The organism is Hymenobacter lutimineralis (assembly GCF_008271285.1).
Lineage (GTDB): Bacteria > Bacteroidota > Bacteroidia > Cytophagales > Hymenobacteraceae > Hymenobacter > Hymenobacter lutimineralis.
Genome location: NZ_VTHL01000001.1, coordinates 514,450 through 561,490 on the forward strand (window position 1 = coordinate 514,450; position 47,041 = coordinate 561,490).

Annotated in this window: 35 protein-coding genes and 1 pseudogene; 15 read left to right on the top strand and 21 right to left on the bottom strand. The window is 59.3% G+C overall.

The window, feature by feature from the left end; all coding sequences use genetic code 11:
- Positions 1-93: 93 nt before the first annotated feature.
- From FY528_RS02085 to FY528_RS02105, 5 genes are all read right to left on the bottom strand, one after another.
- A complete protein-coding gene (locus tag FY528_RS02085) occupies positions 94-423 on the bottom strand; it encodes a hypothetical protein (RefSeq protein WP_149069319.1) in 330 nt (109 codons plus the stop codon).
- Between the two features lie 44 nt (positions 424-467).
- Positions 468-773: a hypothetical protein gene (locus tag FY528_RS02090; RefSeq protein WP_149069320.1), complete on the bottom strand. Its 306-nt coding sequence runs from the start codon at positions 771-773 to the stop codon at positions 468-470.
- An 80-nt stretch (positions 774-853) separates the two neighbouring features.
- A complete protein-coding gene (locus FY528_RS02095) occupies positions 854-1,291 on the bottom strand; it encodes a nucleoside deaminase (RefSeq protein ID WP_149069321.1) in 438 nt (145 codons plus the stop codon).
- A gap of 20 nt (positions 1,292-1,311) precedes the next feature.
- Positions 1,312-1,620, bottom strand: coding sequence for a hypothetical protein (locus FY528_RS02100; RefSeq protein ID WP_149069322.1), 309 nt, complete (start codon positions 1,618-1,620; stop codon positions 1,312-1,314).
- A 9-nt stretch (positions 1,621-1,629) separates the two neighbouring features.
- Positions 1,630-4,686, bottom strand: coding sequence for a PD-(D/E)XK nuclease family protein (locus FY528_RS02105; protein ID WP_149069323.1), 3,057 nt, complete (start codon positions 4,684-4,686; stop codon positions 1,630-1,632).
- 78 nt (positions 4,687-4,764) lie between these two features.
- On the opposite strand from FY528_RS02105, the gene FY528_RS02110 reads away from it, so the two are divergent.
- The 3 genes from FY528_RS02110 to FY528_RS02120 all read left to right on the top strand — a co-directional run bounded on the left by FY528_RS02110 (position 4,765) and on the right by FY528_RS02120 (position 6,644).
- Positions 4,765-5,370, top strand: coding sequence for a hypothetical protein (locus FY528_RS02110; RefSeq protein WP_149069324.1), 606 nt, complete (start codon positions 4,765-4,767; stop codon positions 5,368-5,370).
- A 37-nt stretch (positions 5,371-5,407) separates the two neighbouring features.
- A complete protein-coding gene (locus FY528_RS02115) occupies positions 5,408-6,049 on the top strand; it encodes a hypothetical protein (RefSeq protein ID WP_149069325.1) in 642 nt (213 codons plus the stop codon).
- A gap of 73 nt (positions 6,050-6,122) precedes the next feature.
- Positions 6,123-6,644, top strand: coding sequence for a vitamin K epoxide reductase family protein (locus FY528_RS02120; RefSeq protein ID WP_149069326.1), 522 nt, complete (start codon positions 6,123-6,125; stop codon positions 6,642-6,644).
- 21 nt (positions 6,645-6,665) lie between these two features.
- Here the strand turns inward: FY528_RS02120 and FY528_RS02125 are convergent, their stop codons facing one another.
- Positions 6,666-10,100 carry a UvrD-helicase domain-containing protein gene (locus tag FY528_RS02125; RefSeq protein ID WP_149069327.1) on the bottom strand — a complete coding sequence of 1,145 codons (3,435 nt, stop codon included), beginning with the start codon at positions 10,098-10,100 and terminating at the stop codon, positions 6,666-6,668.
- Between the two features lie 70 nt (positions 10,101-10,170).
- On the opposite strand from FY528_RS02125, the gene FY528_RS02130 reads away from it, so the two are divergent.
- On the top strand, positions 10,171-10,716 hold the full coding sequence (locus tag FY528_RS02130) for a hypothetical protein (protein ID WP_149069328.1): 546 nt from the start codon (positions 10,171-10,173) through the stop codon (positions 10,714-10,716).
- A gap of 23 nt (positions 10,717-10,739) precedes the next feature.
- Here the strand turns inward: FY528_RS02130 and FY528_RS02135 are convergent, their stop codons facing one another.
- Positions 10,740-11,153, bottom strand: coding sequence for an acyl-CoA thioesterase (locus FY528_RS02135; RefSeq protein WP_149069329.1), 414 nt, complete (start codon positions 11,151-11,153; stop codon positions 10,740-10,742).
- Between the two features lie 342 nt (positions 11,154-11,495).
- On the opposite strand from FY528_RS02135, the gene FY528_RS02140 reads away from it, so the two are divergent.
- Positions 11,496-13,460, top strand: coding sequence for a DEAD/DEAH box helicase (locus tag FY528_RS02140; protein WP_149069330.1), 1,965 nt, complete (start codon positions 11,496-11,498; stop codon positions 13,458-13,460).
- A gap of 325 nt (positions 13,461-13,785) precedes the next feature.
- Here FY528_RS02140 and FY528_RS02145 read toward each other — a convergent pair whose 3' ends face one another.
- The 3 genes from FY528_RS02145 to FY528_RS02155 all read right to left on the bottom strand — a co-directional run bounded on the left by FY528_RS02145 (position 13,786) and on the right by FY528_RS02155 (position 16,725).
- Entirely contained in the window at positions 13,786-14,232 is a 447-nt protein-coding gene (locus tag FY528_RS02145) for a PA2169 family four-helix-bundle protein (RefSeq protein ID WP_149069331.1), read from the bottom strand.
- A 298-nt stretch (positions 14,233-14,530) separates the two neighbouring features.
- A complete protein-coding gene (locus FY528_RS02150) occupies positions 14,531-15,778 on the bottom strand; it encodes a BaiN/RdsA family NAD(P)/FAD-dependent oxidoreductase (RefSeq protein WP_373281599.1) in 1,248 nt (415 codons plus the stop codon).
- A 110-nt stretch (positions 15,779-15,888) separates the two neighbouring features.
- The gene (locus FY528_RS02155) at positions 15,889-16,725 is read right to left on the bottom strand and encodes an NAD(P)H-binding protein (RefSeq protein ID WP_149069332.1); all 837 of its coding nucleotides are present in this window, start codon (positions 16,723-16,725) and stop codon (positions 15,889-15,891) included.
- 111 nt (positions 16,726-16,836) lie between these two features.
- On the opposite strand from FY528_RS02155, the gene FY528_RS02160 reads away from it, so the two are divergent.
- Positions 16,837-17,718 carry an SDR family oxidoreductase gene (locus FY528_RS02160; protein ID WP_149069333.1) on the top strand — a complete coding sequence of 294 codons (882 nt, stop codon included), beginning with the start codon at positions 16,837-16,839 and terminating at the stop codon, positions 17,716-17,718.
- Positions 17,719-17,885: 167 nt separating this feature from the next.
- On the opposite strand, the gene FY528_RS02165 is transcribed toward FY528_RS02160, so the two are convergent.
- Both FY528_RS02165 and FY528_RS02170 read right to left on the bottom strand, forming a co-directional pair.
- Positions 17,886-18,746, bottom strand: a complete 861-nt coding sequence (locus tag FY528_RS02165; RefSeq protein ID WP_168680113.1) for a DUF1571 domain-containing protein — start codon at positions 18,744-18,746, stop codon at positions 17,886-17,888.
- Between the two features lie 67 nt (positions 18,747-18,813).
- Entirely contained in the window at positions 18,814-19,098 is a 285-nt protein-coding gene (locus FY528_RS02170; RefSeq protein ID WP_149069335.1) for a hypothetical protein, read from the bottom strand.
- A gap of 120 nt (positions 19,099-19,218) precedes the next feature.
- On the opposite strand from FY528_RS02170, the gene FY528_RS02175 reads away from it, so the two are divergent.
- Positions 19,219-19,965, top strand: a complete 747-nt coding sequence (locus tag FY528_RS02175) for a glycosyltransferase family 2 protein (RefSeq protein ID WP_168680112.1) — start codon at positions 19,219-19,221, stop codon at positions 19,963-19,965.
- Between the two features lie 194 nt (positions 19,966-20,159).
- On the opposite strand, the gene FY528_RS02180 is transcribed toward FY528_RS02175, so the two are convergent.
- Both FY528_RS02180 and FY528_RS02185 read right to left on the bottom strand, forming a co-directional pair.
- The gene (locus FY528_RS02180; protein WP_187631958.1) at positions 20,160-21,455 is read right to left on the bottom strand and encodes a metal-dependent hydrolase family protein; all 1,296 of its coding nucleotides are present in this window, start codon (positions 21,453-21,455) and stop codon (positions 20,160-20,162) included.
- 140 nt (positions 21,456-21,595) lie between these two features.
- The gene (locus FY528_RS02185) at positions 21,596-22,684 is read right to left on the bottom strand and encodes a substrate-binding domain-containing protein (RefSeq protein ID WP_149069337.1); all 1,089 of its coding nucleotides are present in this window, start codon (positions 22,682-22,684) and stop codon (positions 21,596-21,598) included.
- A gap of 601 nt (positions 22,685-23,285) precedes the next feature.
- Here FY528_RS02185 and nagB point away from each other — a divergent pair.
- From nagB to FY528_RS02215, 6 genes are all read left to right on the top strand, one after another.
- Positions 23,286-25,202 carry a glucosamine-6-phosphate deaminase gene (nagB, locus tag FY528_RS02190; protein WP_149069338.1) on the top strand — a complete coding sequence of 639 codons (1,917 nt, stop codon included), beginning with the start codon at positions 23,286-23,288 and terminating at the stop codon, positions 25,200-25,202.
- Between the two features lie 129 nt (positions 25,203-25,331).
- Positions 25,332-26,618 (top strand): sugar MFS transporter, encoded by a 1,287-nt coding sequence (locus FY528_RS02195; RefSeq protein WP_149069339.1) that lies wholly within the window; start codon positions 25,332-25,334, stop codon positions 26,616-26,618.
- A 735-nt stretch (positions 26,619-27,353) separates the two neighbouring features.
- Positions 27,354-30,395 carry a SusC/RagA family TonB-linked outer membrane protein gene (locus tag FY528_RS02200; RefSeq protein WP_149069340.1) on the top strand — a complete coding sequence of 1,014 codons (3,042 nt, stop codon included), beginning with the start codon at positions 27,354-27,356 and terminating at the stop codon, positions 30,393-30,395.
- Between the two features lie 34 nt (positions 30,396-30,429).
- On the top strand, positions 30,430-32,019 hold the full coding sequence (locus FY528_RS02205) for a SusD/RagB family nutrient-binding outer membrane lipoprotein (protein WP_149069341.1): 1,590 nt from the start codon (positions 30,430-30,432) through the stop codon (positions 32,017-32,019).
- A gap of 285 nt (positions 32,020-32,304) precedes the next feature.
- The gene (locus FY528_RS02210; protein WP_149069342.1) at positions 32,305-34,176 is read left to right on the top strand and encodes a beta-N-acetylhexosaminidase; all 1,872 of its coding nucleotides are present in this window, start codon (positions 32,305-32,307) and stop codon (positions 34,174-34,176) included.
- Positions 34,177-34,494: 318 nt separating this feature from the next.
- Positions 34,495-37,470, top strand: coding sequence for a glycosyl hydrolase family 18 protein (locus FY528_RS02215; RefSeq protein ID WP_149069343.1), 2,976 nt, complete (start codon positions 34,495-34,497; stop codon positions 37,468-37,470).
- A 120-nt stretch (positions 37,471-37,590) separates the two neighbouring features.
- Here the strand turns inward: FY528_RS02215 and FY528_RS02220 are convergent, their stop codons facing one another.
- Both FY528_RS02220 and FY528_RS21775 read right to left on the bottom strand, forming a co-directional pair.
- The gene (locus tag FY528_RS02220) at positions 37,591-39,861 is read right to left on the bottom strand and encodes a S46 family peptidase (RefSeq protein ID WP_149069344.1); all 2,271 of its coding nucleotides are present in this window, start codon (positions 39,859-39,861) and stop codon (positions 37,591-37,593) included.
- Positions 39,862-40,245: 384 nt separating this feature from the next.
- A pseudogene (locus FY528_RS21775) lies at positions 40,246-40,344 on the bottom strand (YkvA family protein); the annotation flags it as partial.
- Positions 40,345-40,914: 570 nt separating this feature from the next.
- Between FY528_RS21775 and FY528_RS02230 the strand changes: the two are divergent.
- Positions 40,915-41,442 carry a DinB family protein gene (locus FY528_RS02230; protein WP_149069346.1) on the top strand — a complete coding sequence of 176 codons (528 nt, stop codon included), beginning with the start codon at positions 40,915-40,917 and terminating at the stop codon, positions 41,440-41,442.
- Between the two features lie 446 nt (positions 41,443-41,888).
- Here the strand turns inward: FY528_RS02230 and FY528_RS02235 are convergent, their stop codons facing one another.
- The 3 genes from FY528_RS02235 to FY528_RS02245 all read right to left on the bottom strand — a co-directional run bounded on the left by FY528_RS02235 (position 41,889) and on the right by FY528_RS02245 (position 44,039).
- Positions 41,889-42,518: an RNA-binding domain-containing protein gene (locus FY528_RS02235; protein ID WP_149069347.1), complete on the bottom strand. Its 630-nt coding sequence runs from the start codon at positions 42,516-42,518 to the stop codon at positions 41,889-41,891.
- A 49-nt stretch (positions 42,519-42,567) separates the two neighbouring features.
- A complete protein-coding gene (locus FY528_RS02240) occupies positions 42,568-43,422 on the bottom strand; it encodes an SDR family oxidoreductase (protein WP_168680078.1) in 855 nt (284 codons plus the stop codon).
- 200 nt (positions 43,423-43,622) lie between these two features.
- A complete protein-coding gene (locus FY528_RS02245) occupies positions 43,623-44,039 on the bottom strand; it encodes a DUF3127 domain-containing protein (protein ID WP_149069349.1) in 417 nt (138 codons plus the stop codon).
- A gap of 149 nt (positions 44,040-44,188) precedes the next feature.
- Between FY528_RS02245 and FY528_RS02250 the strand changes: the two genes are divergently transcribed.
- Complete coding sequence (locus tag FY528_RS02250; protein WP_149069350.1) at positions 44,189-45,196, top strand: isoaspartyl peptidase/L-asparaginase family protein; 1,008 nt, start codon at positions 44,189-44,191, stop codon at positions 45,194-45,196.
- Between the two features lie 77 nt (positions 45,197-45,273).
- Here the strand turns inward: FY528_RS02250 and FY528_RS02255 are convergent, their stop codons facing one another.
- Both FY528_RS02255 and FY528_RS02260 read right to left on the bottom strand, forming a co-directional pair.
- Entirely contained in the window at positions 45,274-46,221 is a 948-nt protein-coding gene (locus FY528_RS02255; RefSeq protein WP_149069351.1) for a cyanophycinase, read from the bottom strand.
- 73 nt (positions 46,222-46,294) lie between these two features.
- On the bottom strand, positions 46,295-46,957 hold the full coding sequence (locus FY528_RS02260; RefSeq protein ID WP_262383882.1) for a leukotriene A4 hydrolase C-terminal domain-containing protein: 663 nt from the start codon (positions 46,955-46,957) through the stop codon (positions 46,295-46,297).
- Between the last annotated feature and the right edge of the window lie 84 nt (positions 46,958-47,041).

Below are 47,041 nucleotides of genomic sequence, written 5' to 3' on the forward strand. Positions count from 1 at the left end.
TAAAGCTTAGATGCCCCGGCCACCCATTGGCGCCGAGGCAGACGAGCCGTTGTACGGCAGGAGCTTTGTTCTAGGTTCAGCGAGGAGCCAGGCTCATTCCTGGGCGGATTGGTTCATCCAGCGCCAGAAAATAAGCCCCCCCACGGTGTAGGCGACTACGTCGAGGGGGTCGGCAATAACCTTGGGATTGAAATGGGGCAGCAGCAGTTCAAACCAAACGGCAATGACTACCCAAGTGCTGATAATCCAGGCTCCGGGCAGCACGAAGCTTGGGCAGCGAAAGTAGTAGCGCCGCATCACCCACAGCAGAAGGGTAAGCTCCAGGGGCAGCGTTAACAGGTCGCCCAGGTGGGAGTTGATAAAGGCGGGCAGCGGCGGCCACGGCGCCCAGTAGCGGTTGACGCTGGAAAAGAGGTAAAGCACGGCACCCACCAGAAACAGCGGGTGCCGTAGTTCCTGCGGAAGTCTTAACCAGCCAATGCCGTTACCACCCATATTATGAAAGCAAGCAGGCCGGCAAATGCTAGTTGGCCGCCCCGGATGATGTATTTAAAGAACCGAACGAAGGCGCTGTCTTCGGGCTTTATCTCAATGAGCATCACCGAGGACATTTTCGCATTAACCAGCTCTTCCCGCTGCTGCTCGTTGCGCCGCAGTTGCGGGTCCAGCAGCTGCCCGCACCGCTCACACCGGTCGTCGCTTTGCTGTTGCCAAGCCGACCAGTGACTACAGTGCGGGCATTTTTTGGAGGAAGAAAGCAAGGAGGTATCCATGACCCAAAAGTACGCCGCAGATGCCGGCCACTCGGCTAAATAGGCCTACATAATGATGTGAGCCGCCGCTGCCTAGGCAGTTATTCTTCCATGATGTCCTCGTTCCAGAGAGCGGGCTCGGCGGCAATAAATTCCTCCATCATCTGCACGCACTCGGGCAGGTCTAGGTCTACCACTTCCACCCCGTGGCTTTCCATGAACTCGCGGGCCCCGTCGAAGGTGCGCGACTCGCCCACCACTACTTTCGGGATTTTGAACTGCACGATGGTGCCGGCGCACATAAAGCAGGGCATCAGGGTGCTGTAGATGACGGTGTTGCGGTAGCCCTCGGCCTGGCGGCCGGCATTGTTGAGGCAGTCCATTTCGCCGTGCAGAATAGGGTTCAGCTCCTGTACGCGCTTGTTGTGGCCGCGGGCCACCAGCTTACCGTCGCGCACCAGCACCGAGCCAATGGGAATACCACCCTGAGACCGGCCCAGCCGGGCTTCGTCGATGGCAGCTTGCATGAATTCGTCCATGAGAAAAGGGAATTTGAAGGTTAGACAGAAGTTCGCCAATGATGACGAATAAAAAGGAAAAGCGGCACGGCAAAGGTGCTGGTGAAAGCAATACCCAATACAAAATCCTCCCAGCTTTTGCCGTGCGGGTTCAGGATGATTTCGAGGGCCAGTAGTAAAAGTAGCAGCCCCATCTGCACCCCGGCCGTTACAAGCAGCTGCTTCTTGAAGCCAAAAGGCTCGTGCCGCTGAGCAGAACGCGTGAGCAATAGGTAGATACCCTTAAACAACAGCAGAAAAATGCTGTCAAAAAATAGTACGGCTAAAGGGATGGTAATTCCGGCAAACATAGCAGCAGGTTACCGGGCGCAAATGCCCTTGTACGGGCACCACTGGCACACGTCCAGGTCGTCGGTTTTGCGGATAGGCTCCTGTGGGTCCAGCATGCGGCTCACGAGGCGGCGCAGGGCTTCGGCGCTGGCCTGCTCAAAAGACATGTCTTCGGCGGTGAGGAAGGACAAGTCGGCTTCCAGCGGGGCGGGGTCGGGGCTGCGCAGGGGCACAATGGCGGCTTCGGCGGCCGCGTAGCCGCGCTGGGCCAGCATGAGGCGGTAGAGCCAGAGCTGACGCACCTTTTCGGCCCCGCCGCCGGGCTCCGTCACCAAGCGTTCCAGGGCTTCGGCAGGCGTGTACTTTTTGCGGGCACTGCCCAGCAGGTTGAGGCCGCTGCCGTGCACTGCCCCGGTTTTGTAGTCAATGATGCGGCGGCGGCCGTCCGGTAGCTCATCCACGCGGTCAGCAAAGCCAATAAGGTGCACCGTTACCCGCTCCCCTTCCGGAGTTTCCACAGTTACGTCGCCGGTCAGGCCCTCTTCCAGCCCCACCACGCGCAAGGGACCATTCGTGGCAATCTGCTCGGACAGGGAATTCAGGTAGCGTTCCAGTAGATGCACACCCACGCCGCGCAACACGTGGTTGAGGCCTTCGTCGGGCAGTTGCTGGCGCGGGGTAGCGGTTTCCTCCCCATCCTCCAACGCCAGGCCGCGCTCCAGCAGCTCGGGCACCTGGGGCAGCCAACTCGTAATGTCCTCGGCGGTGATAGGCCGCTTTTCGCGCACAAAGGGCGTCATCAGCTGCTCCAGCACGTAGTGCACGGCCGTGCCAAACACATCGGCCCCCAGGTCTTCGGCCACGCCTTCCTGCTCCTGAAACCGGGCAATGCGCGAGAAGTAAAACCGCAGCGAGCAGGTTAGAAACTCATTGAGCGCCGAGGCCGACAAGCCCCGCTCCAGCAACCCCCGAATGGCCCCACGCATCTCGTAGTCCTTTTCTAGCACCAAGTCGCCCTCGTATTTCTGGTACCCCTCGGAGCCGCGCGCTATTTCGCCACTAACCTGCTGCCCGTTGGTTAGTACCGTGGCAGAAGCCGTCAGATCCAGCAGCTCCAAGCCTGGGTTCTGAGCAGCCAGATCGTGCTCAATCTGGAGCAGAAAGCGGCTTCGTTCCCCAGCCTGTACGCCCTCGGCACCGGGCAGAATGTATACTAGGTCTACCCGCTGGGCGCGCTGGAGCAGGCGCCAGAACTGGTGACTGGTGGCGGCCTCGTGCTCGGCGTAGGTGGGCATGCCGTACTTGGTGAGCACGTCGTACGGGAACAGGGAGGTGTTGCGCTTGGGCGCGGGCAGAATCTGCTCGTTGCAGCTCAGGATGATGATGTGGTCGAAGTCGAGGGCGCGGGTTTCGAGCAGTCCCATTACCTGCACCTGGGCAATAGGCTCGCCGGCAAAGGGCAGGCGGGTGCGCGTCATCTGCTCGTACAAGAACCGCCGGAAGGAGCGCACCGAAGGCCGCTGGGTGCGGCAGTCAAAGGCGGAATCGAGCTGGCGCACCAGGGTGTAGAACAGGTACAGGTACTCGGCTTCGATGGCCGTGTGCTCCTGCTGATACACGTCGCGCAGCAGCTCAATTACCTCGTAGCAGGCTTGCACCACGTCGTCGCAGTTGCGCCAGGGGCGGAACAGGGCTTCTACCAGCGGATGGTGGCGGCCTAGCTCGCGCAACTCGGCTTCGGTGAGCAGCACGGCGTTGCGCTTGACAATCTGCCGGCAGATATCATCGAGCACGCCGTGAAACGCGGCCTGCTCAGGCTGAGTGTCAAGCCAGTTTTCGTAGCGGCGCAGGAAGGGGTGGGCCAGCAGCTTCGTGACGGTGAGGTGGTGGTAGCGCCGGATGCCGTAGTCGGAGCTGGTTTCGCCCTCCCGAATGCCGGTCAGGTGCACCTCAAACAACAAATCAATCAGGTTGAACAAGGGTGTGCTGCGGAAGCTCAGGCCCATCGTCACGTTGAACTGGGGCACCTGCTCGGGCGGCAGGCCGTGCAGCACCGGCAATAGCAGGGTTTCGTCGGGCAGCACTACGGCCACCGAGGCCCGGGGGGCGGTGTGCAGGCCTTCCATCACCAGTTGCCCGGCCACTTTGCCCTGCATGGAGTTGTTGGCCACCCCAATAAACCGGACGCGGCGGGGTAGGGTGCGCAGCAGTTCCTCTGCGCCCATCTCCCCAAATCCAAACGCCGTGGGCGGTAAGTCGAGGGAGTCGGCCAGCTGGCGGAAGGGCTGCCCGGCGCGGTTGGGCGAGTCGCCATCGAGGTAAAACCGGTCGGTGTCGAAGCGCACTTCGGCCTTGCGCTCCTTCAGTAGCAGCTTGAGCAGCCGGCGCTCCGCCTTCGACAGCACGCCCAGGCCCAGGAAGACGTGCTGGGGCACCTGCTCGGGGGCGGCCTGCAGGCGCTTTTGCATGGCATCCACAGCCAGGCGGTAGGCCAAGCCCGGGTAGGCCAGGTGCTGCTCTTTCAGGCGGCGGCGCAGGCGGCGGTATACTTTTTCGAGGTCGTCCCAGAAGCGGAACCAGGCGGCCGTGGCCGAGGCCGGGGCCGGCGAGTCGCTAAGGTCCCAGCGTTCCAGGGCTTTGGCTTCGGACAGGTACTCGAAGAGGTTGCTGGCGTCGGCCAGGTTCTGGTCGAGGGCTGAGAAGTCGTCGAGGAGCAGCCGTGACCAGCCCGTGAACAAGTCAAAATCCAGCTTGGGGTCGATTTCCCGCAGGATGTCGAAGAGCAGCAGCTGCAGGGCAATGGGCTCTTCCACCTGCACGCCGGCCAGCTCCACCATGTAGTCTTCCATGGCCGCCACGCGGGGGCTCCACAGCGCCTCGCCCTTGGGCGCAGCCATGGCCAGCTCGTTTTTGAGGTAGACCACTGCCCGGCGCGTAGGCACCACCACCACCAGGTCCGACAGCTCCGCGCCCGAAAATCGGCTCAGCAGATCCTGGGCGGCCTGGCGCAGAAAGGGTTGCAGGGCAACGGTAGGGTCAGCGGGTTCGGCGAGGGGTAGGGCAGCGGGGGCGGGGCGGAGCGTCATACTGAGTAAAGATACGGCGGCCGTTACAGTGCCACCAGCAATTCACGGCTTTTAGCACGCGGCGTCTTACCTTTCGCTATGCATTCCTTCATCATTCCTTCGCTGGTGGCCATGTGTTTGCTTGCGGCGTGTTCGTCTTCACCGAATGAGCCAACCAGAGCCCTGAACCCGCCGCAGCCGTCGGCACCCACGGCGCTGACGGACACCACTCCCAAGACTGAATCGACGGAGCCGGAACCGACGACGGCAGCCGTCGAGGAAACAGCAGACGTGCCTGCATCGGACTCGGCAAGTGAATATGCTACCCGGTATGTGGTTGTGGCGGATACCAGCCTGCACTATTACCCGCTCCGGGCCCGCATGACTGCTATACAGAAGGCGACCCGCCTGCCCATTGATACGCTGGGAAGAGAATACGATGCCCGCAAGAACCTGATAAAGGTGCCGGAAAATGACGAAGATGAAATGTACGCGGGGGAATATTACCCACGCCGAGAACCTACAGCTAGCTTAAGCATCGAATACACCACGCTTTATCGGAGCGCAAGTGCAAAAAGCATGGCGCTGGTAACGGGCATCTACGAAGACCCCAGCCGGGCCGACAGCGCCCTGACTGCACTGCACAGCGTCGTGCCCAAGGCGTTTCTGATCAAAACCCGGCTGTATATAGGGTGTATGCATTAAACAGCGTGATTTATAGAGTTCTACTTATTAATTACTTATGCCTATTCGCGTCACACTCCAAGAGCAACTCGCCGAGCCGGAAAATCGGCTCAAGCAAGGCTTGTTGAAGGTAGCGGCATTGGTGCTGATACCCATCTGGCTGCCGTTAGCTCTGTTGGTGCTGCTGGGATTTGCATTGTTCTTTAGCTACGTACTACTGCAGGAAAAACTAAGCGGTGCTGAACCCACTCCAGCCCCATCCCCACCAAGCGAGCCAACGGTTGTCTGGCAGAATGAGCACCTAGCCGTTCTCATGCAGGATTATGACTATAAAGATGAGTTTTATCAACAGAACGAGGCATGGCTGGATGCTTGGTTGTATGAAGTTTCTTATGAAGAGGATTTAACTCGTCAACTCCTTATTGAGCCCCCTATTGCTAGTCTGCACCAAGTGCCGGTATCGGATTTCGTGCATCCCTGGGCCGACGGGGTGTTGCTCCAACTACTGGAAGCCGCGCCCGGCTCCGAAGCAGGCGTTACGTCCTGGCTGATCTACGTAGATGGCCGCACGCTTTCCTGGCACAAGCTGCGGGAAATAGGTTTGTACGCGCTACATGAGGCTAATCCGCCGCTGCCTGATTTGGTGAAAGGCTACCGTCTGAACGGCGACGAGCTGACGGTACAACTGACCGAGGCATAGCCGAATCCTGTACCTCCCTTTTTAGCCGGCAGACCGTACCGAAGAACTATCCTTCTTCATCCGAAACGCTGCCATGAACCCAACGCAACTCAGCCGCGAACTGCGCACTGCCCAAACCCCCGACCTCAAACGCCGCCGCTGGATTATTGGCCTCTCCCTCCTAGGGGCTGCTATGGGCCAGATCGTGACTTTGTACCAGACCGGCATTATCCGCCACCTGCCCGACCCACCTATTGGCCCCTTCGATTCCGACAAGGTAGACGCCTCCGACTACGGCTACAAGCGCCTCGACACGCCCGATGCGGCCGGCATGCTCATTACCTACGCCTTCACCACGGCTTTGGCCTCGGCCGGGGGCAAAGACCGCGCCCTTGTAAAGCCCTGGGTTCCCCTGCTCATGGGCGGCAAAGTCCTCAGTGACGTCCTAACGAACCTAACCCTTGCCCGCGAAGAGTGGCAGGAAAACAAAGCCTTATGTTTCTACTGCCAAACGGCCAACGTGCTGTCGGTAGACTCGCTGGCCCTGGCCGTGCCGGAAGTAGTGCGGGCCGCTAAACAGGCCTTTGGTAGCGGCTCAATTCAACATCAGGGCTAGAGAAAGCCTGCCAGCTTTTTCCTAACAGCTAAACTCCACCACTTCCTCTGTCTCGAAGTAGTACAGCAGCCCGCGTACGTCGGTAAAGCCCAGACGCTTAAATAGCTGCCCGTACTGGCGCACGAGCTGCTGGTGCCGGTCTTCGGGCGGTGGTACCCGGAAATCAAGAAGCGTGACGCGGCCCCGACCTTGGCCTAGCCCGGGTTCAAACACTACCCGGTCGGGCTTGTAATCTTCGCGGGGTGCACCGCCCACCAGAATTTCCCTCTCCGTTTCGGCAATGACGCCGGGGCGGAAGTAGGAAGCCAACTGCGGGTGCTGCACCACTTGGCGCAGGCGCTGGAGCAGCTCGGGTTGTTCGCGGCGGCTTACCAAGCCTTCAGCGGTGAGCTGCCCCGCTACACGGTCTACATCCGGGGCTATGATGACGCGGCGCAGGGCAAAGTGCAGCTTTCGGCTCCACTCGCGCTGCTGTTGCTGCTCCGAGAAGTCGAATACGGTGCTGGCGTGCCGCCGCAGCCGCAGGCGCTGCTCCCAGTCGGCGGTGCTCAGGTTAGTCAGGGCGAATTGGTTGTTCGTTGCTGGTTGTTGGTTGCTCGTTTGAGTAGGCGCCAGGCTGCCGTGGCTGAGCACGTAGGTGAGCTGCTCTTCGTTCCACTGGCCAAGGTTTAGGAGGTAGCGGTGCAGCAGCTGGGCGATATTGGTGGCCGGGGCAAATTCGTCCTTCGAAGACTTGCCGGCATCGGGGCGGCGGGTAATGATGTAGAGGCGGTGGCGGGGGCGAGTAAAGGCTACGTATAGCAGGTTCAGGGCCTCTACGAAGGTTTTTTCGCGCTCCTCGGCGTACTGCTCGGCCAGCACCGTTTGGGCCAGCTCCTTGCGCTGCTTGACCACGGCTACCGGCGGCATTTCGGCCACGGGCTTGTCATCAGCCTCCAACCGTCCCCAGAGGTAAGAGCCCCCGAAAGATGAACTGGGCTCCAGGCTCCAGTCGGCCCAGGGCACGATGACCACGCCGTAGGCCAAACCCTTGGCCTTGTGCACCGTGGTGATGGTGACGGCCCCGCTGCGTCCGGCCGGGGCGTTGATGCTCAGGTTGCTTTTGCGCTGGTCCCAGTAGGCCAGGAAGTTGCCCAGGTTGTTGCCGTAGCGTAGGGAATATTCCAGGGTCAGATCCAGAAAGCGGAACAGGTACTCGCTTTCCTCGCGGCGATGCAGCAGACCAAACAAGCCCATCAGCTTCTCACTGAGCTCATAGAGGTCCAGGTTACCGGTTTGTTTTTCCTGCACGTCGTAGCCCAGGCGGCGCAGCTCGTCGAAGAACGGCTTGCTGCGTTCCTCCTTGGCAATTTCGCCGATGCGCCGGGCTCGGGTAGGAGTGGGCGGCACCCCGCGCACCACTTTATCGACCAGCAGCAGGGCTTCCACCCGGGCCAGGGAGTTGGCGGGCTGGTGCAGCACCCGCAGAATAGCCACCAGCAAGTTCACCACCTCGGCAAACTCCAGGGAAAGCGAATCGGCCGAGATGATATCGTAGCCGCGCTCCTTCAGAAACTTGGCTACCCGCCGGCTTTGGTCGCGGCGGCGGCACAGCACGGCCATATCTTCCAGCCGAAAGCCATCGGCCAGGGCCTGCTCTACTAGGGCCAGGGTGAGGTAGAGCGTGCTTTCGTCGTAATCGAGGGATTCAGCGCCGGTATGGCCGGGCAGGGGCTCATCGGTGTAGCGGCCCTCGGCAGGGCGGTACAGACGGGCTGGGGCATCGGGCTGGATAAGCAGGATTTCGACGTGGGCCGGCGAGGTGGCGCTGGCCGATTCGGGCGCCTGCTGACCAAAATGCTCGTCGTAAATCTGCTGCACCAGCTCCAACTGAGGGTGGCTCTGCGAAACGTGCGCGAAAAAGTCGTTGTTGAACTGGATAATCTGCGGGCCCGAGCGGTAGTTGGTTTGCAGGGAGGCCGGCTCCAAGGCGCCTTCCAGCCCGATGTAGCGCGCTTCCAGAATGTCGCGGGTTTCCTCGTCCTGGGCGCGGTTGATGAGCGGCAGCGTGTGGCCCTGGTAAAGACGCAGAATCTGCTCCATCTCGCCCCCGCGCCAGCGGTAAATGGCCTGCTTGGCGTCGCCCACGGCCAGGGAAAGGTTGCCGTTAGCTACGGCGTTTTCCACCAGCGGCAGCAGGTTGTTCCACTGAAGCTCCGAGGTGTCCTGAAACTCGTCGATGAGCAGGTGCTGGTATTTCTCACCCAGCCGCTCGTAGAGAAACGGCACCGGCTCCCGCAGCACAATCTGCGCCAGCCGTCGGTTAAACTCCCCAATCAGCACCACGTTGCGGTCCTGGCTTACCTGCTGCACGGCCTTGCTCAACTCACTGAGCAGCGAAATATGAAACAGCTGCGGCAGCATGCCCTCAATCAGCAGGTACTGGCTCAGGTACTGGTCGCGGCGCTGCTCCAGCTCCTGAAATACCTCGGTCAGCTCCCCGGCTACGGCCTCCAGCGCGGGTTTCAGCAGGCCTTTCATGGCGTCGGCGCTGCCCCACTTGCCTGTCTCGGCCGCCTTGCGGGCCGTGCTGGTGGGCGTGCCCACGGGGTCTTCGAGCCAGCGCAGGGGCTTGGTGAAGTGGGAATGGATGCCCCGACTGCCGCCCGCCAGCTGGTCCGGCACCAGGCCGTGTTGGGCCAAGGCGGCCATGGCCCGGTCGCCGAGGGCCTGCATGTCGGCCTGAATTTGCTTCCGACGCTGCTTGAGCGTTTTGTGCAGGGTGCGGAATTCCTTCAGCTCCATCTGCTGCAGCTGGCCCACCGCTTCGTGCACCGATTCATTCAGCAGAAACTTGCCGAAGCGCATCATCTCGTCGGGGAGCTGGTTCCAGCTGCGGCCTTCCTCGGCCTTGCTCAGGGCATACTCCTGCAGGGTGCGCGTGAGCAGGGCGTGCTCGGCCCCCCGGTTTACTTTGTCCAGCAGCAAGGCCACCGCCGCGTGCAGCACCGATTCGTCATCCAGTTCTACCTCGAAAGCGGCCGGCAGTCCCAAATCCCGCGTGAAAGCCTGCACCACTCGCTGCACAAACGAGTCGATGGTGCTCACCCCGAAGTCGGCGTAGTGGTAGAGGACTAGGCGGAAGGTTTGCTGGGCCCGGCGGCGTAGCTGTTGCTGGCGCTGCTCGGGTGTGTCCAGTGTGCGGGGCAGCAGGCCTTCCGCGTACAGCTCCTCGGCCAGCTCAGCCAGCAACGCTTCGGCTTTGGCATCGGTGCCGGGGCGGGCAAAACCGCGCAGGGCACCGATGATGCGCTCCTTCATTTCGGCCGCGGCCGCGTTGGTGAAGGTAATGGCCAGAATGCTTTTGAAATAGCCCGCCTCATCGGCGCCCAAAGCCAGGCGCAGGTATTCTTTGGTAAGCTGGTAGGTTTTGCCGGAACCGGCAGAAGCGGAATAGATGCGGAAGGTAGCGGGCATCGAGTGGTGTAAAGGCGAATCAGTTTAAATTAAGCTCAAATTTACTCTCCTATTAATCTTGCAATGGTATATGAAAAGAGAGCTGCTGATTATAACAGGGTTAATATTGATCGTTACTGGCGGAGCGCTAGAATACCACCGGCGGCAGTTGCTGTGGGAGGAATTTGCAATAGCACACGACCGACTATTCATCGATAGAAAATATGCAGCCTTCACCTATGCCAATGGTATGGCTGTGGCTATGCAGGCACCCGGTACTGTCGAAGAGGACTATAATTTTGCTAACACCTTTGTTGTCGGCATCAATTACCAATGGAGCCGGCAACGCTATGAACGCCTGCTTAGGCTAGTTGGCCTTGACCCGCGACGTGAAGCTGTTTTTATTCGTGCTGCGTCTGATTACTATCAGTCCGACAGCACCTACTTGGATGGATTGTCACGCTCCGGCAAAACAACAGAAGCCTTGATTTACCGCAAGACGGATCCAGCCAAGGTAGCTGATATGCCCAAGCCAGAAGTGTTTAACTATATGGTGTGGCGTAGGGAGCGGGTGACGTTGCAAAACGGCAGGATTCAGGCAAGGTTGATTGAGGAGATGAATCAGGAGCATTTTTAAACTAATACAACTACAAGCTCCCACTACACCGCCTCCCACACCCGCGCAGCCACCTCCGGCGTGATGCGCATAGGCCGCATGGTCTTGGGGTCGAGCAGCACCCACTGGGTTTCGGCCTCGCAGAGCAGCTTGCCATCCGCAGTCCGCTCAATGCGCACGTGCCGCTGCGAGGTCACGCCTTCCATTTTCGCTACCCAGGTAGTGCAGCGCAGCTCGTCGCCGAGCAGGGCAGGAGCGAGGTAGCGGATATGATGTTCGCGCACTACCCACACGTAGTTCGGCTGCTCCTCGGCGGGCGTAGCTGCCAGCCAGTGCGCCCCGGCCGTGTCCTGCACCCACTGCACGTAGCGCACGTTGTTGGCGTGGTTTAGCGCGTCGATATCATCGGGCTGTACCGTGATAAAGTGCGTAAAGCGGAAAGGGGCGAGTGCATCCATAAAGTAGCCAGAATACCAGCCCAAAGCTAACAGGTTTCGCAGGGTAGCCGGACTATAGTCCGCAGCGCGGTTCGGATGCCTTCATCAACTACCAAAGCCTCAGTTATCTGCCAGATAATATAGACTGCCGATAGCCATTGCCATAAATTATCCGTACCTTTGCAGCCGCATTTGAGAACGGCCACGTTCTGCGCAGCTTGTGAGCTGCCTTTAAAAAAACCTGTTGGGCCGGCTTTGTCTTCCGTCCGTTGCTTCCGTCACTTGTCGTTGTGTAGAGTGGGAGAAGAGCGTCGCTGAATCCGCTGTTTTCAGAGCTATAGTCTCCACTCCATTATCACCGACATGGAACAAGAAAAGGTAAAAATGAAATTCAGCGAGCTGACCCTCTCTGAAGAAATGCAGCGCGCCATTGCTGAGGTTGGGTATGAAGAAGCTTCGCCCATTCAGGAAGCCGCTATTCCCGTGATGCTGCAAGGCCGCGACGTTATCGGCCAGGCCCAGACGGGCACCGGCAAAACCGCCGCCTTCTCCATCCCCGCCATCGAACTTATCGACACCGACTCCCGCGAGGTGCAGGCTATTGTGCTCTGCCCCACCCGCGAGCTAGCCGTGCAGGTTTCCGGCGAAATCCAGAAGCTAGGCAAATACAAACGTGGCCTGGCCGTAGTGCCGATTTACGGCGGTAGCTCCTACGACCGGCAGTTCCGCGCCTTGGAGCGCGGTGTGCAGATCGTGATTGGTACGCCCGGCCGCGTGATGGACCACATCGAGCGGGGTACCCTCAAGCTGGATGCCTGTAAGATGATCATCCTCGACGAAGCCGACGAAATGCTCGACATGGGCTTCCGCGACGACATCGAGACGGTGCTCAAGAAAATGCCCGAGCAGCGCCAGACGGTGTTCTTCTCGGCTACCATGAGCAAGCCGATCATGGAGATGACCAAGCGCTACCAGAAGGATCCGCAGATCGTGAAGGTCAACCATCAGGAAATGACGGTGACCAACATCGAGCAGAGCTACTTCGAGGTGCGCGGCCCCCAGAAGAAAGACGTGCTGACGCGCCTCATCGACATGTACAACATCAAGTCGGGCATCGTCTTCGCCAACACGAAGCGCATGGTGGATGAGATTGTGGGCGACCTGCAAGCCGAAGGCTACTTCGCCGAAGGTCTGCACGGCGACATGGGCCAGCAGCAGCGTCAAAACACCCTCGATAAATTCCGCAAAGGCACCCTGGAAATCCTCGTAGCCACCGACGTAGCCGCCCGCGGCATCGACGTGGAGAACGTGGAAGTAGTAGTAAACTACGACCTGCCCGCCGACGAGGAATACTACGTGCACCGCATCGGCCGCACAGGCCGCGCCGGCAAAACCGGCAAGGCCTTCACCTTCGTGAGCGGCCGCGACATCTACAAGCTGCGCGACATCATGCGCTTCACCAAGGCCACCATCAAGCAGGAGCGCGTGCCCAGCTTCGAAGATGTGTCGGAGGTGAAAACCACGCTGATGCTGAACTCCATCAAGGAGGTAATTGAGAAGGGCAACCTCGACAAATACATTGCCCGCGTGCAGCGCCTCATCGATCAGGACCAGGAAGATGGCGTTACGTCCCTCGACGTAGCGGCTGCCCTGCTGAAAATGACGATGAAGGAAGACAAGCGCGCCCAGGAAAGCCTCGACGCCAGCCGCACCCAAGGTGCTGCCCGCCCCGGCTTCACGCGCCTCTTCGTCACGATGGGTAAGAAAGACCGTCTGCACCCCCGCGACATCGTGGACCTGATTGCCGAAAACACCAGCCTCACGGCCGGTAAAGTCGGTGACATTGCCCTCTACGACAAGTTCAGCTTCGTGGAAGTGCCGAATGAGTTTGTAGAGGAAGTTATCAGCCAGCTAGGCCGTAGCACCATTCAGGGCCGGCCGGTAGCCTTCAACATTGCTACGCCCCGCCAGGAAGGTGATGCGCAGCAGGAAGGTGGCAACCGCGGCGGCTTCGGCGGCGGTGAGCGTCCTCGTCGGGGCCCGGGTGGGTTCGGCGGTGGCGAGCGTCGTGAAGGCGGCTTCGGTGGCAACCGCGGTGGCGGAAGCTACGGCGGCAACCGTGGCGGTGGCTCCTACGGTGACCGTCGCGAAGGCGGCAGCTCCTACGGCGGCAACCGCGGTGGTGGCTCTTACGGCGGCAACCGCGGTGGCGGCTCCTATGGCGGCGACCGTCGTGAAGGTGGTAGCTCCTACGGTGGCAACCGTGGTGGCGGCTCCTACGGTGGTGGCTACAAAGGCAAGCGCGAAGACAACAACTTCGACGAGTAGAACCACGGATTCGCGCGGATTTTTCGGATTGCCCGGATTTCGGGGACGATTCTACTGTTCAAGAAAAAGGCTTCGCATTGCGCGAAGCCTTTTTCTTGTTTCATGTGTCATCCTGAGCAGAGCGAAGGACCATAGCACGTTGCAACAACTCATTTGGGCGTGGCAAGGTCCTTCGCTCTGCTCAGGATGACACATGAAAGGAAACCAGCCAGCACCCGGAATTAGCAGAAACAGAAAAGCCTCCATTCATAGAGGCTTTTCTGTTACTTATCAAATCGTCCCCGAAATCCGGGCAATCCGAAAAATCCGCGCGAATCCGTGGTTCTTACTTAGCCGAGTCGCGCAGGGCACGAATGGTGTCGTGGGCTTCGCGGATGCCGCTGGCCTGCTTCTGGATAACCGATTTCAGGTCGGCGGGCAGGTCCTGGGCTTCGGCGGCTTTGTTGTAGGCGGCTTTGGCGTAGTCTTCGCCCCGCTCGCACTCGTTCAGAATGCTTTTGTTGTCCTTGCTGGTGAGGGCGCCTTTCAGGTTAATCCAGGCGCGGTGTACCGTTCCGGTTACCGAAGATTCTTCTTCGGGCTTCAGGTTCAGCTTGAACATCTGGTCTTCCAGCTCGGTAATGAACTCGGAGCGCTGAGCGGCGTACTTTTTGAAGGTTTCCTTCAACTGGGGGTCTTCTACGTCGGTCATTGCTTCGGCGTAGCCTTTTTGCCCATCTTTCAGGGTTTCAAGGAGTTCGTTTACGAGGGCTTGGGTGACTTTAGCTTCCATTATCTGAGAATAGTTTTGGGTGTGGGAAAGAGAAACTACAGGTTTCTTTACTCCCAAAACTTGCGCAGGGTTGCGAGCAATGAACGGGTAGAATTGGAAGCTGGTGCTTTTGCGAGGTGGGACAACGCAGTCAGGCCGAGCGAAGCGTAGCCATCTGTCCGGAGCAACATCAGCCCCGTTTTCTGCTTGCTACGCTTAATAGTAGCGCGCGAGTCACAGGTTTGTTACATGGCGGAGCTTTATGCATTGTTCGGGGACTTGTTGCGGTTCCGCCTCGCAATGCCAACGCAGCATCTCTCTATTTCACCAGCTCACCCATAGCCCGGCCAGCGAGGTAGCCGGTCGTCCAGGCTGCCTGGAAGTTGAAGCCCCCAGTGATGCCGTCGATGTCCAGGACCTCACCGGCGAAGTGCAGGCCTGGCACCACGCGGCTTTCCATGGTTTGCATGTTTACCTCGCCCAGCGTGATGCCCCCGCACGTCACAAACTCTTCCTTGTAAGTGGTTTTGCCGTGCATGGGTAGCGAGGTGCGCAGCAGGTTTTCAATCAGCCGGTTTTGCAGCTTGGCGGGTAGCTCGTTCCAACGGGTCTCGGTGCCTACGCCGGCCTGCTCCGCCAGCGTCCGCCACAGGCGTTGGGGCAGTCCGAACAGTGGGTTCGTGAGTACGGTCTTTTTGCCGTGCTGGGCCCGGTAGTCCTGCAGGTGCTGGCGCAGGGTGTCTTCCGTAAAATCCGGCAGCCAGCTGACGAGGGCCGTGCTTTGGTAATCGAGGTCGTGCAGTCGGCGGGCTCCCCAGGCCGAGAGCTTGAGTACGGCCGGGCCGCTCACACCCCAGTGCGTAACGAGCACTGGGCCCTCGTATTCCAGCTTTTCCCCCGCAATGCGCACCCGGGCGCGGGGCACGCTTACGCCTGGCAGCTCCTGCAGCGGCGAGTCGGGCACGTTGAAGGTGAACAGACTGGGCACGGGCTCCTGAATGGAGTGGCCCAGTTGCCGGAGCCAGTCGTACTGCGCGCTCTTGGGGGCGCCGCCGGTGGCAATGAGTAGCCGCGCTACGTTCAGCGTAGGCAGCTGCGGGTTGGAAAGCATAAGTTGGAAACCACCTTCGGGCAGCGGCGCAATTTGCTCGGCCGCCGTGTGCGTGAGAACCTGCACGCCGGCTTTGCGGGCGGCATCCAGCAAACATTGCGCAATAGTTTCCGACGAATCGGTGGTCGGGAACATGCGGCCGTCGGCTTCCGTCTTGAGGCGGACGCCCCGGCGCTCAAACCAGCGCACGGTGTCTACGGCTCCGAATTGCTTGAACGGCTCCTTCAGCTGCCGGGCGCCGCGCGGGTAGTGCTGCACGAGCTGGGCGGGGGTGTCGGCGGCGTGCGTCACGTTGCAGCGGCCCCCACCCGAAATGCGCACTTTGCTCAGCACTTTGCCGGTTTTCTCGAGCAGGTAAACAGTCAGGTGCGGATTGGCCTCGGCGCAGGCAATGGCCCCAAAAAAACCTGCCGCGCCCCCACCCAGCACCGCCACCGTCGAAGAAATATCATTCACAATGCAAAGATACGCCGTGCTTTCTGTTGCTGGTTGTTCGGTATTAGTTGTCGGTTATCAAGCTGATAAAGCAGCTCGCCCAGCAGCTGACACCGCTAGTAACAAGCAATTCAACAATACGCCAGGGCGGCCAGCAAGTCATCGTGCTGAAAGGAGTAGCCCGTGAGCTGCCGCAGTTGAGTGCTGTCGATGGTTTTGCCGCCTGCTTCTTCGGGCAGAAAAGTAGGGGGCTCTAAACCCAGGAAACGAGCCGCAACAGGGTAAAACTCGCGCCGCAACGGGTGCTGGGCGGCGCTGGCGTTCAGGGTAAATCCCCAAAGCTGCTGCTGCAGAATAGACAGCAAAGTGCCCACGCAGTCGGTGAGATGAATAAGGTTGACGGGCGCGCTGCCCTGAGCCACCGCCTGGCGGCCCGCCAGAAAGCGGCCGGGCGGGCGGCCCGGGCCAATGAGGCCGGCCATTCGGACTACCGTAGCGCGCACACCTGGCAACGTGGCAAATAGGTATTCTGCCTGCAGCAGGGGAGAAGTTGCCTCAGCGCTGGCCAGGGCATCGGCTTCCGTCAAGGGCTGGTTTACATCCGGATATACGCCGGTAGAACTCACAAACAGCACCTGGCGCACCCCGTGCCGCTGCACGGCGGCTGCTACGGGCCGCAACACGGCTAAGTAAGGTATACCGGAGCTGGCGCGCGGGGGTACGTTCAGCACCAGCGTTTCGGTGCCACTTAGCAATGCCGCCAGCGCTGGATCATCGTCGGACAGTTCTGGCGTGAGTTGCAGAAGCGTAGGCTGAATGCCAGCCGCTGCCAGCGTAGGAAGCTTATCGGGGGAAGTAGTTGAGCCACGCACTGCGTAGCCAGCGGCCACCAGGGCCTGCGCAAGGGGTAAGCCCAGCCAGCCGCAGCCCAGTACGGCAAGGGTAGGTGAGGAAGAGGATGACGTCATGATGGGGCGAAAGTCCGAAAAACTCAGATGGTATGTATGCCGACTAACTAGAAACAATTGCCGTTCTTGCGGCTACCCCATCCATTCTGTTCTTCTAAACCTGTTTTTCCGATGTCCTCTTCCCATCCCTACGCCCAGCCCATGCTCCGCGACAACGCCCTGCAGGGCAAAACCATTGTGGTAACCGGTGGCGGTACCGGCCTCGGCCGCGCCATGACTACCTACTTCCTGCAGCTTGGCGCCAACGTCACCATTAGCTCGCGCAAGCTGGACGTGCTGGAAAAAACGGCCGCCGAGCTTCGGGAGCTAACCGGCAACGCCAATGTGCTGGCCGTGCAGTGCGACGTGCGCAAGTACGACGAAGTGGAGGCCATGCTCCAGCGCACCATTGCGGAGTTTGGGGGCGTAGACGTGCTGCTCAACAACGCGGCCGGCAACTTCATCAGCCCCACGGAACGCCTCAGCCACAAAGCGTTTGACGTGATTGTGGACATCGTCCTGAAAGGCTCCTACAACTGCACCCTGGCCTTTGGCAAGCACTGGATTGCGGAGAAAAAGCCCGGCACCATTCTCAACATCGTTACTACGTACGCCTCCGTGGGCTCGGCTTTCGTGGTGCCCTCGGCGGCCGCCAAAGCCGGTGTGTTGGCCATGACGCGGTCCTTGGCCGTGGAGTGGGCCAAATACGGCATCCGCTCCAACGCCATTGCCCCCGGCCCGTTCCCGACGGAAGGCGCCTGGAGCCGCCTGTTCCCTGAGCCGCTGGCCTCCAAACTCGACCCCGCCGCCAACGTACCCCTCAAGCGCGTGGGCAACCACCAGGAGCTGGCCAACCTGGCCGCCTACATGGTGTCGGACTTCGCGGCCTACATGAACGGTGAAGTGGTAACCTTGGACGGGGGCGAGTGGCTGAACGGCGCCGGCGAGTTCAACAAGCTCGAACTCCTCACCTCCGACATGTGGGACCACATCGAAAAAACCATGCGCCGCTAACTACGAGTTCTGAACCACGGATTCGCGCGGATTTTTCGGATTTCGCGGATTTTGTAGTTGGCGCCAGTAATCTTGGCTTGCAAAACAAAAGGGCTTGCCTTTCGGCAAGCCCTTTTTAATCGGCCACAAAATCCGTGAAATCCGAAAAATCCGCCCGAATCCGTGGTTCAGATCTTGTACCCTTTGTAGCCTTTCTGGAACTCGGCGGGGGCAATGGGCTGATTGGGAACAACCTCCGAGAACTCGAACTTCTCAAACAACCCTTTGTCGTCGTGGACCTGTACCACCAGGGGCAAAAAAGTGGTCTGGTCCACACACACTATGGTGCGGCGGCCGTAGGCGTTGGGTACCTGCACGGCTTTGCCGGCCGGCACCGTGGCGCCGTAGGAGAGGTTGTTGCGCTCCAGAATGCGGTACTCGCCGCAGCCAAACTTATCAGCAATCTGGGCTATGGTTTCGGCCTTGGCGGGCTTGTAAGTGACGTAGCGGAACTGCGGGAAATCGGAGCGCAGAATGTAGCTGGGGCGGCCCGCTACCGTGGTGTCGCCGGCGTAGCGGAAGGAACGTTCGTAGCTGTGGTCGGTGCGCTGGGGGGAGCCGTGAAGCAAACCCGCAATAGTGCCGAAGCCCGCCTGAAAGATGCTGTGGTGCTGATTACGGCGCATCAGCGTGCCATTGGGGTCGAGGCTGACGGTGACGTAGGGGAAGCTGTTGGGGTAGACAAAAGCTTCGTTGTCGTTCTGGCCCGCCGTATAGAGTACCTCCACGCCCTTCTGGTTGCGTAAATACAGCCGCAGCGGGTTGTAGGCTATTTTCATCTGGGTGCGGGCCTGCTGGTAGCCGCCTTCCATACGCTCCTGCGCCCGCACGGTACAACGCAGCGTTTTGAGGTGGTCGATGGCGCTGCTGAGGCGCGAAACCAGTACGGCGGTGGTCATTTTCTCCGGCGGGGCGGCGCCCAACGCAATGCCCACGAAGGCGGCACCGGTAACAAAGCAAAGCAAGCGGTTCATCAGCGGAAGTAGCATAGAGCAATAGGTAGAGGCGCAGCCTGCATAAATCGGGCCGGATGCGGGTACCAAGTAGCGCGTAAAACTAATTGAGGCTGATGCGGGGAAACCGCGACGCTGTACTGTCAAACAAAAACAGCTCATCAATCTCAACCTGGCGGAAGTAGCGGTATAGCGGCAGCAGCTCTACCACGGCCCGCACTTCCTCGCTCGAGGCGCCATTCATGGTAATCCAGCCCCGGGAACGGTCGGCGCTGATGGCGTACACTTCCACCGCGCCTTCCTCCATAAGCTGGTTGACGAAGGTGCGGTGCGCGGGAATAAGCGCCATAAATCCTTCGTCGAAATACTCGGGAAGGCGTAAGGTCACGACAAATCTGGCCATAAAACAAGCGAACTGCCTGTGGCGGTAACGCCAGAAAAGGAGGGAATGTTTACGCGGGGACTGCACACCAAGCAACTTTTTTGCCCTTTTTGCGAAAGAGAGGCCATGCACTTTACCGTTATCACTCCCACGCACAACCGCGAGCAGTTCCTGCCGGAGGCCATTGCCAGCGTACAAGCCAGCGTTACAGCTCCGCTCGATATTACCTTCGACCACCTCATTTGCGAGAATGCCTGCACCGATGGCACCCCGGCCTGGCTGACGGCTCACCCCCAGGAGCGCCTCCGTTACGAAAGCAGCGCCACTAAGCTGCTACCGGGCCCGGCCCGCAACCTGCTGGTGCGCACTACCGCGCCCGACGCCTGGCTGGTGCCCCTCGACGATGACGACCTGCTGCTGCAACGCGCCATCTACCACTACGCGGCCCAAGTGCAAGCCAACCCCGGCCGCCCCTGGCTGGTAGCCGATTTCCTGCGTGTAGATGAGGAACGGCGCTACCTGCCCTCCGAAGATTACTATGCCTGGCAGTTTGAAACGCCCACGGATATGCTACGCGCTATTTTCCGGGCCGAGCACTTCATTCAGGGCAACGTGTGCTACTCACGCCAGCTGTTTGATGAGGTGGGCGGCTACGACGAGGAATTGCGCATGGCCGAGGACCTGGACTTGTACGTGCGCTTCCTGCTGGCTGGGCACCTGCCCGTCATTTGCCCCCACATCAGCCACCTGCACCGCTTTCACCGGGCCAACGTGAGCATTGGCGTGGATGCCGCCAAGCACGGCGCCGACTTGCAGGTGATTTACGATAAATATGCCGACCAGCTTCAAAAGCTGGGTATTGAGCGCCCGTAGAAACCACGGATTCGGGCGAATTTTCCGGATTCCACGGATTGTGGAGTCGACTGATCTACCAAAAAAAGAAGGCTTCGTACAGTGGGAAGCCTTCTTTTTTGTGGTCAGCCGGCGCTTGCGCCGGCTGATAAACTAGGTAAGGGTAACGTCCCCAAAATCCCGGTAATCCGCAAAATCCGCCCGAAATCGGTGGTTTACTCTTTCACTATTTTTCCGTCTTTCATCACCCACTGCACCCGGCGTAAGGCTGCAATGTCCTGGGTAGGGTCACCGGATACGGCAATGAGGTCGGCCAGCAGGCCGGGCTGGATGCGGCCCCGGTCGTTGAGCTGAAAGATGCGGGCGTTTTGACTGGTGAAGCCCCGCACGACAGCCAGGGGCGAGAGGCCGTATTCCTGCACCAGCAGCTCAGCCTCGCGCACGTTGTCGCCGTGCGCGAATACGCCCACGTCGCCGCCAAAAGCCAGCGGTACGCCGCTTTGCAGGGCCGCTTTCATACTCTGGCGCTTCTGCAGCAGGCGCTCCGGCTCGGGCTGCTGACCCTTTTGCCAGCCCCGGTACTGAGAAACGGCATCACCAGCGGCCACGGTCGGACAGAGGGCCACGCCACGCTGCTGCATCAGCTTAAAGATTTCTAGGGTGCCGCCGTCGCCGTGCTCAATGGTTTGTACCCCGGCCAGCGTGGCGCGGCGCATGCCTTCCGGCGTGCTGGCGTGGGCTACTACCGGCCGGCCGGCGGCCCGAGCTGTTTGCACGGCCAGGGTTAGCTCTTCCTGCGAGAAGGTGGGCCGCGCGGGCTCATCCGGGCCCCAGCGGTAGTCGGCGTACACCTTGATGATGTCGGCCCCTTTCCCGATCTGCTCACGGACGGCTCGCATCAGGCCCTCGGGCCCATCGGCCTCCTGGGCACCCTGGGGCAAATCGAGGTCGGAGTTGAGCTTGGGGCCGTAGGAGCCGCTGGCTACCAGCGCCCGAGTGGCAATGAGCAGGCGCGGGCCGGGGATGATGCCTTGGTCGATGGCCTGTTTAAGGCCTACATCGGCGTAGCCGGCCCCCTCCGAGCCTAGGTCGCGCACTGTGGTAAAACCAGCTTCCAGCGTGCGGCGCGCGTGGGTAGTAGCCCTGGCTACCCGCAATGCCACTGATTCCGTCAGCACCTGGTCGTTCCAGGTGGTTTCGTTGTAGGGGTGTAGCAGCAGGTGGGCGTGGCCCTCGATGAGGCCGGGCAGCAGCGTAAGCCCCGGTAGCTCCAGGGTGCGGGCTCCCGCCGGGGCCGGCAATTGGGCCGCTGGCCCCACAGCCTTGATGCGGTTCTGGTCTACCAGTACCACCCAGCCGGGGTGCAGGGTCTCGCCGTCGAACACGGCGGCCGGGCGAAGCAGTAGGAGAGAGGGCGGCGGTTGGGCCTGGGCGAAGCTGGTGCCCGTCAGCGCAGCCAGCACCAACAGTAGGATCCGCAGCCGGAGACGGTAAGAAAGCAGAAAAAGCATATAGCCACGAAGAAAACGAAAAGTGCCGCTTCCCACGCCGGGAAGCGGCACTTTTATCTTACAGAGCGTCTCGATCAGCACAAGCAGCTGGCGCTGAAGGGTCGAATTAGGGCGGTGGCTTTACTGGTACACGGGCAATCCTACAGATAGTACTGCAGGTTTTCCTTGGTGATAATATCGAGGGGCAGGTATTTCACTGGCTTCACGTCTTTCTTAAAGATGAGCAGGTCGGCCAGCGCGTACACGCCCCGGTAGCCTTGTTCCTTGGGGTTCTGGTTGATGAGAAAATCGATGATGCCCTCGTTCAGGAAGTGAATATTTCTTTCCAGCAGGTCGTAGCCAATCAGGCGCACATCTTCGCGCTGGTTGGCCTGCAGGTAGGGCGCAATTTCAAACGCTTTCGACGTACTCACGAAAATGCCTTTGAGCTGGCTTTGCTCCTCATCCAGCAAACGGTTCAGCTGCCGGGCAAACGACGGATCAGCCGGCTGAGGCAGGTCGACGCTAATAACCTTAAAGGTGTTTTTCGGCCGGTCCGGGCTGGCGCTGTCCGGCTCGGGGGCTAGCTGGGCGAAGTAGTCCCGAAATCCTCGCTCCTTTTGCGTGATGTGTACCGAGTTGGCTATGTCTTCGGCAATGTGCGCGATAAGAAACGTGCCCGGCTGGCTTTGGCCAAACTGGGCCAGCTTGCCGGCCAGGAAACCACTCTGGTAGGAATCCTGCCCAATGTAGCTCAGCGACTGCAGCTCGGCAATGTAGGTGTTGAACAGCACGTAGGGAATGCCCTGCTCGTGCCACTGGGCAAAAAAGGCCAGCGACTCGCGGTAAAACAGCGGGGCAATTAGGATACCGTCGGGCTTGGCTTGGGTGGCTGCCTCGGCCTGTTCGCGAAAGGAATCAACTTCGGTGAGGCTGTAGGAATACACGGTGATGTCCAAGCCATACTGCTTGAGTTCCTTACCGGCTTTGCGAATGCCATTCCAGGGCGCATCCCAGTAGGGGTCCAGGGTATGGTCGGGCTGCAGCACGGCTAGCTGATAGGTATTGTTGGAGCCGAGGGTACGCGCAATCATGTTGGGCTCATACTCCAGTTCCTGCATCATCTGCAGAACTTTCTGGCGCACCTCCTCCGCAACCCGCCCCCGATTGTGCAAGACCCGGTCCACCGTTCCCACCGAAACGTTGGCTTTGGCCGCTATGTCCTTGATGCGCACCGCATTTTTCTTCATAATCAGACGTTACTCTTTCTTAAACTTTTCAAAGATACCATGCCTGCCGCACCCGGTAGGCATGCGGGGAGGAATTGCAAATTGCCTGATGGCGCTTTTCGGCTTACTGGCTGCCGATAAAACCGGGGGAATGCAGCCTGATACGCAAAAAGCCGGCGGGCACCTAACTATTAAGCAATAAGGCCAGGGAAGCATTTGGGTGGGCTGCTAAATATAGATAAAAATACATATTATTTTCGTTATATAATAAGCGGTATTGTTGTCAGGTAGTAAAGCTAGCGTATTTCTAATGCGTGTGCGTGCACATTGCAAGAAAAAGTTTGCGTGTGCGCACACATTTTTTTTCGAAAACGTTTGCATTGGCGCTTCAACTTGTTTACGTTTGAACCATCCCAAGTAATTTATAGCGGATAAAATCATATTGACTTCACTTTGAGCCGGCTCCGCTGGCCCAAAGTGGATGGGGGAGCGTCGTGGCCATTAAATGGCACTTCTTATGGATTTAGTGCAAGTATATACTCGAAAGATTCTGCTCCCGATTACGTGTTTCTGCTCATTGCGTTCCTGAGGCCCATCAACCAACAACCTAGAAAAGCCAGCTATGGAAGTCCTGAATTACCCCGAAACCACCTTTGAAAAACTGCCCGTAACCATCTTCGAAGAAGCAGCGGAAGGAGCAGTGCGCGTAGCCCACGAAATTGCCGAGCTGATCCGCCGCAAGCAGCGACTGGGCGAGCAGGCTGTGCTTGGGCTGGCCACGGGCTCTTCGCCTATTGGCGTGTACCAGGAGCTAATCCGCCTGCACCGGCAGGAGAGCCTGAGCTTCCGCAACGTGGTTACGTTTAATCTGGACGAGTACTACCCGATGGAGCCCGACGAGCTCCAGAGCTACGTGTACTTCATGCACGAGCAACTCTTCAACCATATCGACATTCTGCCCGAAAACATCCACATTCCGGATGGCACATTGCCCATCGATAGAGTGAAGGAGTATTGCCAGCACTACGAAAAGCAGATTGACGAGTGCGGCGGGCTGGACATGCAGCTGCTGGGAATTGGCCGCACCGGGCACATTGGCTTTAATGAGCCCGGCTCGTCCATCAACTCCACTACCCGGCTGGTCAAGCTCGACCCCCTTACGATTACCGATGCGGCCAAGGACTTTATCAAGGAAGAGTTTGTGCCATTGCGGGCCCTGACCATGGGAGTAGGCACCATCATGAAAGCCCGCAAGATAATCTTGCTGGCCTGGGGCGAGGGCAAGGCTAAAATCCTGAAGGAGATGGTGGAAGGCCGGGTTTCGGACGAAGTGCCTGCTTCCTTCCTGCAACTGCACCCACAAGTAGCAGTGGTAGTAGACCGCTGGGCCGCTCTGGAGCTGACGCGCGTGAAAACGCCCTGGCTGGTGGGTATGTGCGCCTGGGACGACAGCCTGATTCGGCGGGCCGTTATCTGGTTGAGCCTGCGCACGCGCAAACCCATCCTGAAGCTGACCGACGAAGACTACAAAGACGGGAGCCTGAGCGACCTGCTGGTGGAAGCCGGCAGTGCTTACAACCTGAACCTGCGCGTGTTCAATACCATCCAGCGCACCATTACGGGTTGGCCGGGTGGTAAGCCCAATTCCAACGACGCCCAGCGGCCCGAGCGGGCCCTGCCCGCCATCAAACGCGCCCTGATTTTCAGCCCGCACCCCGACGACGACGTAATTTCCATGGGAGGGACCCTGCTGCGGCTGGTAGACCAGGGGCACGATGTGCACGTGGCCTACCAGACGTCGGGCAACATTGCCGTCTTCGACGACGATGCCCGCCGCTTTGCTGATTTCGCCCTGGACTTTGCCGAGAAAATGAACGTGGGCGTGGACGACACGCGGCAGAAGCACGCGGAGGTTGTGGAGTTTCTCAAACATAAAAAGCTGGGGGAGGAAGACAGTGCACTGGTGCAGGATATCAAAGCCCTGATCCGCAAAGGCGAAGCGGCCGCGGCCTGCCGGTTTTGCGGCGTGAAAGAGCCGAACGTGCACTTCATGAACATGCCCTTTTACGAAACCGGCCAGGTAAAGAAAAAGCCCTTGGGCGAGGCTGATATCCAGGCAGTCATAGCCATTCTGCAGGAAATTCAGCCCCACCAGATTTTTGCGGCCGGCGACCTGCGTGACCCGCACGGGACGCACCGCGTGTGCCTGGATGCCATTTTCGAAGCCCTGGCCCGCCTGAAAGGGCAGGAGGCCTGGGTAGCCGACTGCCACCTCTGGCTATACCGCGGTGCCTGGCAGGAGTGGGATGTTGAAGAAATCGAAATGGCGGTGCCCATCAGCCCGGAAGAGCTGATGCGCAAGCGCAAGGCCATCTTCAAGCACCAGTCGCAGAAAGATAGCGCCGTGTTCCCCGGCAACGACAAGCGCGAGTTCTGGCAGCGTTCCGAAGACCGCAACCATACCACCGCCCAACTCTACGATCAGCTAGGCCTGGCCGAGTACGAGGCCATGGAAGCCTTCGTGCGGTATCGATTCTAGATAATTATCCCGGCATGGCCGAGGGCTGAAAATCAGCCAACAACAGCGTTTGTAAGGAAGATAGGTCGCTGCACTGGGAGCGGCCGCTCACTTGTATTGCCCAGCCGCACCCTTCAGTTCCTGACTCCCATGCAACACCCCCAACGAAGCGTCGTGCCGCCACTGGCTATTATCGGGGCGCTGTTCTTTATTTTCGGTTTCATCACCTGGCTCAATGGCACGCTCATTCCGTTTCTGAAACTGGCCTGTGAGCTAACCTACGCACAGGCCCTGCTCGTAACGTTTGCCTTCTACATTGCCTACGTCTTTCTGGCTTTTCCCTCGGCGCTGATTCTGCAGAAAACCGGTTTGCGAAACGGAATGGCCCTTGGGTTGGTGGTCATGGCAGCCGGAGCACTGGTGTTTGTGCCAGCGGCCGGGGCGCGCTCATTCAGCCTTTTTCTGCTCGGGCTTTTCGTGCAGGGTGCCGGTTTGGCTCTGCTGCAAACCGCTTCCAACCCGTATGCCAGCATTCTGGGGCCGCTGGAAAGCGCGGCCCGGCGCATTAGCATTATGGGAATTTGCAGCAAGGTAGCCGGCGCCCTGAGCCCGGTGATTATTGGGGCCGTAGTGCTGAAAGGCGCTACGGCGCTGGAAAACCAGCTAGCGGCGACAACTTCGCCAGCAGCCAAAGCCGAACTGCTCCAGCAACTGGCTAGCCGCGTGGTGGGGCCCTACCTGATTATGGCGGCCGTGCTGGTGGTACTCGCCGGGCTAATTCGCCTTTCGCGCTTACCCGAAATCAATTTGCAACCGGAAGAAGCGTCGGCCGGCCCTGGGGAACCAGCGCAGCGCATCTGGCAGTTCCCGCATTTGCTGCTGGGCGTTTTAGCCATTTTCTGCTGCGTAGGGGTGGAAGTTATTGCCGGCGACACCATCACGCAGTATGGCCGGGCCCAGGGCATCAGCCTGGATGTAGCGCGCAACTTCACGTCTATGACGCTGATAGCCATGCTGGTAGGTTATTTCGTCGGCGTCTGGCTGATTCCCCGCCGGCTGAATCAGCAGACCGCGCTTAGCCTCTGCGCCCTGCTGGGGATGGTGTTCACGCTGGGCATCGTGTTTACTGCGGGCTATACGTCGGTGCTGCTGGTGGCGCTGCTGGGGTTGGCTAACTCGCTGATGTGGCCCGCAATTTTTCCGCTGGGTATTAAAGGGCTGGGGGCGCTAACTGAGCGAGGCTCGGCCCTGCTTATCATGGGCATTGGGGGCGGAGCGGTGCTGCCCTATGGCTACGGCAAGCTCAGCGAACTGCTGGGCCTGCAGCACGCTTACCTAATGCTGATTCCCTGCTACGGCTACATACTGTTCTTTGGATTGAAAGGCCACGCCTACCAGCCCAAAGCAATAAAACGGGTGACATACGCTGTAAGCTAACCAAGCCCGGACACCAGGAAGGCCCTTACATAGGGTCTGGCAATGAATCATGGTAAATTACCATTTGGGTAGTTTGCGGAAGCTACTGGCTACTTATCCGGGGAGACAAAGGACCGGAAAATAGTATTATTGTACTATTTAGGAAATAAATGTTTGTGTGTGCGGACACGGTGTCTAAACAAAAACGCGTGTGCGCGCACATTTTTTTTGTTAGACGCTTGCTTTGTGAAATATAGAGCGTTAAGTTTGGATTAATAGAACCTCCGAAGGTTGGAAATGCCTGTTTCGGCTTCCGAAATAAGTAGGCGCTGAGAGTAGCAGCCTTAGGCATATCCTAAAAAATGCTTGTGTACGAAGAAGCCACTTTCTGGCTCTTGAATAGCGAATCTTCCCTCGCCACACCGCACTTCAGCAAATTCTGAGCACCCAGAATCTGCTCTATAGATCTTCCCTGTTTCCTTTTTTCGCTTGGGTTTCGGCTCTGCTTTTGGCAGGCTACGGCCTGGTATAATCGTGGCTTTCGTTGGGATATTTCCCAGCTGAGAAGGCTGGTTGCATACCTGCTATTGCGTGCTTAACCAGTGTGTAGTAAGCGTATGGCAGCAGTTGCGCACGAGTAGGCTCACTCCCCGAGAAAAGGCTTTGGTTGCCGGTTACGGCTGGTTGCGCGTGTGTTTGAAATGCTGCTTTGTCATTGTTCTCTCACCTTTTTTCCTACCAAACCCCTTCAAGGCTATGAAAAGATTTACCTGGCTTACATTTTTGCTGCTACTAAGCCTGCATGGCTTGGGATACGCGCAAGTAACCATATCCGGTAAGGTAACCGACTCCCAAGGCAGTGCGCTGCCCGGAGTAACGGTACTCGCCCGCGGTACAAACCAAGGAACCAGCACTAACTCCGATGGAGGCTATACGCTGGCCGTAGCCGACACAGCGTCCTTGGTCTTTTCCTCTATTGGATACAACCCGCAAACGGTTGCAGTTCGCGGCCGAACAACCATTAACATCACCCTCAGTGAAAATGTGCAGGCCTTGGGTGAGGTTGTAGTAACAGCGTTGAACGTGGCCCGGGAGCGGAAAACGCTGGGTTACTCCGTTACGGAAATCCAGGGTACTTCGCTCACCCAGGCCCGGGAAACCAACGTAACTAACTCTTTGGTGGGGAAAGTGGCCGGTTTGAACGTCAACTCCACCTCCGGCGGGGCGGGCTCGTCGAGCAACGTCATCATTCGGGGTGTATCCAGCCTAAGCCAGACCAATCAGCCGCTCTACGTTATCAATGGTATACCCGTGGAAAGCCAGCCTAGCTCGGCCAACACCGGTAGCCGCTGGGACAACTCGCCTGACCTGGGTGACGCCATTTCCAACATCAACCCCGACGATATCGAGTCGATTTCGGTCTTGAAGGGGGCTGCAGCTTCGGCTCTGTACGGCTACCGCGCCAAGGCCGGGGTTATTCTCATCACCACCAAAAGCGCCAAAGGCAACGATGGGGTGGAGTTCAACAGCAACTACGTAGCCGAGAAAGTCTACACCCTCACCGACTGGCAGTACGTGTACGGCCAAGGCGCCAACAACCAAAAGCCTACTACGGCTACTGGCGCCGCGCAGGTGGGCAACTCCAGCTGGGGCGGCAAGCTCGATGGCTCCAGTGTGGTGCAGTTCGATGGTACCTCACGACCCTACGTGGCCCAGAAAGACAACGTGAAGAACTTCTACCGCACGGGTAGCAGCTGGACCAACACCCTGGCCTTCAATAAAAGCTTCACGGGCGGCTCGGTGCGCCTTTCGGCCAGCAACCTGACCAATAAAGGCGTAGTGCCCAACTCCGGCCTCGACCGGCAGACCTTCAACCTGGCTGGCACGTTTGAGCCCTTCAAGCGGCTGACGATTGACGCCCGCGCCAACTATATCCTGGAGCAGGCAAAAAACCGCGCCATCCTGGCCGACGGGGCCGGCAACGCCAACTTCAACGTGCTGTTTCTGCCCACCAGCCTGGACGTGCGCAGCCTGTCGGCGGGCACCAACCCCGATGGCTCGGAGCTGATGTACAACACGGGCAACCCTTACAACACGAACCCTTACTTCGCCGCCAACAAGTTTGTGAACGATACGGAGCGTGACCGGCTGCTCTCATCAGTAAATGCACGTTATACGTTCGATAATGGCCTCTTTCTGCAAGGTCGTGTTGGGCGAGATGGGTATACAAACCGCTTCACTAGTGTAACGCCCTCGGGCACGGCTTACCTGCCTACCGGCCGCATTACGGAAGTAACAACGCGGTTTTCGGATCTGAACACCGATGGTCTGGTGGGAAAGAGCTTTGAGTTTGGGTCTAACTTCACATTTGCTCCTAATCTGGGTGCCAGCTACCGCCGCATTAAGACGGAAGCATTCCAGAATATTGGTAACGACTTGGCTGTATTTGGGCTTAACAATATCAACAATGCCAAAAATAAGTCCAGCCAAATGTTCCCAACCGACCAGGAAATCCAATCCGTGTATGGTTCGTTGGACCTCTCCTATAAGGAATATCTGTTTTTGACCGGTACGTTGCGCCGTGACTGGTTCTCAACGCTGGCCGGCCCTAGTTCTACAGCCAATCAGGAGTTGGGTATTACCTATCCGGGCGTAAGTGGGTCATTTGTCTTCTCCGAGTTGTGGCGGCCTGAATTCTTAGCCTTTGGTAAACTACGGGCAGGCTACTCGCGTGTGGGTCAAGCTACTTTACCTTACCAGACGCAGTTGAACTACGCTTTCTTGCCTGTAGGGCTTAATGGCAATCCATTAGGTACAATTGAAAACGTCAATATTCCAAACAGCAACTTAAAAGCTTCTAGTGCGACAGAATTTGAAATCGGAACCGAACTGGCTGTTGCCCAGAACCGCGTACGGTTAGATCTGACGTTCTACAAGAAGAACTCTGATAAGGAAATTGTATTCACGCCGGCTTCTATTACTTCGGGCTACCAGGGGGCCGTGCTGAATGCCGGTAAAATGGAGAACAAGGGCGTGGAAATGCTGCTAACGGTGCAGCCGGTGAAAACGGCCGCCTTCTCCTGGACGTCCTCCTTCAATGCGGCCTACAACAAAAACACGGTGCTTTCCCTGGCTGCCGGCCAGGAGCAGTCGGTGTATGCCACTTCCCGCTCCAATGCCGGTTTCCTGGGGCAGATTGTCGACAAGCCCTTCGGCCAGGTAATGGCCTACGACAACAAGTACAACGCCGACGGCACCATTGCCCTGACGCCTAATGGCGTGCCCGCCCGCGGCGACCTGAGAGCCTTTGGCTCGGCCTTCCATCCCTGGACCGGCGGCTGGAGCAATGACTTCACCTTTGCGGGCTTCAACTTCGGGGTATTAGTTGATGGCAAGTTTGGCGGTAAGATCTTCTCGGCCACCGACTACTACGGCACCGTTTTCGGGCTGCGTAAGCAAACGCTGGTGAACCGCGAAGGCACCTTCGGCTCCGATAACCTCGACGCGGCTACCTACTACAGCACCCTGGCCGACAACGTGTCCAAGGAGTTTGTGCAGAACGCCAGCTTTATCAAGCTCCGCCAGGTGACGCTGGGCTACTCGTTCCCCACCAAGCTGCTGGGCAGCAAAGTACAGCGCCTCACCCTGAGTTTGGTGGCCCGCAACCTGGCCATCCTGATGCGCAAAACCGACAACATCGACCCCGAAAGCAGCTACAACGCCTTCACGCAGGGCTTGGAGCTGGGCGGCATTCCGCCGGTCCGCACGTTCGGCCTGAACCTGAACGCCAAATTCTAAGGATTTCCCCCTGGTTTATTTCAACCTGTCCGTCATGAAAAGCACCCTCGCTAAATACACTGCCTTAAGCTTCCTCGGCCTGCTGCTGGCTACCAGCTGTACCGATGACTTCGAAGACATCAACACCAACCCCTCCACCTACAGCCAGGCCAACTTCAACCCCAACTACCTGCTCACTACCTCCCAGCTGGGCTATACCGGCAGCACCGACTTTGCCTACGACACCTGGCGGGCCAACCTGATTTACTCCTCCACGCTGGTGCAGGGCCTCTCTACGGTAGTAAGCTATTGGGCCGGGGATAAATACCTGCTCAACGAAGGCTACACCGCGGCTTACTGGGGCGGCACTACCGTGGGCGCCTACGTGGAGCAGGTGAAGCCCATAACTGACCTGGTAGAGTCGACCCGCGGCAAGGACAAGTATAAAAACCTGCACCAAGTAGGCCGGATCATGCGCGCCCTCATTATGGAGCGCATCACCGACCTCTACGGTGACGTACCCTACAGCGAGGCGGGCATGGGCTACTACAAAGGCATTATCACGCCCAAATACGACAAGCAGCAGGATATTTATAATGACCTGCTGAAGGAAGTAGAGGAGGCTACGGCCGCCCTCGACCCCGGCGCCGACATTCCCTCGGGCGACGTGTTCTACAAAGGCAACATCGCGCAGTGGCAGCGCCTGGGCAATACCTTGCTACTGCGCATGGCCATGCGCCTGACGAAAGTAGACCCCGAGAAAGCCAAAGCCTACGCCACCAAAGTGCAGGGCAAAACCCTGCAAAGTAACGCCGACAATGCCTACGTGGTGCACGACATAGGAGGGGCCCGCGTAACGCAGAACCGCAACAGCCAGGTGCTTCTCGGCGACGGGGGGCAGGAAAACTACTACGTGAAGTGGTCGAAAACCTTCATTGACGAGTTGAAGAGCACCAACGACCCGCGCCTGTCCAAAGTAGCCGTTACCCAGCTCTACCTCACCGACGTAACCAAGGAGCAGAATGCTGCTGCTGTTTCCACGGCCTCGGAGCAGAAGGGCATGCCCAATGGCAAGGACCTGAGCGGGCGCGCAACCTATGACATTTCGGCCGACCCCACCTTCACTAAGTTTACGGACTACTCTTCGCCTAACCCCGGCATGATCAAGCGCGACGGCCCAACGTTCGTGCTAACGTACGCGGAATCGGAGCTGCTACTGGCCGAAGCGGCCCAGCGCTGGGGCCTGGGCAGTGCCCAGGAGCACTACAACGCCGGCGTAACGGCTGCCATGACCTACCTCACGCAGTACGACGCGAAGCTGGCCGTAGACCCTACTGAGGCAGCTAACTACCTCACGGCTCACCCCTATGAGGCTGGCAACGGGCTGGAGATGATAAACACCCAGTACTGGCTGCACACCAACACCATGTTTGACTTCTACGAGTCGTGGGCCAACTGGCGCCGCAGCGGCTACCCCGAGTTGACGCCGGTGGTGTACCCCAACAACGCCACCAACGGCCAGATTCCACGTCGCTTCCCGTACCCCACTTCGGAAATCACCAGCAACCCCGCCAACTATAAGGCGGCCAGCACTGCCGTGCCAGGTGGCGACAACCTGATTGGCCGGGTGTGGTGGGATAAGTAACCGTTCTGCCTTCTGAGCTATGCAGGCAAGCGGCGCTGCTGCTGCAACAGCAGCGCCGCTTGAGGCGGCGGCTGAGTGACCGTAGCCCTCCTGCTTTACACCAAAAGAATATCATGCTGGGCGCAGCCGGGGTTTCCTGGCCGGCGGTAAGGTAAGGGGTACGTTCCGCGAAATGGGGATTTCGCGGAGGCCGGCCTCGGAGACACTACCCGGCTGTGCTTGGCATGATGCGTTACCGCCCCTACTTTTTCCTTACTTGTTTCCTTTTACCCCAACCCACCCTTTATGCGCTTCAACATTTCCTGTACCAGCTGGCTCAGCGGCATCCTCGCCCTTCAGATTTTCCTGGGTGCCCCGGTTCAGGCTCAGCTGGCGGAAGTTCCGGTCCAAAGTTTGGGCCTGGTGCCGATGCCCCGTGAGGTGAAGGCCTACGCTGCTACCTACAGCCTACCCCAGAAAGTAAGCATCTACGCGACGGGCAAGGAAGCGCTGAACGTGGCTCGGTTGCTGAAGGACATGCTCACGAGTGCAGGCAAAACGGTAACCCTTACTACCAATAAGGCAGGAGCCCACATTGCCCTAACAACGACGCCCGGATTAGTACCCGAGGGCTACCAGCTGAACGTAGATAAAGCCGGAGTGCGCATTGCGGCCGCCGGTGGGCCGGGGCTGTTCTACGGCGCCCAAACTTTTCTGCAGCTGCTACCGGCGCGGCCCGCAGCCACTGCCAATGTGCCCTACGTGCGCATCACCGATGAGCCGGCCTTCCGCTGGCGTGGAGCCATGCTCGACGTAAGCCGGCACTTCTTCCCGGTATCATTTGTGAAGAAGTACATCGACTTTCTGGCTACTTATAAGCTTAATACCTTTCACTGGCACCTGACCGACGACCAAGGCTGGCGCATCGAAATCAAGAAATACCCCAAGCTCACGCAGGTAAGCGCCTTCCGCAAGGAAACGCTTATCGGTGCTCAGCAGCTGTTTAAGACTCCCGCCGAGTTCAAGTACGACGCCACGCCCTACGGCGGCTTCTACACCCAGGAGCAGATCCGCGACGTGGTGGCCTACGCCCAGAAACGCTACGTAACCATTGTGCCGGAAATTGAGATGCCAGGCCACTCGGTAGCCATCCTGGCGGCATATCCCGAGCTGGCCTGCAAGCCCGGACCCTACGAAACCTGGACGATGTGGGGCGTGAACGAAGACATTGTATGCCCCACCGAGCCTACGTTTCGCTTTTTTGAGGACGTGCTGGCGGAAGTGGTAACACTGTTTCCCGGTCCCTACGTGCATATCGGCGGCGACGAAGCGCCCAAAACCCGTTGGAAGGAAAGCCCGGCTGTGCAGGAAATCATGAAGAAGGAGGGCTTTACGGATGTAGAAAAGGTGCAGGGCTGGTTTAACCGCCGCATCGAGAAGTTCCTGGCCAGCAAGGGCAAAAAGCTCATCGGCTGGGACGAAATCCTGGAAGGCGGCATTGCGCCCAGCGCCACCGTGATGAGCTGGCGAGGCGAAAAAGGCGGGATTGAAGCCGCCAAAATGGGCCACGACGTGGTCATGTCGCCCACCACCCATTTGTACATCAACTACGGGCATAGCCCGCAGCCCCACAGCCCCTACGAGCCGCTGATGATTGGGGGCTACATCCCGCTGGACGTCATCTACAACTACAACCCGCTGCCCAAGGAACTCACGCCCGAGCAGCAGAAGCACGTGCTGGGGCCCCAGGCCAACATGTGGACCGAGTACATTACCACGCCGGCCGCCGCCGAGTACATGCTGTTTCCGCGCCTGCTGGCCGTTTCGGAGGTAGCGTGGCGGCCCGCGGCCCGCAAAAGCTACGCCGATTTCCTCCCGCGCATGGGCCAGCAGTTTGCCCGCCTCGACGCCAAGAAAGTCAACTACCGCGTGCCCGAGCCCCTGGGTCTCGACAGCGCCAGCGTGGTGAAGCAGGGCGACAAAGCCCTGCTCACGCTCCGCACGCTGGTGCCCGGCGCCCAGATCCGCTACACCCTCGACGGCCACCTGCCCGACGAAACCACCAAGCTCTACACCAAGCCCCTGGCCGTGCCGCTCAATAAGCGCCTGCTGGTGCGGGCGGTTACCGTCACGCCCAACGGGCGCAAAAGCCCACCCGCCGAGTTGCTAATCAAGTAGCTAGTGGCTCATAACCGCTAGCTGCCGTGCACTTACAATTCTTTCGTTCACCGTCCGCCTTTTCCACAACCGCTTTACCTCAGCGCTAACGCCCAACGTTGTTAGCCCGCGGCTCCCATAGTCGCCCCGCACCCCCTTTGCATCTTTCCCGGTTGCCTCCCCGATACCGCTTCCATGCGGTATCCCGGCATTCTGTTGCCCTTCCGCAACCGGCCCACTCACGCGTAATTGCTCAGTGTGACAGCAAAGGGGAAACTCCCGCCGCCTGCCTTCACTGCTGCTGAACTTTTTGGTTTCACCATTAACCAATTCACAGCTATGAAACACCTTTCCTTGCTTCTGCACGCAGAAGCCCGGCGCCGCCTTTTAGCTGCCCGCGTCAAAAAAAAGCGCCTGCTCTCGTTGCTGGCCCTGCTACTCGTGCTGCTGCCCGGCCCTAGTCCGGCCCAGGTGAGCCCCCCGGTGCTTAAGAAGCGCACCGACCACAACAAGCAGATTATTGGCTACCTCACCCAGTGGGGGCCGTGGAAGGATATTCCGGGCCTGATTCCCAAGGGCAGCCTCAACCAGCTGAACGTGGACTACTCCCAGTACACGATTCTGAACTTCTCCTTTTTTGGGGTGGCTGTGGATGGCTCCATTCACAGCGGCGACTACCGCAATGCTAACATTGCGCAACCCGGGGCCGTGCAGCAACCTGCCCCACTAGTAAACACCGATACCTACAGCAGCTGGGACCTGTACCTGCTACAGGGCGAGCTGAACCTCATCCAGTACATTTCCGATGGCAGCTACGCCTACTCCCTGGGCTACCGCAACGCCGCCGGGGGCTGGTCGAACGTAAACACCGGCGCCACGGGCACGTTTCCGCTGGCTATTCACAAGCAAAATGGCAAGTTGGGGCTGATTGATCTGGCTCACCAGCAGGGCGTGAAGGTGATGGCCTCCATTGGGGGCTGGAGCATAAGCAAGCACTTTGGTGAAATGGCCGCCGATCCGGCCAAGCGGGCCCGCTTCGTGAGCGACTGCCAGAAGCTGATTGCCCTGGGTTTCGATGGCATCGACCTGGACTGGGAATACCCCGGGCAGGCCGGCATGAACTTCACCGGCCAGCCCCAGGACTACCCAAATTTCGCCGTGCTGGTGGAAGATATTCGGGCAGCTATTGGCCCCGGCAAGCTCATTACGGCGGCTTTTTCGGCGGTGCCTTCCAAGTTTGTGCAGTTCGACTGGGCGCGCCTGAGCCGCTCGATGGACTACTTCAACTTCATGACCTACGACTACAATGGCGGCTGGTCGAACAAGGCCGGGCACAACTCGCCGCTGTATGATTATCCCAATGCCGAGTACGCCAGCTTCTCCCTGGCTGCTACCACCCAGGGCATCAAAGCCGCCGGTATTCCACTGAATAAGGTGAACCTGGGCGTGGCCTTTTACGGCCGCGGCGTAGTAACCAACGGCCCGGCCGCCCTGAACGCGCCCACCGTAAAGCGCGCCGAAACCGTGAGCCCCGACGGCCCGGTGATGACCAGCGCCGACTTCGCCAACTGGCCTAAAGATGTGTGGGACGGCACGCCCAACTACCAAGCCATTGTGGCTCAAACGGCTAGCTGGACGGAGTACTGGGACGATAACGCGAAAGTGCCCTACAAAACCAATGGTACGTACTTTCTGAGCTACGACAACGAGCGGTCAGTAGGGTTGAAGGCCCAGTACGTGAAGGACCAGCAGCTGGCCGGCGTCATCGTCTGGACAGCCAGCGGCGACTGGCTGGACTTGGCCGTAAACCCGGTGACCTACGGCGGCAAGCTCGTGTACAGCGCCAGCACCAAAGCCCCGCTGGTAAACAAGCTAAACGAAGTATTTGCCTCCGGTACAACAACAAACACACCACCGACGGTGAGTTTGACTTCGCCGGCTGCTGGGGCGAGCTTTACGGCGCCGGCCAGCATCACGATTAATGCGAATGCAGCAGATGCCAATGGCACCGTGAGCTCCGTAGCGTTCTATAATGGCACGACCCTGCTCGGTACGGATACGTCTTCGCCTTATTCTTACAGCTGGACGGGCGTGGCCGCGGGCACGTATTCGCTCACCGCTAAAGCCACGGACAACCAAGGAGCGGTAACAACTTCCGGGGCCGTGAGCGTGACGGTAACGGGCACGACGCCCGTGGCCCAAGCCATACCGGGCAAGATCGAAGCCGAAGCTTACACAGCCCAGCAGGGCATCCAGACCGAAACTACCACGGACGCGGGCGGGGGGACCAATGTGGCCTGGTACGAGACCAGTGACTGGCTCGACTATTACGTGAGCGTAGCTTCGTCCGGCACCTACAAGCTGGAGCTGCGGGTAGCCTCAGCCAACGGCGGAGCCACGCTGCAGCTGCGCACCAGTGCCGGCACGGTCTTGGGCTCAGTGAACGTGGGTAACACGGGCGGCTGGCAGAACTGGCAGACGCTGAGCACCAACGTGAGCTTGCCGGCGGGCCCGCAGACGCTGCGCCTGTACGCCTCAGCCTCCACCGGCACAAACGTGAACTGGCTCACCTTCTCGACGGTAACGACGACCAATACCCCGCCCACAGTCAGCCTGACCTCGCCCAGCAGCGGGGCCAGCTTCACGGCCCCAGCCAGCATCACCATCACTGCCAATGCCGCCGATGCCAACGGGACGGTCAACAAGGTGGAGTTCTTTCAGGGCGCCACGAAGCTGGGCGAGGACCTGACGGCACCCTACAGCTTTAGCTGGAGTGGCGTGGCTGCGGGCACCTATTCTATTACCGCTCGGGCCACTGATAATGCCGGCGCTGTGACGACTTCTTCGGCTGTGAGTGTAACGGTAACCAGCGGCACGGGCACGTGCAGTGTGGCAGCGTGGACGGCCAGCGGGGTGTACACGGTGGGCATGCAGGCCAGCCGCGGGGGCAATGTGTACCAGGCCAAGTGGTGGACCCAGAACGAGGACCCGCTCGCCCAGAGCTGTCAGTACTGCGTCTGGCAGCTGGTGGGCCCCTGCGCCAGTGCCCGTACCATAACTGCTACCACCAAAACCGCTCTGGGCGTTTCCATCTACCCCAACCCCGCCCAGGGTGGCCGCCTGACGCTTGAGCTGGATGGCTATTACCCCGAGGTAACGGTGGAGGTAGTAAACACCAGCGGGCAGACCTCAACGTATTTCTATAAAGGGGATAAGCGCCTGCAACTGGTGCTGCCCAATCTGCCGAAAGGGTTGCTGCTGCTGAAAGTAAAAGCTGGTGGCAGCACCTTCACCCAGAAAATCGTGAATAACTAACCAACTGTACATGCAAAAAAAGGGAGTCCTTTTCGGGGCTCCCTTTTTTGTTCAAGTAGAGAAAATCCTGGGCCATTGCTGTAACTCAGGCTTAGTACTCGATTAATATGTTAAGAGCATCTATGCCTCTATTTTCTCAGCCTTGGTGCGTTTCTGCTTTACTTTCATCTTCTTCACTTTGCCTTCAGAGGCCGGGGAGGAGGATTCGGCGGTGCTGCCGACCAGCGTCATTTCCTTGACCAAGTGGCCGGCGCCGGCGAACTTGTCCACCACGAACAGCATGTAGCGCACGTCGAGGGTGATGTTGCGCACCCGGTCGGGGTCGTACATGATGTCGGACATCGTGCCCTCCCAGTTGCGGTCGAAGTTGGTGCCAATCAGCTCCCCGCGGCCATTGATGACGGGGGAGCCGCTGTTGCCGCCCGTGGTGTGGTTGGTGGCAATAAAGGCCACGGGCACGGTGCCCTTGTAGGCGTAGGGGCCGAAATCCTTGTTGCGGTAGAGCTCCGCCAGGCGGGCTGGCACCTCAAACTCGGGGTTGGTGGGGTCGGCTTTTTCCATGATGCCGTCGAGGGTGGTATAGAACTCGTAGCGCATACCGTCGGCAGGCTGGTAGCCAGCTACTTGTCCGTAGGCCACGCGCAGGGTGGAGTTGGCATCGGGGTAGAACTTGCGCTGGGGCTGCTGCAGGCGCAGGCCCGCCACGTAGGTGCGCTGGAGCAGCGCAATATTTTCGGCGGCCTTATTATACGTAGGCAGCACCTGCTGGCGGTAGGTGGTGATGATGGCCAAGGCCAGCTGCACGGCCGGATCCTGGCGTAGGGCGTCGGCTTTGCCCTGGGCTACTTCGGCCAGCACGGCCTGGGCCCCGGCCTCCGAAGTCAGACGCGACTTTCCGTAGAGCTGGGCCACGTACCCGGCCCAGCTGGCTGGGGTGGTGTGCTGCTGGCGCAAAGTCTGCACGGTGGGCGGCAGCAGGGCAGAAGGCGTGCCCTCGGCGTAGAGCGGGAGCAGGGCCGCGGCTACTTTCTGGTCGGTGGGGGCGCTGTAGTTGCGGAAGAAGCCGGTAGAGCCCTTCTGGGCTTTCTCCACAGCTGCCGTCAACTCGGTGGTGGGGACTTTCTTGTCGATAAGGTCCAGCAGCGGCAGCAGGGAGTTGGCGTAGCTGAGCAACTCCACGCCCAAGGCTGCCTCGGTTACGTAGTCGCGGGCCAGGGTGTAGTCGCGGCCGGTGGCGTAGTGCTGTTGCAGCTCGGGCAGCAGACCCGCAAAGGCGGCTTTACGCGCGGCGTCGCCCCCTTCGGCCCACTGCTGAAACTGCTGTTCCTGCTGTTGCTTCACGCGCACGGCATCCAGCTTGCGCAGACCCCGGTTTTCACCTATCCATTTCTTCCAGTAGTTGGCCAGGCTGGCGTACTTGGCCGCGTATTGAATGCGTATTTTATCGGAGGCCTGCATATCGGCGGCCAGCACCTTCAGCTTGGCGTCGCGCACCTTTATTTTAGCCGGGTTCGACACGGAGTAGGTTTCATCCACACCCCAGCTGGTGAGGTACTCGTTGGTGCGGCCGGGAAACCCGAACACCAGCGTGAAGTCACCGGGCTGCACGCCGGCCAGGGAAATGGGCAGGTGGTGGCGGGGCTTGAAGGGCTTATTTGCCGGGGAATAGGGTGCCGGCCGGTTGTCGGGCCCGGCGTAGATGCGGAACAAGCTGAAGTCGCCGGTGTGGCGGGGCCAGGCCCAGTTGTCGGTGTCGCCACCGAACTTGCCGATGCTGCTCGGCGGCGCGCCCACCAGCCGCACGTCCTGAAATACTTCCGTAATAAACAGGTAGTACTCGTTACCGTTAAACATGGGCCGCACAAAGCTCTGGTAGTGCGTGCCCTGCACGGCCGCCTGGCCCACGCGCTGCATGTTCTGCTGCACCAGCAGTTCGCGCTGGGCTTCCAGAATGCCGGTGCTAGGCACGCCGGTAAGCACCTGCGCCGTCACGTCTTCCATGCGCACAATGAAAGTGGCCGTGAGGCCGGGGTTGGGCAGTTCCTGCTCCCGCGACATGGCCCAGTAGCCGTTGGTAAGGTAGTCTTTTTCCACCGACGAATGGCTCTGAATCTGGCCGTAGCCGCAGTGGTGGTTGGTGAGCAGCAGCCCTTCGGCGCTGATGATTTCGCCGGTGCAGCCGCCGCCAAACTGCACCACGGCGTCTTTCAGGCTGCCCTGGTTGACGGAGTAAATCTGCTCGGCGGTGAGCGTGAGGCCTTTTTTCTGCATGTCGGCCTCGTTGAGCTGCTTGAGCAGCAGCGGCAGCCACATGCCCTCGTCGGCGCGGGCGTCGGAAAAGGCAGTGAAGAGCGTAAGGGCCAGCAGAGCCAGCCGGGTGCGAATGGGCATTGGGGACGTGAAAAGGGGAATGGGTGGAAAGCAGGCGGTAAAAATACGCAGAGAGCAGCTGGGTAATGATCTTTCCCGCAGTGTTTCGCGGAAAGGGGCGGTGTCTCGCCGGGTGGTTCAACGCAAAGCGCCCGACCACTATTGGTCGGGCGCTTTGCGTTGTCTGTTTTTCGTTTTTGTGATTTGGATGAATATCCTTGAAAACGAAAGATTAGTTTACGAATGGCCAAGCTCGGCCACGGCGGGGCCGTTCTGGGCGTTGGTATTCGAGGCTTTGGGGATGCGGGAAGCGGCCGGAATATCGTCTGCTTCCTCGGCGGCGTGGGTTTGTTCCCACTCCCGGAAGCGGGTGATTTCGCCCTGGAATTTCTCCACAAACCAGCTCAGCAAGGCCAGGTCGTCCAGAAAGCCTACCACCGGGATAAAGTCCGGCACCAAGTCCACGGGGGAGAGGGTGTAGAGCAGCACGCCCAGCGCCGAGACAATCGTGCCTGTCTCAATCTGCCGGTAGTCGCCGCTGATGTAGTTGCGCACGAGGCGCACCACGGTGCGGGCTACGTCGAATAGCTGCCTGAATTTGTTGTTGCCGCTGTCTTTGCTGGCCAGCTTGTTGGCAACTTCATTCAGTACCAGCACGGCCTTGAAGGGACGCCCCAGTAGTTTGCCGGCGCGATTAAGAAATACGCTGAACAGTGCGTTTTTGGAAATAGAAAGGCCTTTTTCAACCAGGGAAGCCATGCGTAAGGAAGTTAGGGATGAGCCCGGTGTACGTTTTAAGCTCGGCTGGTGTTGTGGGGCTAAGCATTCATCTTAGCCGGAAAGTGTCGTAAGCGCAAAAGAAACCGTGCCTCCGTACCTGCGCCCGGCCCTCATTCGAGCCGGACGAGCAACAGCCCTGACTACACTGGCAACTTCCGCTACCCGGCGGTGCCTTCGTTGGGGCCTTGATTGGCCAGCCCTTCCCGGAGAGCGGGAGTAGCTTCCCTGCCTCGGCAAAGCCAGGGTTTTTCGGCGCGAGCATTGAAAATTACGGCTTTCCTGTACTTTCGCTCCATGAGCACTCCACTTTCCCGTCCGGCCAGCAACGAGTACGCGCCGTACTACGAAACCTACGTTCGACTTGTCACCGATCCGCTGCAACAGTTGCGGGATCAGCTCGGTCAGTTGCGCCAGCTAGTACAAACCCTTTCCGACGAACAAGCCCGCTTGCGCTACGCCCCCGGCAAGTGGAGCATCAAGGAAAGTTTGGTCCATATTATGGATACGGAGCGTATTTTTGCCTACCGCGCCCTGCGCATCGCCCGGGGAGACACCACAGCTTTGCCTGGTTTTGAGCAGAACGACTACGTGCCGGCTTCCGCGGCCGATGCCCGTACCCTGGAAAGTATCCTACATGAATACGATACGGTGCGGGCCGCTACGCTGTGCTTGCTGGAGTCGTTGCGCCCGGAAGACTTTGACCGTCTCGGTACTGCCAGCAACAATCCAGTGAGCGTGCGGGCCCTTGCATACATGCTAGCCGGCCACGAAGCGCATCACCTGCAAATATTGCGGGAGCGGTATCTGCCCCTATTGGCTTAAGAGAAGCAACTAGCGCCCCACAACACGGGCGTATTCCCCCACGTTAAAACAGCATACACCTTCCTTTTCATTCCTACCACTATGGCCAAAGCGCAAGACGCCCGAAAAGAGAAAAAGAAAGAGTCGACGAAGACGGAAAAAGAGAAAAAAGCCGCAAAAGACGAGAAAAAAGCCGCCCGCGCCCGCAAGCAGGAATAGCCCCAAGAAGCCTGGGTAATGAAAGATACTCGGGCTGCTTTTTTATAAGCTGTTCTGAGCAAACCAATGCTCATCATCGGGGGCCGCCCTGCACATAAAACGTGAAAGCCCCTGATTTCTATGCTAGCGTCAGGGGCTTTCACGTTTTATGTGCAGAGTAAAGTTGTACCGGCTTGATTGCTTCAACGCTGGCTTGGTGCACTACATGCCCGTATATCACTAGTCGGTTTTCTTCTTCGCCGTTCCACTCACAGCGTATAATACACTTCTTTCTCCTTGTCGTGGTGCTTAATGTAGCCGTGCAGGGTAAGCTTGATGAGGGTGCGGAAGGCCCGGCGCTTCCCGATGTTGAGCAGCTTCATGTACTGGGAGAGCGTGATGCGCGGGTGCTGCCGCAAGTATTCTAGCACGGCTAGTTCCTCTTTGTTCAGTGGTAGCCTTTCCAGGCGGGGAGCTTCGGGCTCCTGGCGTTCCAAGGCTTTTTCGGTGAGCTGGCTAGTTTGCACGCTTTCGTCGCGCACGCGCACGTAGGCCCGCCAGTCGCCCTCCGCCACCTGGGCACGGTGCGGCTTGTGGGAGCTTTCGGGAACCGTTACCACCACCACCACCCGCGCATCTTCCTCAACTTCCCGAAACCGCAGCTGCAAAGGCGGATCGATGTAGTGCGCTGCGGCTTCGCGTAGCTGATACATTTCCTCTTCCGCATCGCGCACACCCACAATGCGGCCATCATCATCAACCCCAACCAACACCCGTCCGCCGTGCGTGTTGGCCAGCGACGCCAGGGTACGGGCAATGCGCGTGGGGTGCGTGGTCCGCTTCTTAAATTCCAGCTGTTCGCCTTCGCCCTGCCGAATCAGTTCCTGCAACTCTGTCATGGCTTGCAGCTACACATTAAGTATGAAGAATGGTACTTGAAGCTGACCCTTACTCGATTCCCGTCTCCTCGGCCGAAATGCGCCACAGTCGGTTGGCCTCAGCCCGGTTGCTGGCCCGCTCGGCGCAGCGGCCCGGCCGGCTGTTTTTAAAGTAACGGCCACTTACGCGGGCCACTTCCGGTGAGCTGGCCAGGTATACCGTAGTGCGGGCACCCCGCTCCGGCGTTACCATGATGGGCTTCGCCAGCCACCAGAGCGCCCGCATCAGTGGGGGCTTTTCTCCGTTTACCAAGTCGGTATTCACCACGCCCGGGTGCAGGCTGTTGGCCGTAATGGCCGTCAGGTCGAGGCGGTGAGCCAACTCATTTGTAAAAAGAATATTGGCCAGCTTGGAGTCGCAGTACGCCGTAATGCCGCTGTAGCGGCCGCGGGCGTTGCGCACTTCCCGGGAGGCTTCAATCTGCCCCAGCCAGTGCGCCTCCGACGCTACGTTGATGATGCGGCCTTGGGGCGCTGCCAGCAGCAGCGGGAGCAGGAGGTTGGTAAGCACAAAGGGCGCCAAATGATTGGTCACCCAGCTCAGCTCGTGGCCTTCGCTGGTGATGGTGTGCGGCCCGCCCATAATGCCGGCATTGTTAATTAACACGTCCAGCTGCGAGTGGCGGCGCGTTACTTCCTCGGCTAGCTCCTGTACCTGCGCCAGCAACGACAAATCAGCCACCAAGATTTCGGCGCTGCCGCCCATTGTGGCTCCGGCCTGTTGCACTTGCGCGAGCAGTGCTTCCAGCTTCAGCTGGTTGCGGCCTACCAAAAGCAGGTGGGCGCCGCGGCGGGCCAGTGCCAGGGCCGTAGCCGTGCCAAGGCCGCCCGTGGCGCCGGTTAGGAGCACGGTCTTGCCACGCATTGAAACTTCTGACGCAGGAACTGCCATACTAGGTACTTGCTCGTGAAAAAAGCCTGGCCAAGGCAGGCCAGGGGCAGGGCGCCCGGGTTTAAACGATAAAACCAGGCCCGGCCGTTGTAGTTTCTACGTCAAACCCGAGAAAACAAAAGTGCCGCCCGGGATGGGCGGCACTTTGGGTAGCACGCAGCAAGGCGCGGTGCTTAGAAAGGCAGGTCGTTGTCGTCGTCCGAGGCAATGGGGGCTGCCGGCTGGGCCCGCAGGTTCGGATTCTGATTGGCGGCTGGCCGGGGAGCAGCTTGCTGGTAGTTGCCTCCGCCCTGAGGAGCAGCGGCTCCACCAGCGGCGGCATCAATTTTCCAGGCTTCCAGGTTCGTGAAGTACAGCATCTGGCCATTCTTGTTGAAGCCGCGGCCACGCAGGTTAAAGGTTACTTTAACCTCGTCGCCCACGCGGTACTGGTCGATGAGGGCCGTTTTATCCTGTACCAGTTGGAATTTGATATGCTCAGGGTACTGGCCATCTACAACCTCCAGCACGAATTCGCGCTTGCGGAATTTCTCGCTCACCTGCTGTTCGTCGAAGATTTCGTGCAGGCGGCCGGTAGCATCGTAAGCCATAAGAAAGAATAGTTTGGGGAAGTGAAAACAGTCAATCAAACCTACGAAAAAAAACGCGCTTAGGCTAGCTGCGTAGGGGAGCCCAACAGCCAGTCGGCTGCCTTTCTTAGCTTTGCGTTTTCTTCTTTCCCCAAGTTTTTTCCTTGCTGATGAACCCACCCATTGCCCTGGCCCTGCACGGAGGAGCCGGTACCATTTCCCCCGCCCTCATGACGCCGGAAAAAGAGCAAGCTTACCAACTCGCCCTGCGTGAGGCCACGGAAATCGGCTACGCCGTGCTGGCGCGGGGCGGCTCGGCCCTTGATGCCGTAGAGCTGGCCGTGCGCAGCCTGGAGGATTGCCCACTTTTTAATGCCGGCCGGGGCGCGGTGTTTACCCACGAAGGGCACCACGAGATGGATGCCGCCCTGATGGATGGCCGGACCCGGGCGGCCGGGGCCGTGGCCGGGGTGCGCACCGTGCAGAACCCCATCCGGGCGGCCCGGCTGGTGATGGAAAAAACCGACCACGTGCTGCTGGCTTATCCCGGGGCCGATGAGCTGGCCCGGGAACATGGCCTGCCTACGCAGCCGGCTGCGTACTTTTTCACCCAGCACCGCTACGACCAGCTTCAGGAAGCTCTGCAGGAAGGGCGCATGCGCCTCGACCACAGCGCAGCCAAAAAGCCCGAAACCGTATTGCCCGCCGTAGATGCACCTCTGGCCGAGCCCGCGGCCTTTGTGGGCGAAGACCCCAAAAAGAAAATGGGGACGGTAGGAGCCGTAGCCCGCGACGCGCACGGCCACCTGGCCGCCGCCACCAGCACCGGGGGCATGACCAACAAGCGCTACTCCCGCATCGGCGACTCGCCCATCATCGGCTCGGGCACCTTTGCCGACGACCGGACCTGCGCCATCAGCTGCACCGGGCACGGGGAATTTTTCCTGCGCGCCGTTGTGGCCCACGACATCAGCTGCCTGATGGAGTACCGGGGCCTGAGTTTGGCCGAGGCCTGCCGCGTGGTGGTGCACGACAAGCTGGCTCCCATGGGCGGGGAAGGGGGACTGGTAGCCGTGGATGCCGCCGGCAATGTGGCTTTGCCCTTCAATTCTGAAGGCATGTACCGCGCCAGCCAGACAGCTACCTCTCCTCTGTACGTGGGTATTTACCGCGACTAGCTACTCCTTATATATATAGGCACACGAAAACGACCAAAAGCAAGCGGGCTTCCCATTGGGAAGCCCGCTTGCTTGGCTTAAGTTGTGGCCGGGCTGGGAGGTGAGCCCGGGGCCGGAGAAGGGCTGGCTTCGGTGGGCGCCGCCAAGGCGGCGTCGTGGGTGGCGCGGTCTACGTAAAACTGCCGCTGCTGCATGTTGTATACATTGCCTTTGGCCAGCACGTGCATGGTCATGTGCTCTACTGAAAGGGCCGTGCCTTTCTTCGCGGCCGGGGCGTTGTTGTGCTGGATGCTTTTGCCATCCATAATGATAACCAGGTTCGAGCCGATGGTTTCGATGACGTTGCCATCGGTGATGAGGATGCCGGTGTCCTCGCCCAGGCCAATGCCAATCAGCTTGGGGTACAGGCTGACGGCTTCGATCAGGCGCCCGAAACGGCCGCGTTTCACGAAGTGCGTATCGATAACCACATTGTTGAGCAGTCCCAGACCGTGGCCCATTTTCACGGCGCCTTTCAATAGTGCATCGGGCACGCTGCCGCCCCGGATCATCATGTGCGACATGGCCATGGCGCCCGCGCTGGTGCCGGCCATTACGAAGCTGGGCTCCGTCTGGTAGCGGGTGGTGAGCAGGTCGAGGAATTCACTTTCCCCGAACATTTCCTTGAGCCGGGACTGGTTGCCGCCGCTGAACATAATCAGGTCACAGGACCGCAGGCGTTCCAGGTATTCCGGCTGCCGGGCGTCCTCGGGGGTACGAATGTCCATCACGCCCACGTTGTGGCAATTGAGCATGGTAAAGGACGACCGGTAGATTTCGCCCACTTCCTCTGGAATCATGGAGGCCGTGGTCACTACCTCTATGCGCGGGTCGACCTTGCCCGATTCCGTGACGACCCGCTTCAGAATTCCCAACTCAAAAAAGTTGAGGTAGTATTTCTTGCGCACCCGGGCGCTGGAGTAGGTGCCTTTATCTTCGTTGCCGCCGATGGCAATCAGCTTACCGAGGGGTTTTACTGTTTTCAACTGTCGTACTATAATTTTCAGAATCGAGAAAAGAACCGGCGCTCAAGCAAGGTTCGCGCCATCTCAGAGGAGGTTACCGGGGCGGCCCCACCAACTCATCCAGCGTACCCCGCGCTACGGAATGGTAGTTAGGCCGAGCTTGCGCGTATACGGCCTGGGCACGGTGGCGGCCATTGGGTGCTGCAAGTAACGCCTTGTAAAGTGGCACCAGAAACTTACGTCGCCCAACGTGGGTCAGAAATTTTTCCAGGGCTTCGGTCACGCTGGGGGAGTTGCCGGCTAGTGCGTGCGGAAACCAGGCAGCCAGTATTTCGTTGTTGCCGGAGTGCGTAAAGCCGAAGGCCGCATCCAGCTCGGCTAGTTGCACCGAGGAAAGGAGAGCTGGCAGGCCCTGCAGAAAATGCACCCACTCATGACTGCTCCAAGCGGCTGTGCTGAGGTCGGCGGCCGGGGTGCCGGCCAGCCACGCCTGGCGCGCGGCCTCCACGGCTTCAAAGCGGGTGGAGTGTACCGGGGGTGCGCCCGCCGGAATACCCGGCTTGTTTAACCAAGCCTGCAGGTTTAGTTTCTCTTCCAGCCCCGGCTCCGCGTCCAACAGCTCATGTCGCAGGTAAGCCACAAACGACTCCGTATCCATGGCTTGAAAGCTGTGGCGCGTGAAGTACTCCTTAATAAAGGTGTCGAGGCGGGAGCGGCCTACTAGGGAGTGTGGACAGTGGTCGTAGCTTAGCGGCATGCTACGCCGCCATGAATTAAGCGAACGGGAATGGAAATTGGTCGAACCGCACACTTTGGGTCGTCCGGGTACGGGTGGGGGCAC

Excerpts from the sequence above, each read along its gene's own strand:
- FY528_RS02090 (WP_149069320.1), bottom strand. The coding sequence starts at position 773 with ATGGATACCTCCTTGCTTTCTTCCTCCAAAAAATGCCCGCACTGTAGT.
- FY528_RS02095 (WP_149069321.1), bottom strand. The coding sequence starts at position 1,291 with ATGGACGAATTCATGCAAGCTGCCATCGACGAAGCCCGGCTGGGCCGG.
- FY528_RS02100 (WP_149069322.1), bottom strand. The coding sequence starts at position 1,620 with ATGTTTGCCGGAATTACCATCCCTTTAGCCGTACTATTTTTTGACAGC.
- FY528_RS02105 (WP_149069323.1), bottom strand. The coding sequence starts at position 4,686 with ATGACGCTCCGCCCCGCCCCCGCTGCCCTACCCCTCGCCGAACCCGCT.
- FY528_RS02110 (WP_149069324.1), top strand. The coding sequence starts at position 4,765 with ATGCATTCCTTCATCATTCCTTCGCTGGTGGCCATGTGTTTGCTTGCG.
- FY528_RS02115 (WP_149069325.1), top strand. The coding sequence starts at position 5,408 with ATGCCTATTCGCGTCACACTCCAAGAGCAACTCGCCGAGCCGGAAAAT.
- FY528_RS02120 (WP_149069326.1), top strand. The coding sequence starts at position 6,123 with ATGAACCCAACGCAACTCAGCCGCGAACTGCGCACTGCCCAAACCCCC.
- FY528_RS02125 (WP_149069327.1), bottom strand. The coding sequence starts at position 10,100 with ATGCCCGCTACCTTCCGCATCTATTCCGCTTCTGCCGGTTCCGGCAAA.
- FY528_RS02130 (WP_149069328.1), top strand. The coding sequence starts at position 10,171 with ATGAAAAGAGAGCTGCTGATTATAACAGGGTTAATATTGATCGTTACT.
- FY528_RS02135 (WP_149069329.1), bottom strand. The coding sequence starts at position 11,153 with ATGGATGCACTCGCCCCTTTCCGCTTTACGCACTTTATCACGGTACAG.
- FY528_RS02140 (WP_149069330.1), top strand. The coding sequence starts at position 11,496 with ATGGAACAAGAAAAGGTAAAAATGAAATTCAGCGAGCTGACCCTCTCT.
- FY528_RS02145 (WP_149069331.1), bottom strand. The coding sequence starts at position 14,232 with ATGGAAGCTAAAGTCACCCAAGCCCTCGTAAACGAACTCCTTGAAACC.
- FY528_RS02155 (WP_149069332.1), bottom strand. The coding sequence starts at position 16,725 with ATGACGTCATCCTCTTCCTCACCTACCCTTGCCGTACTGGGCTGCGGC.
- FY528_RS02160 (WP_149069333.1), top strand. The coding sequence starts at position 16,837 with ATGTCCTCTTCCCATCCCTACGCCCAGCCCATGCTCCGCGACAACGCC.
- FY528_RS02165 (WP_168680113.1), bottom strand. The coding sequence starts at position 18,746 with ATGCTACTTCCGCTGATGAACCGCTTGCTTTGCTTTGTTACCGGTGCC.
- FY528_RS02175 (WP_168680112.1), top strand. The coding sequence starts at position 19,219 with ATGCACTTTACCGTTATCACTCCCACGCACAACCGCGAGCAGTTCCTG.
- FY528_RS02180 (WP_187631958.1), bottom strand. The coding sequence starts at position 21,455 with ATGCTTTTTCTGCTTTCTTACCGTCTCCGGCTGCGGATCCTACTGTTG.
- FY528_RS02185 (WP_149069337.1), bottom strand. The coding sequence starts at position 22,684 with ATGAAGAAAAATGCGGTGCGCATCAAGGACATAGCGGCCAAAGCCAAC.
- nagB (WP_149069338.1), top strand. The coding sequence starts at position 23,286 with ATGGAAGTCCTGAATTACCCCGAAACCACCTTTGAAAAACTGCCCGTA.
- FY528_RS02195 (WP_149069339.1), top strand. The coding sequence starts at position 25,332 with ATGCAACACCCCCAACGAAGCGTCGTGCCGCCACTGGCTATTATCGGG.
- FY528_RS02200 (WP_149069340.1), top strand. The coding sequence starts at position 27,354 with ATGAAAAGATTTACCTGGCTTACATTTTTGCTGCTACTAAGCCTGCAT.
- FY528_RS02205 (WP_149069341.1), top strand. The coding sequence starts at position 30,430 with ATGAAAAGCACCCTCGCTAAATACACTGCCTTAAGCTTCCTCGGCCTG.
- FY528_RS02210 (WP_149069342.1), top strand. The coding sequence starts at position 32,305 with ATGCGCTTCAACATTTCCTGTACCAGCTGGCTCAGCGGCATCCTCGCC.
- FY528_RS02215 (WP_149069343.1), top strand. The coding sequence starts at position 34,495 with ATGAAACACCTTTCCTTGCTTCTGCACGCAGAAGCCCGGCGCCGCCTT.
- FY528_RS02220 (WP_149069344.1), bottom strand. The coding sequence starts at position 39,861 with ATGCCCATTCGCACCCGGCTGGCTCTGCTGGCCCTTACGCTCTTCACT.
- FY528_RS02230 (WP_149069346.1), top strand. The coding sequence starts at position 40,915 with ATGAGCACTCCACTTTCCCGTCCGGCCAGCAACGAGTACGCGCCGTAC.
- FY528_RS02235 (WP_149069347.1), bottom strand. The coding sequence starts at position 42,518 with ATGACAGAGTTGCAGGAACTGATTCGGCAGGGCGAAGGCGAACAGCTG.
- FY528_RS02240 (WP_168680078.1), bottom strand. The coding sequence starts at position 43,422 with ATGCGTGGCAAGACCGTGCTCCTAACCGGCGCCACGGGCGGCCTTGGC.
- FY528_RS02245 (WP_149069349.1), bottom strand. The coding sequence starts at position 44,039 with ATGGCTTACGATGCTACCGGCCGCCTGCACGAAATCTTCGACGAACAG.
- FY528_RS02250 (WP_149069350.1), top strand. The coding sequence starts at position 44,189 with ATGAACCCACCCATTGCCCTGGCCCTGCACGGAGGAGCCGGTACCATT.
- FY528_RS02260 (WP_262383882.1), bottom strand. The coding sequence starts at position 46,957 with ATGCCGCTAAGCTACGACCACTGTCCACACTCCCTAGTAGGCCGCTCC.